36 protein-coding genes and 1 pseudogene (1 of these 37 only partly in view) are annotated in these 52961 nt (G+C 73.0%); 30 read left to right on the top strand and 7 right to left on the bottom strand.

Annotated elements, in window-relative coordinates; translation table 11 throughout:
- The 13 genes and pseudogenes from ACH4PY_RS31800 to ACH4PY_RS31740 form a co-directional block, all read left to right on the top strand.
- A partial coding sequence (locus ACH4PY_RS31800; RefSeq protein WP_398190914.1) for a type I polyketide synthase occupies positions 1–3023 on the top strand: 3023 nt, incomplete at its 5' end.
- A 76-nt stretch (positions 3024–3099) separates the two neighbouring features.
- Positions 3100–7680 (top strand): annotated as a pseudogene (locus tag ACH4PY_RS31795) (type I polyketide synthase); the annotation flags it as partial.
- Positions 7681–7843: 163 nt separating this feature from the next.
- On the top strand, positions 7844–8326 hold the full coding sequence (locus tag ACH4PY_RS31790; RefSeq protein WP_398190911.1) for a flavin reductase family protein: 483 nt from the start codon (positions 7844–7846) through the stop codon (positions 8324–8326).
- Between the two features lie 112 nt (positions 8327–8438).
- Entirely contained in the window at positions 8439–9152 is a 714-nt protein-coding gene (locus tag ACH4PY_RS31785) for a BTAD domain-containing putative transcriptional regulator (protein ID WP_398190908.1), read from the top strand.
- A gap of 222 nt (positions 9153–9374) precedes the next feature.
- Positions 9375–11054 carry an ABC transporter substrate-binding protein gene (locus ACH4PY_RS31780; RefSeq protein WP_398190905.1) on the top strand — a complete coding sequence of 560 codons (1680 nt, stop codon included), beginning with the start codon at positions 9375–9377 and terminating at the stop codon, positions 11052–11054.
- The gene (locus ACH4PY_RS31775; RefSeq protein WP_398190902.1) at positions 11051–11986 is read left to right on the top strand and encodes an ABC transporter permease; all 936 of its coding nucleotides are present in this window, start codon (positions 11051–11053) and stop codon (positions 11984–11986) included. Before ACH4PY_RS31780 ends, ACH4PY_RS31775 begins: the two co-directional genes overlap by 4 nt.
- Positions 11983–13209: an amidohydrolase family protein gene (locus ACH4PY_RS31770; RefSeq protein ID WP_398190899.1), complete on the top strand. Its 1227-nt coding sequence runs from the start codon at positions 11983–11985 to the stop codon at positions 13207–13209. The genes ACH4PY_RS31775 and ACH4PY_RS31770 overlap by 4 nt, the downstream gene beginning before the upstream one ends.
- The gene (locus tag ACH4PY_RS31765; protein ID WP_398190896.1) at positions 13206–14075 is read left to right on the top strand and encodes an ABC transporter permease; all 870 of its coding nucleotides are present in this window, start codon (positions 13206–13208) and stop codon (positions 14073–14075) included. Before ACH4PY_RS31770 ends, ACH4PY_RS31765 begins: the two co-directional genes overlap by 4 nt.
- Entirely contained in the window at positions 14068–15939 is a 1872-nt protein-coding gene (locus ACH4PY_RS31760; RefSeq protein WP_398190893.1) for a dipeptide ABC transporter ATP-binding protein, read from the top strand. The genes ACH4PY_RS31765 and ACH4PY_RS31760 overlap by 8 nt, the downstream gene beginning before the upstream one ends.
- 34 nt (positions 15940–15973) lie before the next feature.
- Positions 15974–17011, top strand: coding sequence for an LLM class flavin-dependent oxidoreductase (locus tag ACH4PY_RS31755; RefSeq protein WP_398190891.1), 1038 nt, complete (start codon positions 15974–15976; stop codon positions 17009–17011).
- Positions 17012–17195: 184 nt separating this feature from the next.
- Positions 17196–17963, top strand: coding sequence for a 2-oxo acid dehydrogenase subunit E2 (locus tag ACH4PY_RS31750; RefSeq protein WP_398190888.1), 768 nt, complete (start codon positions 17196–17198; stop codon positions 17961–17963).
- Positions 17960–19051, top strand: a complete 1092-nt coding sequence (locus ACH4PY_RS31745) for an alpha/beta hydrolase (protein ID WP_398190885.1) — start codon at positions 17960–17962, stop codon at positions 19049–19051. Before ACH4PY_RS31750 ends, ACH4PY_RS31745 begins: the two co-directional genes overlap by 4 nt.
- Before the next feature lie 99 nt (positions 19052–19150).
- Positions 19151–20626: an FAD-dependent monooxygenase gene (locus ACH4PY_RS31740; RefSeq protein ID WP_398190882.1), complete on the top strand. Its 1476-nt coding sequence runs from the start codon at positions 19151–19153 to the stop codon at positions 20624–20626.
- Positions 20627–20654: 28 nt separating this feature from the next.
- On the opposite strand, the gene ACH4PY_RS31735 is transcribed toward ACH4PY_RS31740, so the two are convergent.
- The gene (locus ACH4PY_RS31735) at positions 20655–21278 is read right to left on the bottom strand and encodes a TetR/AcrR family transcriptional regulator (protein ID WP_398190879.1); all 624 of its coding nucleotides are present in this window, start codon (positions 21276–21278) and stop codon (positions 20655–20657) included.
- Between the two features lie 126 nt (positions 21279–21404).
- On the opposite strand from ACH4PY_RS31735, the gene ACH4PY_RS31730 reads away from it, so the two are divergent.
- Together ACH4PY_RS31730 and ACH4PY_RS31725 are read left to right on the top strand one after the other, a co-directional pair.
- Positions 21405–22907 (top strand): MFS transporter, encoded by a 1503-nt coding sequence (locus ACH4PY_RS31730; protein WP_398190876.1) that lies wholly within the window; start codon positions 21405–21407, stop codon positions 22905–22907.
- 170 nt (positions 22908–23077) lie between these two features.
- Positions 23078–24547 carry an FAD-dependent monooxygenase gene (locus ACH4PY_RS31725; protein WP_398190873.1) on the top strand — a complete coding sequence of 490 codons (1470 nt, stop codon included), beginning with the start codon at positions 23078–23080 and terminating at the stop codon, positions 24545–24547.
- A 56-nt stretch (positions 24548–24603) separates the two neighbouring features.
- Here ACH4PY_RS31725 and ACH4PY_RS31720 read toward each other — a convergent pair whose 3' ends face one another.
- Entirely contained in the window at positions 24604–25680 is a 1077-nt protein-coding gene (locus tag ACH4PY_RS31720; RefSeq protein WP_398190870.1) for an HTTM domain-containing protein, read from the bottom strand.
- The gene (locus tag ACH4PY_RS31715; RefSeq protein WP_398190868.1) at positions 25677–26357 is read right to left on the bottom strand and encodes a DUF5819 family protein; all 681 of its coding nucleotides are present in this window, start codon (positions 26355–26357) and stop codon (positions 25677–25679) included. Before ACH4PY_RS31715 ends, ACH4PY_RS31720 begins: the two co-directional genes overlap by 4 nt.
- Positions 26358–26643: 286 nt before the next feature.
- Here ACH4PY_RS31715 and ACH4PY_RS31710 point away from each other — a divergent pair, with 286 nt between their 5' ends.
- On the top strand, positions 26644–27876 hold the full coding sequence (locus ACH4PY_RS31710; protein WP_398190865.1) for a cytochrome P450: 1233 nt from the start codon (positions 26644–26646) through the stop codon (positions 27874–27876).
- A gap of 37 nt (positions 27877–27913) precedes the next feature.
- Entirely contained in the window at positions 27914–28102 is a 189-nt protein-coding gene (locus ACH4PY_RS31705; protein WP_398190862.1) for a ferredoxin, read from the top strand.
- 89 nt (positions 28103–28191) lie between these two features.
- Here ACH4PY_RS31705 and ACH4PY_RS31700 read toward each other — a convergent pair whose 3' ends face one another.
- On the bottom strand, positions 28192–31065 hold the full coding sequence (locus ACH4PY_RS31700; protein WP_398190859.1) for an ATP-binding protein: 2874 nt from the start codon (positions 31063–31065) through the stop codon (positions 28192–28194).
- Between the two features lie 459 nt (positions 31066–31524).
- Here ACH4PY_RS31700 and ACH4PY_RS31695 point away from each other — a divergent pair, with 459 nt between their 5' ends.
- Positions 31525–31692, top strand: a complete 168-nt coding sequence (locus ACH4PY_RS31695) for a hypothetical protein (protein ID WP_398190856.1) — start codon at positions 31525–31527, stop codon at positions 31690–31692.
- Positions 31674–32864, top strand: a complete 1191-nt coding sequence (locus ACH4PY_RS31690; RefSeq protein WP_398190854.1) for an NAD(P)/FAD-dependent oxidoreductase — start codon at positions 31674–31676, stop codon at positions 32862–32864. Before ACH4PY_RS31695 ends, ACH4PY_RS31690 begins: the two co-directional genes overlap by 19 nt.
- Before the next feature lie 187 nt (positions 32865–33051).
- On the opposite strand, the gene ACH4PY_RS31685 is transcribed toward ACH4PY_RS31690, so the two are convergent.
- A complete protein-coding gene (locus ACH4PY_RS31685) occupies positions 33052–35988 on the bottom strand; it encodes an AAA family ATPase (protein WP_398190852.1) in 2937 nt (978 codons plus the stop codon).
- 405 nt (positions 35989–36393) lie between these two features.
- Between ACH4PY_RS31685 and ACH4PY_RS31680 the strand changes: the two genes are divergently transcribed.
- The 4 genes from ACH4PY_RS31680 to ACH4PY_RS31665 all read left to right on the top strand — a co-directional run bounded on the left by ACH4PY_RS31680 (position 36394) and on the right by ACH4PY_RS31665 (position 39836).
- Complete coding sequence (locus tag ACH4PY_RS31680) at positions 36394–37512, top strand: isoafricanol synthase (RefSeq protein ID WP_398190849.1); 1119 nt, start codon at positions 36394–36396, stop codon at positions 37510–37512.
- Between the two features lie 64 nt (positions 37513–37576).
- Entirely contained in the window at positions 37577–38089 is a 513-nt protein-coding gene (gene msrA, locus ACH4PY_RS31675; protein ID WP_398190846.1) for a peptide-methionine (S)-S-oxide reductase MsrA, read from the top strand.
- A 71-nt stretch (positions 38090–38160) separates the two neighbouring features.
- Positions 38161–39090, top strand: a complete 930-nt coding sequence (locus ACH4PY_RS31670) for a hypothetical protein (protein WP_398190844.1) — start codon at positions 38161–38163, stop codon at positions 39088–39090.
- The gene (locus tag ACH4PY_RS31665; protein WP_398190841.1) at positions 39087–39836 is read left to right on the top strand and encodes a hypothetical protein; all 750 of its coding nucleotides are present in this window, start codon (positions 39087–39089) and stop codon (positions 39834–39836) included. Before ACH4PY_RS31670 ends, ACH4PY_RS31665 begins: the two co-directional genes overlap by 4 nt.
- A 28-nt stretch (positions 39837–39864) precedes the next feature.
- Here the strand turns inward: ACH4PY_RS31665 and ACH4PY_RS31660 are convergent, their stop codons facing one another.
- Positions 39865–40431 carry a GNAT family N-acetyltransferase gene (locus ACH4PY_RS31660; RefSeq protein ID WP_398190838.1) on the bottom strand — a complete coding sequence of 189 codons (567 nt, stop codon included), beginning with the start codon at positions 40429–40431 and terminating at the stop codon, positions 39865–39867.
- Positions 40432–40727: 296 nt separating this feature from the next.
- Here ACH4PY_RS31660 and ACH4PY_RS31655 point away from each other — a divergent pair, with 296 nt between their 5' ends.
- The 6 genes from ACH4PY_RS31655 (at position 40728) to ACH4PY_RS31630 (ending at position 47371) form a co-directional block, all read left to right on the top strand.
- Entirely contained in the window at positions 40728–41543 is an 816-nt protein-coding gene (locus ACH4PY_RS31655) for an SCO2525 family SAM-dependent methyltransferase (RefSeq protein WP_398190835.1), read from the top strand.
- A gap of 78 nt (positions 41544–41621) precedes the next feature.
- Positions 41622–43466 carry an SCO2524 family protein gene (locus ACH4PY_RS31650; protein WP_398190832.1) on the top strand — a complete coding sequence of 615 codons (1845 nt, stop codon included), beginning with the start codon at positions 41622–41624 and terminating at the stop codon, positions 43464–43466.
- A 2-nt stretch (positions 43467–43468) separates the two neighbouring features.
- Positions 43469–44386 (top strand): SCO2523 family variant P-loop protein, encoded by a 918-nt coding sequence (locus tag ACH4PY_RS31645; protein ID WP_398190829.1) that lies wholly within the window; start codon positions 43469–43471, stop codon positions 44384–44386.
- Complete coding sequence (locus ACH4PY_RS31640) at positions 44383–45405, top strand: SCO2522 family protein (RefSeq protein WP_398190826.1); 1023 nt, start codon at positions 44383–44385, stop codon at positions 45403–45405. The genes ACH4PY_RS31645 and ACH4PY_RS31640 overlap by 4 nt, the downstream gene beginning before the upstream one ends.
- Before the next feature lie 4 nt (positions 45406–45409).
- A complete protein-coding gene (locus tag ACH4PY_RS31635; protein ID WP_398190920.1) occupies positions 45410–46378 on the top strand; it encodes an SCO2521 family protein in 969 nt (322 codons plus the stop codon).
- Positions 46379–46432: 54 nt separating this feature from the next.
- On the top strand, positions 46433–47371 hold the full coding sequence (locus ACH4PY_RS31630) for a DUF6879 family protein (RefSeq protein WP_398190823.1): 939 nt from the start codon (positions 46433–46435) through the stop codon (positions 47369–47371).
- A 61-nt stretch (positions 47372–47432) separates the two neighbouring features.
- Here the strand turns inward: ACH4PY_RS31630 and ACH4PY_RS31625 are convergent, their stop codons facing one another.
- The gene (locus ACH4PY_RS31625; RefSeq protein ID WP_398190820.1) at positions 47433–49457 is read right to left on the bottom strand and encodes an NPCBM/NEW2 domain-containing protein; all 2025 of its coding nucleotides are present in this window, start codon (positions 49455–49457) and stop codon (positions 47433–47435) included.
- Positions 49458–49787: 330 nt separating this feature from the next.
- Between ACH4PY_RS31625 and ACH4PY_RS31620 the strand changes: the two genes are divergently transcribed.
- Positions 49788–52961, top strand: partial view of a beta-galactosidase gene (locus tag ACH4PY_RS31620; protein ID WP_398190817.1) — the 5' portion only. 1005 nt of this gene lie beyond the right edge of the window; the window shows 3174 of its 4179 coding nt (coding positions 1–3174); the start codon lies at positions 49788–49790; its stop codon lies beyond the right edge, outside the window.

Raw genomic sequence — 52961 nt, 5'->3', positions numbered from 1 at the left:
CGCTGCGGCGCAACGACGGTGGCTGGGACCGGTTGTGTGATTCTCTGGCGCGTGCCTGGGTCGCGGGTGCTCCTGTCGACTGGGCCGGTGTCCCGTCACTCGCTCACGGCCGGACTGTTGATCTGCCGACGTATGCGTTCCAGCGGCAGCGGTACTGGCTCGAAGCCCCCGCGACCACCGGCGATGCCACCGGTCTCGGCCTGGCCGACGCCGGACACGGACTCCTGGGCGCGGCCGTGGACCTGGCCGACGAGGGCGGTGCGGTCCTCACGGGCAGGCTGTCTCTTGCGGCGCAGCCGTGGCTGGCGGATCACATGGTGCTGGGCAGTGTGCTGCTGCCGGGCACCGCGTTCGTGGACCTGGCCGTCGCCGCGGGTGACCGCCTGGGCGCCGGACACCTCGAAGACCTCACCCTCCACGCACCGCTGGTGATCGCGGACGGCGAGGGCGTGCAGCTCCAGGCCACCCTCACTCCGGACGACGGCGGCTACGCGCTGGCCGTGCACTCCCGGCCCGACGACGGGAACGGCCCCTGGTCCCGGCACGCCACCGGCCGCCTCACCGTCCAGACTGCGGAAGTGGCCGATGACGCGTCGGTATGGCCTCCGAGCGACGCCCGGCCTGTTGATGTGGACGGTCTCTACGAGCGTCTCGCCGCCCGGGGCTACGAGTACGGGCCGCTGTTCCAGGGCCTGCGTGCTGCGTGGCGCCACCACAACGGGGACGTCTCCGCCGAGATCACCCTGCCTGTCGAGGGTGTGGACACCGCCGGGTTCGGTATCCACCCGGCTCTCCTGGACGCCGCCCTGCACGCCCTCCTGCTCACCGAGGAGGAGAACGCCGCCGCGCAGGGTGGGGCCAGGCCGTCCGTACTGCTGCCGTTCGCGTGGAGCGGGGTCACCCTCCACGCCACCGGCGCGACCACCCTGCACGTCCACTGGACGACCACGGGGGAGAACACCCACGCCCTCACCGCCACCGACCCCACCGGCACCCCCGTCGTCACCGCCGACGCCCTCACCGTCCGCGAGACCACCACCGCCCAGCTCGCCGCGCTCAGCCCGGCCGCCCACCCGCTGTACGCGGTGGACTGGGTGCCCGCGCGGGCCGACGGGGGTGCCGGGGCGGGCTTGTCGGCCGTCCTCGGGGAGGACCCGCTCGGCCTGGCTGCCGGGCTCGGCGCGGCGCCGGCCTTCGCGGGCCTCGCCGAACTGCGTGCGGCCATGGCGGCGGGTGCGCCCGCACCGGACACCGTGTTCGTCACCCGAGTCCCGCGCGGGCAGGGGCCGGAAGGCTTCGAGGGCGCCCGCACGGCCGCGTACGACATGCTGGCCCTGGTCCAGGAGTGGCTGGGCGAACCGGCGTTGACCGCCGCGCGGCTGGTCGTGGTGACCCGGCGGGCGATCGGCGTCGGTGCGGCGGAGGATGTGCCGGACCTCGCTCACGCGCCGCTGTGGGGCATGCTGCGGTCGGTGCAGTCCGAGCACCCCGACCGCGTCGTGCTGCTGGACGTGGACGGCGGCGCTGCGAGCCTGGAGGCCGTTCCGGCGGCCCTGGCGGTGGGGGAGTCGCAACTCGCGCTGCGCGAGGGGCTCGCGTACGTGCCGAGGCTGGCGGCCGTGGTGCCGGAGCAGGGCGCGGCGACGGCGCCGGCCGGCGCCGGACTCGATCCGGAGGGCACCGTGCTGGTGACCGGGGCGACCGGTGCGCTGGGCGCCCTGGTCGCCCGGCATCTGGCGGCCGAGCACGGCGTTCGCCGGCTGCTGCTGATCAGCCGCAGCGGGCCGAACGCCGCGGGCGCCGGACAGCTGCTGGAGGATCTGAGCGCGCTCGGCGCCTCGGCTGAACTCGTCGCGGGGGACGTGGCCGACCGCGACGTACTGGCGGGGATCGTCGCGTCCGTGCCGGCCGCGCACCCGCTGACCGCGGTGGTGCATGCGGCGGGTGTGCTGGACGACGGGGTGTTCGAGTCACTCACCCCGGACCGTTTCGAGACCGTGTGGCGCCCGAAGGCCGACGCGGCCCAGCACCTGCACGAGTTGACGGAGGGGCTGGACCTCGCCGCCTTCGTGCTGTTCTCCTCCTTCGCCGCGGTGAGCGGCAGCGCGGGCCAGGCGAACTACGCCGCGGCGAACGCCTTCCTGGAAGCGCTGGCCCGGCACCGGCGGGCCGGCGGGCTGGCCGGGACCGCGGTGGCCTGGGGACTGTGGGAGCAGGAGAGCGGGATGACGGGTCACCTGGACGCCGCGGACCTGGCCCGGGTGGAGCGCAGCGGTCTGCTGCCGCTGTCGGCGGAGGCGGGCCTGGAGCTGTTCGACCGCTCGCTGGACCGTACGGCGGTCGGGAACCGTGCGGCGCTGGTGGCGGTGGAGCTGAGCCGTCCGGCGCTGCACGCCCGGGGCGTCGAAGGAACGCTCCCGGCGCTGTTGAGCGGGCTGGTGCAGGCGCGCCGCAGGGGGGCCGCGGAGTCCTCGGCCCTGACGCCGGCGAGGCTGGCCGGGCTGGACGCGGCCGGTCAGACGGCGCTGGTGCTGGACCTGGTGCGGGGCCTGGTGGCCGCGGTGCTGGGACACGCGGAGTCCGACGGCGTCGACGCGGACCGGGCGTTCAAGGAACTCGGCTTCGACTCGCTCACGGCGGTCGAGCTGCGCAACCGGCTGAACGCGGCGACCGGGCTGAAGCTGCCCGCGACACTGGTCTTCGACTACCCGACGCCGGCCGCGCTCGCCGCGTTCGTCCGGGACTCGGTCGCCCCGGAGCCGGTCGACCCGGCAGAGGCCGCGGTCGCGGCGGCGATGGCGGAGCTGGAGCGGCTGGAGGCGAGCCTGGCCGTGGTGGCGCCGTCGGAGCCGGACACCCGGCGGGCGATCACAGCGCGGCTTCAGAACGTCCTGCTGAAATGGAACGAGGCGCAGGGCCCGGCCGCGCCCGAGGAGGAGGACGCCGAGGCCCGCCTCCGGGACGCCTCGGCCGCCGAGATCTTCGACTTCATCGACATCCAGCTCGGCCGGGCCGGCAGCTGACCGGACCGCACGCAGACCGAACAGCAGGCAGACCCGTCGAACGTCGCCCGGAGGGCTGTGCAGCATGGCAGAGAGCAACGAGGACAAGCTGGTCGAGTACCTCAAGTGGGTGACGGCCGATCTGCAGAAGACCCGTCAGCGGCTGGTCGAGCTGGAGGCCGGACGGCAGGAGCCGATCGCGGTCATCGGCATGGCCTGCCGCTTCCCGGGCGGGGTCGGCAGCCCGGAGGAGCTGTGGCGCCTGGTCGACGGCGGGGTCGACGCGGTCGGGGGCTTCCCGGCGGACCGCGGCTGGGACCTGGAGGCGCTGTACGACGCGGATCCGGATCGCGCCGGTACGTCGTACACCCGCCAGGGCGGGTTCCTGCACGACGCGGGCGATTTCGACCCGGCGTTCTTCGGGATCAGCCCGCGCGAGGCGATGGCGACCGACCCGCAGCAGCGGCTGCTGCTGGAGACGGCCTGGGAGGCGTTCGAGCGGGCCGGGGTCGATCCGGCGTCCCTGCGCGGCAGCCGGACGGGCGTCTTCGCGGGCGTGATGTACGACGACTACGCGGGCCGCTTCGGGCAGGCCCCGGAGGAGTACGAGGCGTTCCTCGGCAACGGCAGCGCCGGCAGTGTCGCGTCCGGCCGGGTGTCGTACACCTTCGGGCTGGAGGGGCCCGCGGTGACGCTGGACACCGCGTGCTCGTCCTCGCTGGTGGCGATGCACCTGGCGAGCCGGTCACTGCGGCAGGGTGAGACGGACCTGGCACTGGCGGGCGGGGTGGCGGTGATGTCCACCCCGGGGCTGTTCGTGGAGTTCAGCCGGCAGCGCGGCCTCTCCCCGGACGGCCGCTGCCGGTCCTTCGCGGACTCCGCGGACGGCACCGGCTTCTCGGAGGGGGCCGGGCTGCTCCTGCTGGAGCGGCTGTCGGACGCGCAGCGCAACGGCCACCCGGTGCTCGCGGTGATCCGCGGGACGGCGGTGAACCAGGACGGCGCCTCCAACGGGCTGACCGCGCCCAACGGGCCGTCCCAGGTACGGGTGATCCGGCAGGCGCTGGCCGACGCGGGGCTGGAACCGGCCGACGTGGACGCCGTGGAGGCGCACGGCACCGGCACGACGCTCGGCGACCCGATCGAGGCGCAGGCTCTGCTGGCCACCTACGGGCAGGGCCGGCCGCAGGACAGGCCGCTGCGGCTGGGGTCGATCAAGTCGAACATCGGCCACACCCAGGCCGCGGCCGGTGTCGCGGGAGTCATCAAGATGGTGATGGCGATGCGCCACCGGACGCTGCCGAGGACCCTGCACGTCGACGCGCCCTCCGCGCAGGTCGACTGGACGGCAGGGGCGGTCGAGCTGCTCACCGAGCCGGCGCCGTGGGAGGACGCGGGGCGTCCGCGCCGGGCGGGGGTGTCCTCGTTCGGGATCAGCGGCACCAACGCCCATGTGATCGTCGAGGAGGCGCCGGCGGTCACCGACGACGGCGAGCAGGAAGGGACCGGCGCGGCTCCCGCCTGGCCGCTGTCGGCGCGTTCCGCGGCGGCCCTGCGCGAGCAGGCCGAGCGGCTGGCGGAGTACGTCGCAGGGCGGGAGGACGTCACCGAGGCCGAGGTGGCCCGAGTGCTCGCGGGCCGGGCGGAACTCGACCACCGCGCGGTCGTCGTGGCGGCCGACCGCGACCGGCGGCTGAGCGCGCTGCGGGCGCTGGCCCGGGACGGCGCCGGCCCCGGCGTCGTCGAAGGGCACGGCCACGGCCGCCCGGACGGCGCGACCGCCTTCCTGTTCACCGGGCAGGGCAGCCAGCGGCTCGGCATGGGGCGTCAACTGGCCGCGGAGGAGCCGGTCTTCGCCCGCGCGCTTGAGGCAGTGGCGGAGCGGCTGGACCGACACCTGGAACACCCGCTGTTCGACGTGCTGTTCGCAGCGCCGCGTTCGCCCGAGGCGGCACTGCTCGACCGGACCGACTACGCGCAGGCCGCGCTGTTCGCGGTCGAGACGGCGCTGTACCGGATGCTGGAGCACCGCGGCGTCACCGCGGACTATCTGCTCGGGCACTCGGTGGGCGAGGTGGCGGCGGCCCATGCCGCCGGGGTGCTTTCCCTCGACGACGCGGCCGAACTCGTCGCGGTGCGCGGCCGGTTGATGCAGTCCGCACGGGCCGACGGGGCGATGGTGGCGCTCCAGGCCACCGAGGAGGAGACGCTGGCGCTGCTGGCCGGCTCCGAGGGCGTGCTCGCGATCGCCGCGGTCAACGGCCCCCAGGCGACGGTGGTGTCCGGTGACGCCGTGGCGGTGGCCGAGGTGGCCGCCCGGTGGCGGTCGTCGGGGCGGCGCACCAAGCGGCTGAAGGTCAGCCACGCTTTCCACTCGGCGCACATGGACGGCGTGCTGGAGGAGTTCCGGCAGACCGTCGCGCGGCTGGACTTCCGCGAGCCGTCGATCCCGGTGGTCTCCAACGTCACGGGTGTGGCGACGACCGTGGAGCAACTGCGCTCGCCGGATTACTGGGCGCAGCAGATCCGTGGCACGGTGCGGTTCCTGGACGGCGTGCGCTTCCTGGCGGACCGCGGCGTGAACGCTTTCCTGGAGCTGGGGCCCGACGCGGTGCTCACCGCGATCGTCCGGGACGCCCTGGCAGCCGATCCGGCGCTGCTCGCACCGCTGCTGCGCGGCGACCGCCCCGAGCCGGTGTCGGTGCAGAACGCGCTCGCCCAGGTGTGGGTGCGCGGCGGAGCCGTGGACTGGAGGGCCGGCTTGCCGGGGCCCGCGCGGGACCTGCGCGCGGAACTGCCGACGTACGCGTTCCAGCGGCGGCGCTACTGGCTGGACGCGCCGCGCCGGCAGGCGGAGGCGGCGGAGTCGCAGGACGACGGCTTCTGGGGCCTGGTGGACGGCGGGGACACCGCGGGCCTCGCGGCGACCCTCGGGCTGGACGCGGCGGGCCGGGAGGCGCTGGAGCGGCTGCTCCCCGCCCTGTCCGGCCGGCGGCGCAGCGCCGGATGGCGCTACCGGCTCGGGTGGCAGCCGACGGTGGACAGCGGTACGGCAGGTCCCTCGGGCGACTGGCTGCTGGTCGTCCCGGAGGCGGCGGCCGGCCACCCGTGGGCGGCCGCCGCGGAGCGGGTGCTGGCCGCCGGCGGCGGCAAGGTGGTGCGGGTGGAGCTGGGGCGCGCCCACGACCAGCCCGCGGTGATGCTGGAACGGCTGGTGACCGCCGTCGAGGCGGAGCGGGCGCAGATCACCGGCGTGCTCTCGCTGCTGGCACTGGACACCGCTGCCCACCCGTGGGAGCCGTCCCTGCCGGGCGGCCTGGTGACCTCCCTGATGCTGGAGCACCAGATGGGCGAGATGTCCCTCGACGTGCCCCTGTGGTGCGTCACCTCGGGTGCGGTGTCGGTGGCCGGCGAGACCCCGGACGTGGAGCAGTCCCTGGCACGGGGAGTGATGACGGCGGCCTTCACCGAGCCGCGGCTGCACGCGGGCGGCCAGGTCGACGTGGCGGGTGCGCCGGACGAGGCGGCCGAGCGCCGGCTGGCCCGGGTGCTGGCCGGGGAGGCGCCGGGCATCGACCAGCTGGCGGTCCGCCCGGACGGCGTCTTCGCCCGGCGGCTGGTCCGGGCGCCCGGGACGGAGGGATCCGCGGCGGCGGCGTGGCGGCCGGGCGGAACCGTGCTGGTGGCGGGCGAGGGGCCGGACCCGGTGGTGCGCTGGCTGGTGGGCCTCGGCGCCCGCAGGCTGTTGCTGACGTCCGCCCCCGGCGAGGCGCTGGCGGCGGAACTGGCCTCGGCGGGTGTGGCGGTGGCGACCGGATCGGGGGACCCGGCGGAGCCGGGTGTGCTGGCCGCGCTGCTGGCCGTCGCTCCGCCGCAGGAGCCGGTGACCGCGGTGATCCACACCGGTGGCGGGCCGCGCGAAGCGGACCCGGGCAACCGCCAGGGCAGGCTGGTGCGTCTGAGCCGGCCCGTCGCCGGGCTGCGCGCACTGGAGGAGGCGACGGCCGGGCTGGACCTGGACGTCTTCCTGCTGTTCGCGCGTACCGTCGGCGTGCTGGGCGAGCCGGGCACCGCAGGTGAGGCGGCCGGAGCCGCGTACGCGGAGGCAGCGGTGGCGCGCCGCCGGGCCGCCGGGCTCCCCGGGACGGTGGTGGTCCGCGGCCCGTGGACGGGCGAGGAGGACTGGGTGCGTCCGGGGCTTCGGCAGACAGAAGCCGAACCGCTGCTGGGCCGGGTCGACCTGTCGGGCGTCGCCGTCCCGCAGGCGCTGCTGGACCTCGACTGGGCCGCGCTCGCCGAGGACGGGCCGGTCCCGCTCCTGTCGGCGCTGGCGGAGGCCGGGCCGGCGCCGGCGGCCGCGCCGGGGGAGCCCTCGGCCGGGGGAGCCGCGGCCCGGCTGCGGGAGCGGCTGGGCGCTCTGGACGAGGACGGCCGGCGGGAGGTGCTGGAGGATCTGGTGCGCGGCCTGGCCGCCGAGGTGCTGGGTCACGGCGACCCGGACGGTCTGGACTTCGGGCTGTCCTTCGTCGACAGCGGGTTCTCGTCGTTCACGGCCCTCGAACTGCGCAACCGGCTGTGCGAGGCAACCGCGCTGGACCTGCCCCCGGTGGTGGTGCTGGAACACCCGACGCCTGCCGGGCTGGTCGCCCATCTGGGCAAGGAACTCGCCGCCGGCTGACCACCGGGGCGCAGCGAAGGTTACTCAGATCACACCGGTACGTAAGTAGTTTCGCAGATGTGGGACCACCGGGGTCCGAGAGAAGCTGAAGTCACAGGCGACGATGCCCTGCTGGGAATAGCAGGGCATTGTCATGTGCGCTACGAATTGAGGGAAAGTGGTGATGTACGCACCAGTGAGCGGTGCTGTCTTCCGACGGGTGCTCCGGCACCACGCCACTGGAGTAGCAGTGGTGACGACCAGTGGTGAGGCACCGGCCGGATTCACGGCCACATCGGTGGTGTCCCTGTCCGCGGATCCACCGCTGCTGTCCTTCGGGCTCGGCTGTACCGCCTCCTCCTGGCCCGCGTTCGCGACAGCCGACCACGTCGCGGTTCACCTGCTCACCGAGGAGCAGGGCGAAGTCGCCGCGACCTTTGCCCGGAGCGGCATCGACCGCTTCGCCGCGCCCACCGCGTGGCAGCCGGGGCCCTACGGCGTACCGGTGCTGTCGGACGTGCTCGCACTCCTGGTCTGCCGGGTGGTCGACCGGGTGTCCGCCGGTGATCACACGCTCGTGATCGCCGAGCCACGGCACACCGAGTACCGCGAGAACGGCCGTCCGTTGCTTTACCACGACGGGCAGTACCAGAGCCTCTCGCGCTGAAGGGCGTCCGGGAGGGCGCGTCCCGAAAGCTGGACGAAGAGACGGGGAATCTTCGATGCGCTACGAAATCATGGGAAGTCTGCGGGTGCGCGACGGGGAAGCAGTCTCCGCCGTGTCCGCACGCAAGATCGAGACATTACTGGCCGTCCTGCTGATCCGCGTCGACCAGGTGGTGACCGTGTCCCACCTCACCGCGGAGCTGTGGGGCGAGCAGGCCCCCAGGAGGGCGACCGCCGCGCTCCATGTGTACGTCTCGCAGCTGCGCAAGTTCCTCGACCGGCCCGACCGGCCCGAGAACCCGATCGCCACCCACTCGCCCGGCTATCTGCTGAGCCTCGGCGATGACACGCTGGACGTCCACGAGTTCCAGCAGCTGGTGGCCCGTGGCCGTACCGCGATGAAGCGGAACCGCCACGAGGAGGCCTCCGCGGTGCTGGGCCAGGCGCTGACGCTGTGGCGCGGCCCGGTGCTCAGCGAGCTGCGGCACGGCCAGACCGTCAACTCCTTCGCGGCCTGGGCCGAAGAGGCCAGGCTCGAGTGCATCGAGATGCGGACGGACGCCGACCTCGAACTCGGCTGCCATCGGGAACTGGTCGGCCAGCTCTACAGCCTGACGGCCGAACACCCGCTGCGCGAGGCCTTCCACCGGCAGCTGATGCTGGCCCTGTACCGCTCGGAGCGGCAGAGCGACGCGCTGCGGGCCTACGCCAACGTCCGCAGCACCCTCAACTCCGAGCTGGGCATCGAGCCCGGCCGGGCGCTGCGCGACCTCCAGCGCTCGATCCTGCTGGACGACGGCCGACTGGACCTCCTGCGCGCGAGCTGACCCCTCCGTGCCCGCACCCGACGCCCGCGCACATCTGCCCCTCGTTCGCGCCCCCGTTCGCGCGTGGCCTGTTAAGGCCCGTTTTAGAGGCCGGGGACAGAGTGCCGCCACGAACCGCCGGCACCGTCGGGACGACCCTGCGGCGCTCTCATCCACCAGCCACGCGCACGAGGAGACGGAACCTTGCGCTATCCCCACACCCCGAGTCCCCACAGCCCGACCGTGCCCACCCGCGCGAGCACGCGCAGACATGGAGGCCGGCACGGCCGGCCGAGATACGCGGCCCTGCTCGCCTCGGCCGTCCTGCTCCTCGCCCCCGCGGCGGCGGCCTGCGGTGGGGGCAGCTCCGGATCGACCACTTCGTCCGGGGCCACCGCCGGCGGCACCCTCAAGTTCGCCCTCGAGACCGAGCCGTCCTGCCTGGATCCGCAGGTCACGCCGCTGGACGTGGCTGCACTGATCGACCGCAACGTCTTCGACTCGCTGGTCGACTTCACGTCCGACGGGACGGTCAAGCCCTGGCTGGCCCAGAGCTGGGAGATCTCCAAGGACCGCACCGCCTACACCTTCCACCTGCGCTCCGGGGTGGTCTTCCAGGACGGCACACCGCTGGACGCCGCCGCCGTCAAGGCGACCCTCGACCACGCCGTCGATCCCAGGACCAAGTCCCAGTACGCCGTCGGCCTGCTCGGCCCGTTCGCCGGCGCGGACGTCGTCGATCCGCACACCGTGCGGATACGCCTGTCCCGCCCGTACACCCCGATCCTCCAGGCCCTCAGCACCGCCTACCTGGGCATCCAGTCGCCCGCCTCGCTCAAGCGGGACGCCGGCGAGATATGCGCCCACCCGATCGGCTCGGGCCCGTTCAGCTTCGCGGACTGGACGAAGAAGCAGCGCGTGGACCTGACCAAGAACCCCGCGTACGCCTGGGGCCCGGCCTCCGCCCAGCACACCGGCGCGGCCCACCTCGACGGCATCAGCTTCCAGTTCATCCAGGAGGACTCCGTCCGCATCGGCGCGCTGACCAGCGGCCAGCTCGACGGCATCGCCGATCTGTCGCCCTCCCGCGCGGCGGGGGTGAAGGCCAACCCGAAGTACCAGGTCGTCAAGACGGACGCGCCCGGCGGCGTGTACACCCTGCACTTCAACAGCAACCGCGGCCCGCTCGCAGACGAGAAGGTCCGTACCGCGCTGCAGCGCTCGATCAACCTCGACCAGCTCGTCTCCAGCGTGTACTTCAAGCAGTACACCCGCGCCTGGAGCGTGCTCGGCCCCAGCACCGTCGGCTACGCCAAGGACCTGGAGAAGAGCTGGACCTACGACCCGGCCGTGGCCAACCAGCTGCTCGACGAGGCCGGCTGGAAGCAGAAGGACTCGGCCGGCTACCGGGTCAAGGACGGCAAGCGGCTCACCCTCGCATGGCCGTTCGCCACCCAACTGCTGCGCGAGCAGCGGGACATCCTCGGTCAGGGCATCGTCGCCGACGCCAAGAAGGTCGGCATCGAGATCGACCGCCAGGGCCTGGACACCGGCAGCTACACCACGCGCGTGATGTCCGCCGACGCCGACATCTGGGACTCCAGCACCATCCGGGCCGAGCCCGACATCCTGCGCACCCTGTTCGCATCGGACCAGGTCCCGACCAAGGGCGGCATGAACGTCCTCCAGGTCTCCGACCCGCAGCTGGACGGATGGCTGGGCAGCGCCGCCGGCGCACCGGCCGGTGAGGCCCGCAACGCCCTGTACATCAAGGTCCAGGACTACGTGGTCCAGCACGCCCTGGTCATGCCGGTGTACGTCCCCAACTACCTCATCGGGCTCGCCAAGGACGTGACCGGGCTGCGCTCCGACGCCACCGGCTTCCCGCTCTTCTACGACGTGTCGAAGGGGAGGGGCCAGTGACGGGCACGCTGCGGTGGCTGGCCCGCCGACTGGCGCTGTCCGTGCTGGTGCTGCTCGGCGCCGCCACCCTCGCGTTCGGCGCGCTGCAGCTGGCACCCGGCGACCCGGTCCAGATCGTCCTGGGAGGGACGGCCGCCACCCCGGCGTCCGTCGCCCAGGTCCGGTCCGACCTGGGCCTGGACGACCCGCTGATCGTCCGTTACGGCGACTTCCTCGGCCACCTCGTCCGCGGTGACCTCGGCCACTCCTTCCAGCTCAACGCCGATGTCAGCGACGTCATCCGCGACCAGCTCGGGCCCACCGTCCAGCTGGCCCTGGCCGGCTTCGTCCTCGCCCTCGGCCTCGCGCTGCTGCTGGCCCTGGCGACTGCCGGGCGCCGGCCGTGGCTGCGGGCGCTGTCCTCCACCGGCGAGCTGGTGCTCAGCTCCAGCCCGAGCTTCTGGGTCGGCATCCTGCTCCTGACGCTCCTCTCCTTCCGGTGGCACCTGTTCCCCGCCACCGGCGGGACGGGGCTGGACGGCCTGGTGCTGCCCGCCCTCACCCTGGCGGCCGGCATGGTCGGTCCGTTCGCCCAGGTGCTGCGCGAGGGCATGGAGAACGTGCTGCGCGAGCCGTTCGCCCTCAGCGCCATGGCGCGGGGCACCAGCCGCTCGGCGCTGCTGACCCGGCACGCGCTGCGGCACGCGCTCATCCCGCTGGTGACGCTCTCCGGCTGGGCGGTCGGCACCCTGCTCAGCGGCGCGGTCGTGATCGAGACCGTGTTCACCCGGCAGGGCCTGGGCCGGGTCATGGCCACCGCCATCTCCGGCCGGGACCTGCCCATGGTCACCGGCGTGGTCGTCATCTCGGCCCTGGCTTTCGTGCTGATCAACCTCGTCGTCGACCTGCTCTACCGCGTCGTCGATCCCCGACTGAGAGAGGCGCAGCTGTGACAGCCCACATCCTCCACGCGGAGCTGGTGGTGCCCGACCCGGTGGACGAGGCCATCGCCGACGGGGCGGTGCTGGTGGCCGACGGGCGGATCGAGTCCGTGGGGACGTACCAGGAGATCCGCCGCCAGGCCCCGCCGCAGACGCCCGTCCACGACTTCCCCGGGGCGACCGTCCTCCCCGGGCTGATCGACTGCCATGTGCACCTCGCGCTGAGCGGGGAGAGCGACGCGGTGGCCCGGCTGGACGCCTCCGACGACCGCACCCTGCTGCTGGCGATGGCCGGACGCGCCCAGGAGCTGCTGGACAGCGGCGTCACCACGGTGCGCGACCTCGGCGACCGCGACGGACTGGCGGTGGCGCTGCGCGACGCCGTCGCCCGCGGAGAGCTGCCCGGCCCGCGCGTGCTGGCCGCCTGCGCGCCGGTCACCGTGACCGGCGGGCACTGCTGGTACTTCGGCGGCCAGGCCGACGGGCCGGAGGAGATCCGGGCGGTGGTCCGGCGCAACGTGCAGGCCGGCGCCGACGTCATCAAGGTGATGGCAACAGGTGGCGGCCTCACCCCCGACGGACCCGCCCCGTGGACCGCCCAGTTCACCGAGTCCGAGGTGCGGGTGGCCGTGGCGGAGGCCCGCCGGTTCGGGCGCCAGGTCGCCGCCCACGTGCACGGCACGGCCGGGGTGAAGACCGCCCTCGCCGCCGGGGTCGACACACTGGAGCACTGCTCGTTCATGCCGCCGCCCGGCCCCGTCCGCGGGCCCGACGGGGCCGCCGCCGAGCTGATCAAGCAGATCGCCGCCGACGGCATCGCGGTCTGTCCGACGTTCAGCTCCGTACTCTCCGAGTCCGTCCGGCGCATCGGTGAGAGCGGCGTGCAGCCCTGGCTCGACCTGGTCACGCACCAGTACGAGCAGGGGGTGCGGCTGCTGGCCGGGACGGACGCCGGCATCCCCGGCGCCGGATTCGGCCGCTACGTCGACGGCCTGGAGTGGTTCGCGCGCGCCGGCCTCGACAACACCGCCGTCCTGGCCGCCGCCACCTCCTCCGCCGCCGACGCCCTGGGCATAGGCCACCGGACGGGACGGCTGCGGGCCGGTCTGGAAGCCGACCTGCTGGTCGTCGAGGGCGATCCCCGCACCGAACTCGCCGCGCTGCGCCGCGGCCTGCTGGTCCTGGCCCGCGGCCGCGCCCACCGTCCCCGCCCGCAGCTCGGAGGCCCGGCATGAGCGCCCTGACCGGGATCCGCACCCGCGGACAGGTCCGCAGCCGGGTCACCGGGCGCCGCCCGCCCGTCACCGTGATCGTCGCCTGGGCCGTACTGGCGCTGCTGGCGGTGGCCGTGCTCTGGCCCGGCCTGCTGGCCCACCAGGCCCCGGACGCCGTCCAGCCGCTGGACGCACTCAAGGGCCCGAGCAAGGCGCACCTGCTCGGCACCGACGAACTGGGCCAGGACCTCTACAGCCGGATCGTCCACGGCGCCCGTCCCTCACTGGCCGTCGGCCTGGGCGCCACCGGCATCGCGGTCGTCGCCGGCACGCTGCTCGGGGTGCTGTCCGCCGCCGGCGGCCGGGTGGTGGACGAGATCGTGATGCGGGTGACCGACATCCTGCTGGCCTTCCCCGGCCTGCTCCTGGCGCTGCTGGTGGTCGCCATGCTCGGCCCCGGCACCCGGAACGCCGTCCTGGCGATCGGCTGCTCCCTGACCCCCGGCTTCACCCGGCTCGCCCGCGGCCAGGCCCTGGTCATCCGGGACTCCGGATACGTCCAGGCAGCCACAGTGCTGGGCCGCCGGCGAGCCTGGATCTACCTGCGCCATCTGCTGCCCAACGCCGTCCCGCCGCTGCTGGTGTTCGCGACGGTCGGTGTCGGCACCGCCATCATCGCCGGATCGTCGCTGAGCTTCCTCGGACTCGGGCCGAAGCCGCCGAGCCCCGAGTGGGGCGCGATGCTCTCGCAGAACCGGGACCTCCTGGACATCGCCTGGGCCCCGGCGGTCCTGCCGGGCGTGGCCGTCACCGTCACGGTGCTCACCATCAACGTCGTCGGCCGGGATCTGCGCCGGCGCTTCGAAGGGCGGAGTCCCGGTGCCTGACACTGACACCCCCGTCCCGCTGGTCGCCGTCGAGGGGCTGCGGGTCGCCTTCCCGGGACCGCACGGCCCGACCGTGGCCGTGCACGACCTCGGCTTCACCCTGCACGCCGGCGAATGCCTCGCCATCGTCGGGGAGTCGGGCTCCGGGAAGAGCGTCACCGCACGGGCTCTGCTCGGCCTGGTCGGCCCGACCGCCACCGTCACCGCGGACCGGCTGGAGCTTGGCGACACCGACCTGCGGGCGCTGCCCGAGCGCGAGTGGCGGAGTGTGCGCGGCGGGCGGATCGGCTTGGTGCTGCAGGACGCGCTGGTCTCGCTCGACCCGCTGCGGCGGGTCGGCCACGAGGTCGCCGAGACGCTGCGCAACCACCGGCCGGCACCGCGGCGGCAACTGTGGGACAGCGCGGTGGCGCTGCTGGAGGAGGTCGGGCTGCCCGAAGCGCCCCGCCGGGCCCGGCAGTACTCCCACCAGCTCTCCGGCGGCCAGCGCCAGCGTGCGCTGATCGCCTCCGCGCTGGCCGCCGGCCCGGAGGTGCTCATCGCCGACGAGCCGACCACCGCGCTGGACGTCACCGTCCAGGCCCGCATCCTGGACCTGCTGGCAGCCCGGAAGCGGGCCGGCACCGCGGTCCTGCTGATCAGCCACGACCTCGCGGTGGTCGCGCGGCTGGCGGACCGGGTGATGGTGGTGCACGCCGGCCGGGTGGTCGAGGAGGGCCCCACCGGCGAGGTGCTGCGCTCCCCGGCGCACCCGTACACCCGTCGGCTGCTCGCGGCGGTCCCCGCGGGCGACACCCGCGGCCACCGGCTGGCGGGACCCGCACGCACGGAGCCTGCGGCCCCGGACACCGCCGGGCCGCAGGGCGCCGGGGGCTGCCACTACGCGCCGCTGTGCCCGCTGGCCACCGACCTCTGCCGTACCGAGCCGCCCGCACCGGTCTCGGCCGGCCCCGGCCACACCGCCCGCTGCCTGCGCCTGGACGCCCCCTGGACACCACCGCCGACCGTGCGCCGGGCCCCGGCGCAGGCAGCCGGCACACCGGTGCTGGAGGTGTCGGAGCTGGCGAAGTCCTTCCGGACGACCGGCCGCGGCCGCCACACCGCCGTACGCGACGTCTCGTTCGTCCTGCACGAGGGGGAGACCCTCGGCCTGGTCGGCGAGTCCGGCTCGGGGAAGACCAGCGTGGCGCGCATCGTCATGGGCCTGCTGGCCCCCGACCACGGCGAGGTACGGCTGCTCGGCGAGCCGTGGTCCGGCCGCCCGGAGGGAGCGCGCCGCGAGCGGCGGGGCCGGATCCAGCTCGTGCAGCAGGACCCGCTCGGTTCCTTCGACCCGCGCTGGACGGTGCGGCGGATCGTCGCCGAGGCCCTGCCGTCCCGGGACGGCGGCCAAGCCACCGGACTGCTCGAACTGGTCGGGCTCGACCCCCTCCTGATCGACCGCCGTCCGCTCGAACTCTCCGGCGGGCAGCGCCAGCGGGTCGCCATCGCCAGGGCCCTGGCCCCCGGGCCCAAGGTCCTGGTGTGCGACGAGCCGGTGTCGGCGCTCGACGTGTCCGTCCAGGCCCAGATCCTCGACCTCTTCGGGGACCTGCGAGAACGCCTCGGCCTGTCGCTGCTCTTCATCTCGCACGACCTCGGGGTGGTCAACCACCTCAGCGACCGCGTCCTGGTCATGCGCGACGGCGAGCTGGTGGAGAGCGGCCCGGTCGACGAGGTCTTCCACCGGCCCTCCCACGCGTACACCAAGGCGCTGCTCTCCGCCCTGCCCAGGGCGGAGGACGCCTGGAACCCCCTGCCGGCCCCCACTGCCGCCCCCGGTCCGGACGGCCGGCGGCCACCACTGTCCCTGCCCGCGCAATGACCCACATCCAAGACCCGAACGAACGGAACCCGGCGTGCCTGACACCTCCTTCCTGCTCTCCGTCCTCGACATCGCCCCGGTGCCGTCCGGCTCGACGCCCGTGGACGCGGTCCGCAACTCCCTCGACCTGGCCAAGCACACCGACCGCCTCGGCTACCACCGCTACTGGGTGGCCGAGCACCACAACAGCGCGGGGGAGGCGAGCTCGGCGCCTGCCGTCCTGGTCGGGCAGATAGCGTCCGCGACATCGTCGATCAGGGTCGGCGCCGGCGGCGTGATGCTGCCCAACCACTCCTCCCTGGTGGTCGCCGAGCAGTTCGGCCTGCTGGAAGCCCTGCACCCCGGGCGGATCGACCTCGGTATCGGCCGGGCCCCCGTCGACCCGCTGACCGCGCAGGCGCTGGAACGCCCCTCCGGCGCCCACAACGGAACGCTCTTCCCGCGCCAGCTGACCGACCTCATGTCCTACTTCGGCGGCCTCGACAGCGCCGGCCCGGTCAGCGCGGTGCCCGCCTCCGCCGACAACCACCCGCCGCTGTGGATCCTCGGCAGCAGCCCGTCCAGCGCCCAGCTCGCCGCCGCCCTCGGCCTGCCGTACGCGTTCGCCGCCCACCTCAACGGCGACGCGTGTATTCCCTCGCTGGAGCTGTACCGCGAACAGTTCCAGCCCTCCGCCGTGCTGGAGCGCCCGTACTCGCTCGTCACCTCGATGCTGGTGGCCGCGGACACCGATGCCGAGGCCGAGCGGCTGTGGTCCACCCTGGGGCTGGCCGCGATCACCATGCGCAAGGGCTACGTCGGCCCGTACGCCAGCCCGGAGGAGGCCGCCGGGTACCCGTACACCGACGCCGAGCGCGAGTTCCTGGCCTCCCGTCTGGCCCGCCACCTGGTGGGCGGCCCGGAGACCCTGCGCCGCAAGACCGAGGACTTCATGGCCCGGACCGGCGCCGACGAGCTGATGGCGTTCAGCCTCATCCACGACCACACCGCCCGCAAGCGCTCGTACGAGATCCTCGCCGGCGTCTTCGGCCTCACCGGCACCTCTCAGCCCCTGCTCTCGCAGGTGGGCTGACCGGCTGCCCCGGCCGGGCGCAGCAGCGACTGCTAAGCCCGGCTTTAGGGGCGGGGCCGACCGTGAGCGGGAGGGCGGACGACGGGGCGGATGCCCACGCGCCGCCGCCCGCCCCGCACGGACAGAGCCACGACGCTCAGGAAGGAACGACAGTGGACGTCATCGCTCGTACGGCGGTCCCGAGGTGACGGGCGCCCAGGTCCCGCGGCAGCGGCGGCACACGCTGTACTTCCTGGAGGAGATCCGTCCCTTCTCGCCGGTGTTCCTCGACACCGAGGTGGACATGGGACGGGTGCTCGGTCACCGGGCCGAGGAGACCGGGCGGCGCCACTCGGTGATCGCCTACGTGCTGCACACCGCAGGCCGGGTGATGGTGCGCCACCCGCAGGCCAATGTCGCCGTCGGCGGCGGGGTGCTCCCGAAGGTCGCGGCCAGCCCCGGGGCGCACGGCAAGATCACCCTGGACAGGACCTGGAGCGGGCAGCGGGTCGTGCTCTCCGCGGTGCTGCCGGACCTCGACCGGTCGGACCTCGACGAGATCCAGGACAAACTGGAGCACTACCGCGACTCCGACCCCGAGCGGCTGCCCCAGTACGCGGGCCTGCCGCTGCTGCACAAGCTGCCCCGCCCGATCGCGCAGGCCGCCTTCCGGCGGGCGGTGCGCCCGCTGGGCAAGCGGGCCCAGCGGATGGGCACCTTCTCGGTGACCTCCCTCGGCCACCGGGCCGTGGACGGCTTCCACTCGGTGGGCGGCACCCCGGTCACCCTGGGCGTGGGCCGGATCGCCGACCGCCCGGTGGTGCGCGGCGGTGAGCTGGCCGTCGCACCGGTCATGCGGCTGAGCCTCGCCTTCGACCACCGCGTCATCGACGGCGCCGAGGCGGCCGACATCCTCACCGAGACCAAGGAGGACCTGGAGTCCTTCAAGGCCGCCCCCGGAGGCACCGCATGAACGACGTCACCGAGCTCAAGCAGTTCGTCGTGGTGCACGCCAAGGCGCAGAACATCCCCGCCGAGCGCTACGAGCGGGTCCTGGCGCAGATCACCTCCGACGGGGACGGCCCCGGCTCGTGGGTCCACGAGTGGTCCCGCGACGGCGACGAGCTGGAACTCGAGGGCAAGCTGCCGGAGGCGATCCGCAGCTACGCGATGGCACGCTTCCCGTACGTCGACGGTCCGCCCCGGCAGCGCGCCCTCGACCGCTGCGCCGAGCTGTTCGAACGCTGGCGGCGCACCCAGCCGGGTATCGAGCGGGTCGACGTGCAACTGCCCGGCGGTGACGTCGGCGCCTGGGCCGCCGGTCTGTCCGACACCGACCCGAGGCCGCTGCTGCTGGTCTGCGGAGGGATCGTCAGCATCAAGGAGCAGTGGGCCCCGCTGCTGGCGCTGGCCGACCGGCTCGGCATGGCGATGGTGGTCACCGAGGTCCCCGGCACGGGCACGAACACCCTTCGTTACGACGCCGAGAGCTGGCGGATGCTGCCCGCGCTGCTGGACGCCCTCGCCGGGCGCGCCAAGGTCGAGGAGACCTACGCGGTGGCGCTGAGCTTCAGCGGTCACCTCGCGCTGCGCGCCGCGGGACACGACCCGCGGCTGCGCGGGCTGGTGCTGGCGGGCGCGCCGGTCCAGGACTTCTTCACCGACGCCGACTGGCAGCGCGCACTGCCCCGGATCACCGTCGACACCCTCGCGCACCTGACCGGGGTGCCCGCCGGGGAGCTCGGGACCGAGCTGGCCGGGTGGGTGCTCAAGGACGAGGAACTCGCCGCGCTCGACGTCCCGGTGGCGTGCACGGTGAGCCTGCGCGACGAGATCATCCCGGCCGGCGACGTCGAGCGGCTGCGCGCCAACCTGCCCTCCCTGCGGCTGCACACCTACGACGACGTCCACGCCTCGCCCCGGCACGTGGCGGAGACCCGGCTGTGGAACGTGCGGGCGGTGCTGCGCATGCGCGGCGGCTACGGAGTGCCGCACGCGCTCCTGGACGTCCTGCTCACCCTCATGGGGGCCCGTCGCCGCCTCCTCGGCCCGCCCCGCTGAGGCCGCCCCGACACCGGACCGCCCCGACACCGGACCGTTCCGGCGCCGGTGGCCCGGAGCCGTCCGCGACCCGTCAGCGAACATCAGAGGAGTCCCACCATGAGTCGTACGGTCGTCATCGCCGGCGCAGGCCCCACCGGCCTGATGCTGGCCTGTGAGCTGCGCCTGCACGGGGTCGAGGTCGTCGTCCTCGACCGGCTCGCCGAGGCGCCGGAGTGGTCGCGAGCCCAGACGCTCCAGGCCCGTTCGCTGGAGACCTTCCGCCAGCGCGGCCTGGACTGGTTCGACGAGTACGGCCAGGCCCGCACCTACAACTTCGGCCTGCTGGAGCTGAAGGACATCATCGACCCGGCGCTGGTCGCCAAGCGCGTCCCGCAGCGGGACATCGAGGTGCGCCTGGAGCAGCACGCGCTCAAGCTCGGCGCGGACGTGCGGCGGGTCCACGAGGTGGTCGGCATGACCCAGGACGAGGACGGGGTCACCGTCGAGGTGCGCACCGAGGAGGACGCGTACCGGCTGCGGGGCGCGTACCTGGTCGGCGCCGACGGCGGCTCCAGCACGGTGCGCAAGCTCGCCGGCATCGGCTTCCCGGGCACCGGCTCCAGCGTCAACGGCATCACCGGCGACGTCCGGCTGATCGACCCGGACCGCAACGTCCACATGCCCGAACTCACCCAGGGCGGGCTGTTCGCGCAGATCCCGATGGAGCCGGGCGTGCACCGGCTCACCACGATGGAGTTCGACGTCGTCCCGCCCGGCCGCGACCTGCCGGTCGCGCCCGCGGAGTTCGAGGAGGCGGTCAAGCGTGTCATCGGCATCGACGTGCGGATCGGCGAGCGGCACCTGCTGTCGCGCTTCGGCAGTGCGACCCGTCTTGCGGAGCGCTACCGCGCCGGCCGGGTGTTCCTCGCCGGGGACTCGGCGCACATCCATCTGCCGTTCGGCGGGCAGGGGCTGAACACCGGCGTGCAGGACGCGGTCAACCTGGGCTGGAAGCTCGCGGCGGCCGTCCAGGGCTGGGCCCCGCCCGGCCTGCTGGACACCTACCACGCCGAGCGCCACCCGGTCGGCGCCCGGCTCACGCTCAACACCCAGGCCCAGGAGGCCCTGCTGCACCCGCTGGACGACGTCCTGCCGCTGCGGGAGCTGTTCACCGGCCTGCTGCAGTTCGAGGAGGTCCGGGAGTACCTGGTGGAGGTGCTGACGGCGCTGGGCATCCGCTACCCGGTGCCGGACGGCACGCCGCCGCACCCGCTGCTCGGGCGCCGGGTGCCGCACGTGGACCTGGAGACCCCGGACGGCCCCTCCACCGTCCCGCACACCCTGCAGGCGGCGCGCGGCGTGGTCCTGGACACCTCGGGTCTGGGCCTGGCGGGCGGCACCGCCGCGCCGTGGGCGGACCGGGTGGACGCGGTCGAGGCCCGGCCCGCCGACGGCCTGCCCGCGGGGGTGCTCCTGGTGCGGCCGGACGGGTACGCGGCCTTCGTCGACCCGGAGGGCACGGACGGCCCCGGGCTGCGCGCCGCGCTCGGGTACTGGTTCGGCGAGGCTCGGCCGCGGCCGGCCGAGGCCTGAGCCGCCCCGGCCGGTCCGCGGCGCCCGGTCAGCTCCTGACCAGCGGCATCAGCACGTCGTCGACCAGCGAGACGACGTACTCGTCGGGGATCGGCGCGCCGTCGGTGACGACCCGCCCGACGAGCATGGAGGGCCCGATGCCCACCATCGTCGCGGTGATCGCCCCGGGCCGGACCTCTCCCTGGGCGGCACCCCGGTCGAGCGCCTGCATCAGCATCTCGCGGCAGGGCTGGATGACGCAGTCGCGCACGGTGCGGGCGCACCCGCCCTCGACATCGGCCGCGGCGGCCGGCAGCACGGCGCCGTGGGCGGAGTTGAGGGCGGTCTGCATGCAGCGCAGCAGCATCAGGATGTCGTCGCGCACGTTGCTCTCGGTCGGCAGCTCGCCGGGGATCGGCAGCACGTTGCGCAGCGCGTCCAGGACGAGTGTCTCCTTGCTGTCCCAGCGGCGGTACAGGCCCGCCTTGCCGGTGCGCGCACGGCTGGCGACGCCGTCCATCGTCAGCCTGCCGTACCCGACGTTCCGTAGCTCCTCGAAGACCGCCTCGAAGATCGCCTTCTCCAGCACGGCGCCCCGGCGTCTGGTTCCGGCGTGCCCGGAGTCCTTCGCGGCACGCGCGAGTTGCGAATCCCGGTCGACCACTGCGCTCATCACGTCCTCCTGGTTCGGGGCGGGCCGGAATCTGTTGCGAAGGTATTCCGGCACCCCTATAGTGAACATCACTGTTCCTTAAATGGTCCACTGATGCTCTTGCATCATCACTCCGCGGAGACACCCATGTCGACTTCGTCGGCCCCCCAAGCCAAGACCTCCGGAACGCCACCCGTCCACGGCGACGAAGCCAGGAACACGGGCACGATCACCCTGCTGGTCATCCTGGCCTGTCAGCTGATGGTCATCGTCGACGCGACGATCGTGAACGTGGCCCTGCCCTCGCTCCAGAAGAGCCTCGACTTCTCCAGCACCAACCTTGCCTGGGTCATCAACGCCTACACCCTCGCCTTCGGCGGCCTGCTGCTGCTCGGCGGCCGGGCCGGTGACATCCTCGGGCGGCGCCGGGTCTTCATCGCCGGTATCATCCTGTTCACCGCGGCCTCGCTGGCCGCCGGTCTCGCGGGCAACGAGACCGTCCTGATCACCGCGCGCGCCGTGCAGGGCGTCGGTGCCGCCGTCGCCGCCCCGAGCACCCTCGCCCTGATCGTCACCAATTTCCAGGACGCCGCGCGCACCAAGGCCATCAGCATCTACTCCACGGTCTCCGGCGCGGGCGCGGCCATCGGCCTCATCCTCGGCGGCGTGCTGACGGACCTGGCCTCCTGGCGCTGGGTGTTCTTCGTGAACGTCCCGGTCGGCATCGCGATCGTGGTGCTCGCCCCCCGCTTCATCAAGGAGCCTCCGCGCCACCCGGGCCGCTTCGACCTGCCCGGCGCTGCCACGTCGACCGCGGGCCTGGTCTCGCTGGTCTACGCCTTCATCCGGGTCTCCACCGACGGCTGGAGCGACGGCACCGCACTCCTGTGCTTCGCCGCCGCGGTGCTGCTCCTGGCCTCGTTCGTCTTCATCGAGACGCGCGCCGAGCAGTCGCTGCTGCCCCTGAAGCTGCTCAACGTCCGCAACCGGAGCGCGGGCTACAGCAACATGCTGCTGCTGTCGGCAGCCATGTTCGGGATGTTCTACTTCCTGACCCTGTTCCTCCAGGACGTGCTCGACCTCAACCCGATGGAGACCGGCTTCGCCTTCCTGCCGCTGGCGCTCGGCCTCTTCTTCACCGCCCGCTTCGTGCCGAAGCTGCTGCCGAAGTTCGGCCCCAAGATGCTGATGCTGACCGGCAACCTGCTGATCACCGGCGGTGTCATCTGGGGCTTCCAGATCGACGAGAACAGCTCCTACGCGGCCGGCGTGTTCGGACCGCTGCTGCTCTTCGGCATCGGCGCGGGCCTCAGCTTCGTGCCGCTGAACATCACCATCCTGGCCGGCGTACCGCCGCAGGACTCCGGTGCCGCGGCGGGTCTCCTCCAGTCGATGCAGCAGATCGGCGGTTCGCTCGGCATCGCGATCCTGATCACCAGGTTCGGGTCCGCCACCCGTGACGCCACCAGGGACGCAGGCGCCCAGGCCCTGGCGAAGGCCGACCACATCCTCTCCGAGGGCATCTCCAGCGCCCTCACGCTCGGCACGGTCTTCAGCGCGGCCGCCGCACTGGTCACCTTCCTGGTGATCCGGACGCCGAAGCCCGCGCCGCAGGCCGCACCGAAGGACACGGCTCCGAGCAAGGGCTGACCGCAGGTCGCCCACGCACCGCCGCATCCGAAGCCGGCCGGGCCTTCCCCTTCCCCGGGGGGAGGGCCCGGCCACCTCCGGTTGCGGCGGTCAGCGCTTAAGGGGTCGTTAAGCGCCCGAGACCAGGATCGACACGACGGTAGAAACCTGTGTCGAATCGAGGAAACCGTATGAGCCAGCCCGTCCTGATCGCCGGAGGCGGGCCGACCGGCCTGCTGCTCGCCGCCGAACTGGCGCTCGCCGGCGTCGAGTCGGTCGTCCTGGAGAAGCGCACCGAACGTATCGAGGCGTCCGCCGGCATGGCTCTCCACGGACGGTCGCTGGAGATCCTCGAACAGCGCGGCATCCGCGACCGCATCCCCGCCGACACCATCTTCACCTGGCCCCGCACCCCCTTCGCCTTCATCTGGCTGGACGTCGACGCCGTGGACCCCCGCGAGCACACCTTCGCCCACCCCCAGTGGCGCACCGAACTGCTGCTGGAGGAGCGGGCCCGCGAGCTGGGCGTCGACATCCGCCCCGGCCACGAGGTCGTCGGCTTCACCCAGGACGCCGACGGCGTACGGGTACGGGTGAGCACCCCGCAGGGCGAGCAGGAGATCACCGGCTCCTACCTGATCGGCTGCGACGGCCCGTCCAGCACCGTGCGCGAGCTGGCCGGGATCGGCTTCTCCGGCGCGGGCAAGACCTACCGGGGCGTCCTCGGCGACGTGGAGCTGGCCTCCGACTCGCACGAGGCGTTCAGCGGCGGCCTGACCGACGAGGGAGTCTTCGGCGCCCTGCCGCTGCGGCCGGGCGTGCTGCGGCTGATGACCATCGAGTTCGACGTCGAGCCGCCCGCCGACGACGTCCCGGTCACCGAGGACGAGCTGCGCGAGTCCGTCGAGCGCGTCACCGGCAAGGCCCCCGACATCCGGCGCACCGACTTCCTCGCCCGCTACGGCGGCCGCACCCGGCTGGCCGACACCTACCGCGACGGCCGTGTACTGCTCGCCGGTGACGCCGCCCACGTGCTCTTCATCTCCGGCACCCAGGGCCTCAACGCCTCCCTGCACGACGCGGTCAATCTCGGCTGGAAGCTCGCCGCCGAGATCAACGGCTGGGCGCCCGCCGGGCTGCTCGACAGCTACGAGGCGGAGCGCCGCCCGGTCGGCGGGCAGGTCGCCCAGCACGCCCGCGCCGCGATGGCGCTGATGCACCCGCTGCGCCTCGCCGCGCCGCTGCGCACCATGTTCGAGGAGATCACCGGCTTCACCGCGGTCAACGACTACCTGCTGAAGCTGCCCACCGCCACCGGCTACCCGATCCCCCGCCCGGACGGCGCCCCCGCCGCCCACCCGCTGCTCGGCCAGCCCGTCCCCAGCGCCGCCCTGACCGGGTCCGGCCACGCCACTCTCGCCGAGCCGCTGCGCCGCGGCCGCGGCGTGCTGCTGGACCTCTCGGGCGGCGCCGCGGACCTCTCGGCGGCCGCCGGCTGGTCGGCCCGGGTCGACGTGGTCACCGCCGAGGCGGCCGAGGGCATCGAGGCCCCGGCCCTGCTGATCCGCCCGGACGGCTACGTCGCGTGGGCCGACAGCGCCGAGGGCGACCCGGCCGGGCTGCGCCACGCCCTGGAGCTCTGGTTCGGCGCCGCGGCCTGAGCCGCCGCCCCCACCCCCCCCCGCGCCCGGCAGCCGCCTGCCGGGCGCGGGGGTTCTCACACCACCGGGTCGGCGTCTCGCGCCGGTACGACGGCGGGGACCCGGGTACGGCGGCGTGCGCCGGGCCTCGCGCGGGACGCGGCACGGCCGACGGCCTGCCAGAAGGACTCGGGCAGGAAGACCGCGTCGCCGGTGACGACCACCGCCGAGAACCACGGCAGGCCGAGCACCACCGCGATGCCCAGGTGCATGGCCACGAGGCCCGCCAGGAAGACGTACTTCAGCTTCCGGTGGAACACCGTGAACACGAAGCCGATCTGGACGAAGACGGTGAAGTAGGCGATCACGGCCATGGCGAGGCTGTGGCCCGCCATCCAGTCCGACAGCCCCGGCCAGGGCCGGAAGCCCTGGATGTGCAGCACGTAGTACATCGCCGTACCGTCCTGCCACGTCTTCCCCTGGACCTTGTACATGCCCGAAGCGCCGTAGAGCAGGCACATCTGGAAGCCGATGACGAGAACGGCGCAGTTGTGCACGAGGACGACGAGGCGTCGGCGGACCTCGGCCAGCTCGCCGGTCCGCGCCGGCGGGCACCGGTGCCCGCCGGGCCAGGACAGCGCGCGGGCCGGCCGGCTGACGGCGTGCCGGGTGGCGAGGAAGGCGTCGACGGACCAGAGCCGCCCGCACGCGGTGAAGACCAGGTAGACGGACAGCAGCATGAGCAGGACGTCGCTGGGGTCGACCACGAAGATGTTCCGCCCGTGGACGGCGGTCACCGTGACCATGAACAGCGCCGACGTCAGCCGGGTGCGGTAGCCCGCGGTGAAGGCGACCGTGACGAGGACGGCCAGCGCGTAGGAGATCTCGAACCAGGCGCTGTTCCCCGTCGCGGCCAGCGTGTACCAGTGCTTCGTCCAGCCCCACCAGGGCGTGGCGTCGGCGTAGCCGCGGTCGATCGAGGGCGACCATGCCGCGTGCGGGCCCCACAGGTGATGGCGGGCCGGCAGCTCGCGCAGCAGGAACGCCAGGTAGAGCAGTCCCAGGCCGATCCGCAGGGCGGCGGTGCCGTGCAGCGCGAACGGGCGGGTGGTCACAGCGGCGAACCAGCGCGCGGGAGCGTTCAGCGGCGTCATCGGGACACCTCCGTCCCGGCGGGAACGGCCCACCAGGGGAACGTCCTCGACGTGGCGGCGGGCTTCCTGCCGCCGGGAGGTGTGTCGGGCTGTGTGGTGACCTGGATCTCGACCGCCGAGTACGGCCCGGGCACCCTCCAGGACAGCCGGCCGACCACCAGGTTGACCAGGTACTTCTGCAGCAGCTCGGTTTCGGCCGCGCCGCCGTTCGCGTTCCGCACGGTCGTCAGGTTCTGGGCGTACGCGAACCACGCGTAGCCGAGTTCGTACTGCCCCTCACGGGACGGCCACGGGTGGTGCAGCATCCCGGAGCCGTAGTCCTCCTTGCTCAGGTCGATCCACGGGCTGACCGTGCCGGAGGTGGTGCGGGCGCGGGCCTGGACGCGGACGTTGACCATGAGCGGGTCGGGTGCGAACAGTCGCCAGTTCTGCTGGAACCACGGCTGGCTCCAGCGCTGGAGCCCGGAGTCGAACCTCTTCGAGACGGTGTTGGGGGGCGCCGCCCCCAGGAACAGCACGGCCAGCTGGACGGCCGTGACGAGGCCCACGACCGACGCGCCGACCGCCAGGAGCACGGCCGCCTTGCGCGACAGGACCGGCGGACCGGCCGGCGGCGGATCGGAATCCGTACCGCTGGAGCAGGTGTGCGCTGCGAGATCGTTGCTGAGACCGGACATGCGATGTCCCCCGTTCCTGCCGACTGATGCGTCAACGGACCACGCAACGGCGGGTGGACATCGCTGAAAGAAACGATGTCGCCGCGTCGGCCCGTCCGCCGGGGGGCCATGGTTCACGAGAGCGCTTAAGACGCGCTTGCCCGCGATTGAACTCCGCCGGGCCCGGCTTTAGGGCTCGGCAAGGCGACCGTTAGTCCCGAGGCCGAGCCTGATCAGGACATCTCGCCGACCACGGGTCGTCGGCCCACGGCAACGGCGAAGCACCGACCTTTGAGGGGTTTCGACAATGACGGTCGTCGAGGGCGCGGGCGGAGGCGCCGGGCAGGCACCCGCCACGGCGGAGGAACGTGCTCGCCACTGGAGCCTGTACCAGCCGTGGCTGCAGGACCCGGTCGAGTACTGGGACGAACTGCGCGAGCTCGGTCCGGTCATCCGCTCCGAGGAGAGCGGCGGTTTCTGGATACTCACCCGCTACGAGGACATCGAGTGGGCGGCCCGCAACCCGGAGATCTTCTCCAGCTCCGAGCTGGTCATCCCGCACCGCCAGCTGTTCCCGGTGAAGCAGATCCCGATCCAGCTCGACGGCGAGGAGCACCGCCAGTGGCGGCGCACCCTCTCCAACCTGTTCGACCCCCGGGTGGTGAACCACTTCACCCCGCAGCTGCGCCAGGCCGCCGCCGACGCCATCGAGCCGCTCGTCGCCGAGGGGCGCACCGAGTTCATCGAGGGCTTCGCCACCGTGCTGCCCGCCGAGGCGTTCCTGATCAACTTCGGCATCGGCCGCGAGCACCTCAAACCGCTGCTGGACCACAAGCACTGGCTGCGTCACGTGGGGATCCCCAACGCCCGCACCGACGAGGACCTGCGGCAGGCCAACCAGCCGCTGTGGCAGTTCTTCAGCGACGCCGTCGACCGCCGGCGGGCGGAGGGCAGCGAGGGCCGCGAGGACGTCATCAGCAAACTGCTGGAGGCCGAGTACGACGGCCGCCGGCCCACCCAGGACGAGATGGTCAACGCGCTGTTCGTCTCCATGCTCGCGAGCCTGGACACGACCACCTCGGCGCTCGGACTGATCTTCCTCTACCTGGCCGAGCACCCGGACGTCCAGGAGGTCGTCCGCACCAGCCCCGAGCGCATCCCGACCATCGTCGAGGAACTGCTGCGCCGCTCCCCGGTCTCCTCGACCGGCCGGGTCGTCACGCAGGACGTCGAGCGGCACGGAGTGACGATGCGCAAGGGCGACCGGGTGCTCCTGTCCTGGGGCATGTCCGGGCTCGACCCGCAGGTCTTCAAATGCCCGCACCAGACCGACTTCGAACGCGACTCCACGCGCCAGCTGGCTTTCGGCATCGGCCCGCACCGCTGCCTGGGCATGCACGTCGCACGCCGCATCCTGCAGATCGCCATCGAGGAGTGGCACAGCCGCATCCCGAGCTACCGGCTCACCCCGGGCAGCACGCCGGTGCACCACTACTCGCCGGCCCGCGGCGTCCACAACCTCGACCTCACGTTCGGGTGAACCGCCCGGCCGTCCCGGCACCTTGGGGAGTCAGCAGATGAGAGCCAGCGTCGACAGCAAACGCTGCCAGGGCCACTCGATGTGTATCGTCCTGGCACCCGACGTGTACGTCGTCACCGAGGAGGGTTTCAACGAGCAGGGCGACTTCGACGTCGTCCCGGAGCAGGAGGACCAGGCCCGGCGCGGCGCCGGCGCGTGCCCCGAGCGTGCCATCACCCTCGCGTAGTCCGGGCCGGAGGATCCGACGGCGGCGGGGTGCACCCGGGCCGGCCCCGGACGCACCCCGCCGCCGTCGTGCGCCGCGGACCCCGGACGTCAGATCCTGCTCGCCACCAGGCGTACGAGCGCGCTGCGCGAGGTGATGTTGAGCTTGCGGTAGATGCGGTTCAGGTGCACGTCGACCGTACGGGGGCTCAGGTGCAGCCGCTCCGCGACCTCGCGGCTGCGCAGGCCGGTCCCCGCGAGTGTCGCGACCTCGCGTTCCCGGTCGGTCAGGACCGACATGAGCCCCTGGTCCTGGGCCGCCGGGTACTCCGGCGCCGGAGCGTGCGTCCGGACCGGCGGGGTCACCGGTAAGCGGGGTACGCCGGCGGTGGCCGGGTCGACCGCGCGGCCGGTGATCGCCTCGGCGGTCGCCCGAAGCCTCTCGGCCCGCCAGGGCGCGTCCGAACTCTCCAGACAGGCCGCCGCGTTGGTCAGCGCCCAGGCGCGGGCCCAGATCGCCTCACCGGACTCCAGCAGCCGGGCCGCCTCCTCGTAGAGGACCGCCGCCCGCTCGCTGCTGCCGTTCTGCCGGGCCCGGTGGGCCTCGGCGGTCAGCGCGAACGCTTTGGTCTGCGCCAGCCCCGAGACGGTCGTGTCGGCCGCCTGCATGGCCCACACGGAGGCCGGCCGGCCGCTGAAGGCCGAGGCGCCCGCGAGCAGTTCGAGGGCGCGCGGACGTACCGACGGCGGCAGTTGCGGCAGTGTCGGGTCCGCCGCGAGCAGGCCGAGCAGGTCCAGCCCGAGGTTGTGGTCCCCCGCGAGCTGCGCCGCCTCGGCGAGCCACAGCCGGGCCAGCGGGCTCCAGTGGCCGCCCTGCTCGAAGCGCGGGGCGCGGGTGGCGAGGTGCTCGCCGGCCAGGCCGGCGAGCACCTCGCTGACCGAGACCACGATCCTGGCCAGCCCGCCCTCCAGGCCCGCCGCGGCGGCGGCGGACTCGGCGGCGGCCGCGCTCGCGCGGGCTTCGTCGAGCCGGGCCAGCGCGATCTGGCTGAACGCCAGCCCGAGCAGGAAGACCGGCCGCAGGTAGCCCTGGCCGGTGGCGCGCAACGCGGCCTCACCGCGCGTCAGATGCCGTTCGGCCGAGGCCGGGCGGCCGACGATCAGTTGGCTCCAGCCGAGCGCGGCCAGCTGTTCGGGGTGCCCCATCCGGCTGGTGACCAGTGGTCCGACAGCCGTCGAGGCAAGTTCCGTCGCCGCGGCGGCCCGCTCCTGGCCGGCGGTCAGCGCCGCGTGCAGGGCGTCCATGGCGTACGCCGCCGCCACGTCGGCGGGGTCGGCCGTCCGGGAGGCCAGGCGCAGCGCCTCGTCGACCGCCTCGCGGGCCGGCGGACGCCCGGCCAGCAGGTCGATGAACCCCTGGAGCAGCAGGACGGAGACGCCGCCGTCGGCCGGTGCGTGCCGCCGGCCGGCCGACCCGCCGCTGTCGAGTATCGACCGTGCCTCCACGTAGTGGCCGAGCGCCGCCCCGATGCGGGCGCCCAGATCGACGGCGGCGCCGAGCATGCCGGTCGGGCTGACCCGCTCCACGTCGAACAGTTCGCGCAGGACGTCGTGGCTCTCGTTGAGAGCGCCCGTCGACGCCAGCGCGGCGGCCAGAGCCAGCAGGGCCTCGCCGCGCTCGTGGCCGGGCGGCAGACCTTGGAGCGCGAGCCGCAGCCAGCGCACGGCGGCCGCCGGCTCGGCGGCGAGCACCTGCTGCGCGCCGCGCAGCAGGACCGCGGCCTCCTCCGGCAGCGGCTGGGTGCCGAAGTGCTCGATGTCCCTGGCCACCTCGTGGTCCGGGGCGCCGATACGCATCCGGGCCTCGGCGGACCGGCGGTGCGCCTTGGTCCGCGAGCAGGGCGCCAGCTCTTCGTACACCGCCCGCTGGAGCAGCGGATGACGGAACGTCAGACCCGCCGCGTCCACCGCTGCACGCAGCAGGTCCCGTGCGTCGAGCGTGTCGAGGATCTGGCAGACCCGCAGGTCGTCCAGGCCGGCCACCTGCGCCACCACCCGGCTGTCGACGGGACTGCCGACGACCGCGGCGCTCTGGAGGACGAGCAGTTCCTCCGGGGTGAGCGGACCGGTCTCGGCGAGCAGCCGGGTGGCGAGTTCGTCGGGTACGGCCCGCATGGGGATCGGTTCGGTGCCTCCGGACCCCGCGGTCAGGCCGGACCGGGCCGCGGCGCGGGCGAGCGGGTTGAGGTAGAGGGGGACACCGTGGCTCTCACGGTGCAGCCGGCGCAGCAGCGGGGCGTCGGGCGCCATGCCGACCATCGCGGCCGACTCCCGCAGGGTCAGCGGCGCGAGCTCGATCCGCCGGACCGTGCGGTGTTCCACGCCCTGGGCGAGCGCGCCGCGCAGCCGCTGGGCGGCCTGCCGGGGGCGCTGGGCGATCACCAGGTAGAGCGGGATGGTGATGCGCTGGCGCAGGAGGTAGTCGACGACCTCCAGCGTCTCCGGGTCGGCCCAGTGCACGTCGTCCATGATCAGCAGCAGGCCGTCGTCCTGGGACCAGTCGCGCAGCAGGGCGTTCATGGCCCGCAGGAACGCGCAGCGCTGGTCGGTGCCGGTGCCGGTGGCCTCCGTGCCGCTGAAGGGGCCGGAGGCCAGGATGCGCACGAGGGCCGCCGGATCGACGGCCGAGGGCGTCCCGGAACCGCCCAGCGGGTTGGTGAGGGCGTCGGCGATGCCCTGGTACGGCGTCGCCGACTGGTACTCGGCTCCACAGGTCCTGAGCACTCTGATGCCCCGTCGCTGCGCCTCCTCGGCGAGGGCGGTCAGGAGCCAGGTCTTCCCGGAGCCGGGGTCGCCCCGGAGCTCTGCGATGGTTCCCGCACCGGTGGCGATGACGTCGAGGCCGGCGAGGAGTGCCTGGAGGGTGGGGGGGCGGACTTCGGATGGCTGCCGCGCGAAGTCCGCAGAACGCACATGTGCCGACACGACTTCCGATTCTCCTCTGAAACGGCGGATATGTCCGGAATTGCAATAGTCGGGGCGGGCGGGATCGACGGATGGTTCTTATCTTATTAGTCCGCTTACGCGGGTCACCTCGGTTTGCTACGGGTGGTTACGCGGAATTAATTATTCCGCTTGTGTTCGACATGCGGGGGAGGGTGGTGCTGTATAATGTTCGGCCGAAGCAGGTAACCCTTCTTTCCGGCCTTTTTCACGGCCTATTCGTGAGGTCGCCACGTCTTCGCAGCCTGAACCCGAATTCTCCGCGCCCGGCCCGGTGCGGCCGGGCCCGCGCGGGGCGTTACCGGGCAGGTCCGGTCCAGGGCCGGGGCCCCGGGCATGTCCGGAACGGGTACGGCCGGTGGGCGCCTAATGTGGGCTTAAGGTCCACGCGCCATCGTTCCGGGACCACCCACGGAGCGAGGTTCCGGACTCGGAGGAAGAGTGATTCGCGGAACGTTCTGGCCGGGCAGCGGAAGAAAAATCTTCCCGCCGCTCAAGCCCTATTCGCAGAAGATCCCCGAGGGCCCGTCGCCGGCCCGTCCGGAACGGCTCGACCCGCACGTCCGCCCGGAGGCCGAGGAGCGCGGGCCGTGGTCGCGGCCGGCCTGACGCCCGCTCCGGGAGCCGGTGAGCACCGGGGCGGCTGGGGCGGCGCCATGCGCCGGATCGTGGTCGTCGGCGCCTCGATCGCCGGGCTCACCGCCGCGGAGAGCCTGCGGGCCGAGGGCTTCGACGGTTCGCTCGTGCTGCTCGGCGAGGAGGCCCACCGGCCCTACTCCCGGGTGCCGCTGTCCAAGGAACTGCACCTGGGCGGGGCGCTGCGGGACGCGGTACTGCTGCCGGAGCCCGGTGACGGCATCGAACTGCGTACCGGGAGCCGGGCGGTGGGGCTCGACACCGCGCGCCGGGTGGTGGCCCTCGCGGGCGGTGAGGAGGTCCCGTACGACGGGCTGGTCGTGGCAACCGGCGCCCGCGCCCGCCGGCTCGGCGACGAGGACCTGGTCCTGCGCACCCTCGACGACGCGCAGAAGCTGACAGGGCGTCTGGCGGGGGCACGCGGGGTCGTCGTCGTCGGCGCCGGCTTCCTCGGCATGGAGCTGGCCTCGGCCTGCCGGGCGATCGGCCTCGACGTCACGGTCGTCGACCGCGAACCGCCGCTCGCCCGGTTCCTCGGCGACTGGCTCGCCGGCTTCACGGTCGCCGCCGCCCGGGACCGCGGGGTGGTCTTCCGGCTCGCCCCGGAGGGCGCCGTCCCGCTCGGCCCGCACGCCTTGCGCCTCGGCGGGGAGGTGCTGGAGGCGGACGTGGTCGTCACCGCTGTCGGCGACCTGCCCAACACCGACTGGCTCGCCGGTTCCGGCCTGCCGCTGGACGGCGGCCTGGTGGTCGACGGGCGCTGCCGGGTGGCGCCGGGGATCGTCGCCGCGGGGGACGTCGCGGCTCTGCGCACCCCTGACGGCCGCACCCGGCGGACCCCGCACTGGACCAACGCCGTCGACCAGGGCCGGGCCGCCGCGGCCACCCTGCTGCACGGCGACGCCGCGCCGGTCCGCAGGCCGGCCCCGTACTTCTGGACGGAGCAGTTCGGCCTCGACGTCAAGATCAGCGGCGAACTCCCCCCGGCCGGACCGCCCGAGGTGCTCGCCGGCTCGCCCGGCGACCGCAGCGCGCTGCTGCGATGGCGTCACCCCCGCGGCGCCACGGCCGTCGCCGTCAACCACCGGATGCCCGTTCCCCGGCTCCATCTCCTCGGCGCCCACGCCGAGAGCGGCAGCGGCTGACGAGCCGTCGTGAGCCGTACGGAAACCCGTCCGGGCGCCGTGGCGAGCGCCTCGGCGCCCGGACGACGAGCAGGGGTGAAAGGGCCCGCCGCCCGTTCGGACCGTTCCGTAGGACGACGACAGGTGACAGGCGTCACCACCGGCCACTTCCCGCTGCCGGCCGGCGGCAGCGGGAAGTGACCGGACATCAGCCGCCGGACCTGCGCTCCCACCGCTCGGTCCGCGCGACCAGCCGCGCGAGACCGGTGTGGTCGCAGCCCGCCTTGACGTATATCTCCGACAGCATCCGCGTCACCGCGGACTCCGTGGAGCCCAAAGCCTCCGCGATCCGGGTGTTGCTCCAGCCCGTGGAGGCCCACTCGGCGACCCTGCGCTCCTGGAGGGTCAGCGACGCGGCCTCCGCGCTGCGCGGCTGCAGCGGCCACAGCCCGGTCGCGTCCAGCTCCTCCCGGGCCCGTGCCGCGAGCGCCTCCGCCCCGCATTGCACCGCGCCCTCCAGGGCCCGGTGCAGCTGCTCGGCGGCCTCCTGCGGCTGACCGGTCCGCCGCAGCGCCACGCCGTGGTCGAACAGCGCCCGCGCCAGGTCGAAACCGGACGGCGAACGCTCCAGATGGGCGACCGCCTCGGCCAGCACCGCGGCCCGCCGCTGCGGCGGGGTGACGACGGCCTGCGCGTGCAGCGCCTGCCCGATCGCCGACTGCGTGCCGAACCGCCGGGCCCGGCTCAGCCCTTCCTCGGCCACGGCCGCCGCCCGCACCGGATCCGACGGTTCGAGCGCCCGGGCCAGGTCCAGCTGCCACGGGCACCACGCCGGGTTGCGCATCCCGCGGGCGTCCAGCCGCTCCCCGGCCCGGGTGAGCTGCCACTCGGCGTCCCGGTTGCGGCCCAGCGCGAGCAGCAGCTCGCCGTACACGGTCTGCGAGTCGGGGTAGACCACCGCGCTCGGCGTGATCTCGCCGTAGCGGTAGGAGGCGGCCAGCTCCTGCGCCTCGGCGGTCCGGCCGCGGGCCAGCAGGATCTCGATGAGGATGCCCACCGCGAAGTACTGCGCGGGCACCTGGTGGCCGACCCGGTCGGCGATCCGCAGCCCGTCGCGGACCATGGACTCCGCGGTGCTCAGCCGGCCGCGCCGGTAGCGGATGTAGCCCAGCAGCGTGCAGCCGAACGACAGGTGCGCACCGCGCCAGCCGCGGTCCTGGCACTCCACGATGCCCTGGCTGAACAGCTCCTCGGCGCGCCCCGGCTGGTCGCAGTACATGAAGGTGAGCGCCACCAGCACCGGGACCTCGAAGCCCCAGCGCTCGTCCGTCCACGACAGTCCCTCGCCGAGCGCCTGCTCGGCCCAGTACAGCGCGGTCGGCGCGGGCTCGCCGCGCACCATCGCGTCCCACGCGCGCAGCCCCAGGATGTAGCGCTCGGCCAGGCCGCGGCCGGTGAGGTGGTCGGCGAGCCGGGTGAGCTTGCGGGAGCGGGCGGCGGAGTCCCGCTCGTCTGCCCGGAAGGCGTTCCACATGAACTGCTCGGCCTGCATGTGCAGCCGGGTCTTCGCGTCGGTCGCCCAGCGCGCGGCCTCCGCGACCGTCTCGGCCGCCTCCGCCATCCGGTCGCAGTGCCCGAGCGCCTGCGCCAGCCGGTAGACGATCGCCTCCTTCAGACCGGGCGACAGCACCGGCTCGTCGAGCGCGGCCCGCAGGTGGTTGACGGTGATCGCGGGTTCGGTCAGCAGCGCGGAACAGCCCAGGTCGTACAGCACCTGCGCGCGGTCCTCCATCGCGGGCGGCTCGCGCAGCGCCCGCGCCAGACAGCGCCGCGCGGCGTCCGGGGCACCGGCCCTGCGGTACTCGCGGGCCGCCTCCGACAGCTGCTGCACCACCCACGGGTCGCTCTCCGGATGGGTCTCCAGCAGATGCCGGGCGGTCGCGGTGACGCCCAGGCCCGCCTGCGACACGACCGCCGCGGCCTGGCCGTGCATCGCGACCCGGAAGGCCGCCGGGATCGCCCGGTAGACGGCCGTCGCGACCAACGGGTGGAAGAACTCCAGCCGGCCGCCCTCCGCGTCGTGCCCCTCACGGGCCGGGTCGGCGAGGATACGGGCCTCGCGCAGCCTGGCGACCGCGTCCGCGGACTCCGCCTCACCGAGCCCGCCGACGCTCGCGGCCCGGCCGCGGGACGCGTCGGCGCCCAGCACCGCCGCGCTCCACGCGAAGCGGACGACCGAGGTGCCCATCCGCTCCAGCCGCTCGACGAGCCCGCCGCCCTTGACGGCGGAGGCCATCTCGCGCAGCTCGGGCATGTGCACCGACTGCGGCTTGAGCCCGCGGTCGGCGACCCGGGCGGCCAGCTCCACCGCCTCGAAGGGGTTGCCGCCGGTCACCGCCCAGGTCTCCCGGCAGAAGGCCTCGTCGGCGTCCTCGCCCAGGGTGTCCCTGACGATGCGTCCGACGGCGCCCGGCGTCAGCGGCGCCAGGTCCAGGGTGCGCGATCCGTGCCGCTCGGCCAGCCGGCCGAACGCGGCCGCGTCGTGCGGGAGTTCGTCGGGCCGGTAGGCCACCACCAGGAGCATCGGCAGCTCGGTGACCCGCGGCGCGAAACCCGTCAGCCAGGCCAGCGACTCGGCGTCGGCCCAGTGCGCGTCGTCCAGCATCAGCACCAACGGGGCGTGCTGGACGGCGAAGCGGGTGACGATCCAGTCGAGCCCGTCGCGCACGCCCTGCGGGTCGGGCGCGCTGTGGCTCGCCCCGGCCACCAGGCCCACGGCCGGGGCGACGATGTCGTACCAACTGCCCAGCGTCCGGCGGTGCTCGGCCTCCGTCGAGGTCGCCAGCAGCGGTTGCAGCAGATGCCGTACGACCTGGAAGGCCACGCCCTGCTCGTGCTCGCCGCCGCGCGCGGACAGCACCGTGCAGCCGCGTGCCGCGGCCCGCCTGCGCACCTCGCCCAGCAGTGTCGTCTTGCCGAGCCCGGCCGGCCCGGCGAAGGCCAGTAAGCCCCCGGTGCCGGCCGCCTCGGCGCCCTGTGCGGCGCCGGTCAGGTCGGACAGCAGGCCCTCCAGCGCGGTGGTCTCCGCCTCGCGTTCGAGCAGCAGCCGCCGCGACCGTCCCGGCCGGTCCCCTCGGAATGCCATGTCGTTTCCCCTGAACGTGCGTTGGCTCCGTCACGCGTCCTCGGAAGGTCCAGCGTACGCACCCGGTCACGCGGTGACGTCCCCCTCCGCAGTTATTGCACCGGCTTGGCGCCACCTGCCGCGCGGCCGGGCAGAAAACGGTACCCTCCCACCCCCCCGTTCGGGGGGAGCGCCGGCCGCACGCGCCGCGCGGGGCGCGTGTCGCGCGCTTCGGCGGAGGCGTCGCCCTTGACGCCGGCCCGCGCCGTGCGGGGCGCGTGTCGCGCGCCCCGAGGCGGTCTGGTCTCCCGGCGGCCGCTGCCCCTACGCTCGAACCCCCGCACGCGCCCCGCACGCAGATCCGTAGGCCGATCGCACCCGCGCCCGCCCGCGCAGCCGGGCGCGCCGGGCACTCAGGAGGGCGATATGTCACCCGAGCCCGTCGCCGCACCCCCCGGTCCCGCCCGCCCCGGCCCGGCCGACCCCACCCGGCGCACCGCCGCCGTCCGCATCCCCTTCCCGGCCCGGCTGAACCCGCACGCGGAGCGGGCCAGACAGCACACCCTGCAATGGGCGCAGGGCATGGGCCTGCTGACCGGCGACACCGCGACGGCGGAGTACGACGCGCTGCGCCTGGAAAGGCTGATGGCCTACTTCTACCCCGACGCCGGAGCCACCGACCTGGAGCTGTCGGCGGACTTCAACGCCTGGTTCTTCATCTTCGACGACCAGTTCGACGGGCTGCTCGGCGCCCAGCCCGAGCGGATCCGCGGGCTGGTCGCCGACCTGGCCGCGACCATGGCACCGGAGCCGCGGGCACCCGCGGCCGGGACGGAACCGGACGGCCCGCTGGTGCGCTCCTTCCGCGACATCTGGGAGCGCTCGACCGACGGCACCGCGCGGCACTGGCAGATCCGCTTCCGCGACCACTGGGCCGCCTACCTCGCCGCGCACGAGGGCGAGGCCCACCACCGCAACGCCGAGCGGCTGCCGGGCCTGGCGGACTTCCTCACCGTCCGGCGCGACACCATAGGCGTGCGGCCCTGCCTGGACTTCACCGAGCGCTGCGGCGGCTACAGCCTGCCCGACGACGTCTACCGCACCCCGGCGCTGCGCGAGATGCGCGAGATCACCTGCGACGTGGTGATCTTCGTCAACGACATCGTGTCGCTGGTCAAGGAGCTGGCCGCGGGCGACGTCAACAACAGCGTCGTGGTCCACCGCACCGAGCAGGGGTGCGGCGTCGAGGAGGCGGTCGCGCACGTCGCGCGGCTCGCCAACACCCGCACCGCCCGCTTCGTACGCCTGGCCGCGGACCTGCCGCGCGCGCTGGCCGGGCTGCGCCTGGACCGCACCGCCCGCGCGCACGTCGACCACTACGTGGAGGGCATGCGGCACCTCATGGCCGGCAACCTGACGTGGTCGCTCGCCACCGCCCGTTACGACGAGGCGGGCGTCGCCGCCGTCAGCGACGGGCGCCGCCGACCGTGGAGCCTGCTCGTCCCGCCCGGCCGGGCGGAATCGTGCGGCCCCCCGGCACGTTGACATCCTTGCGGGAGGAACCCGGGAAACCGGGAAACGGCAGTCCAGACGCGAGGAGAGGACGGAGATGGCGACGCAGACACAGCGGGCGGTTCTGGCGGGCGGGTGCTTCTGGGGGATGCAGGACCTGATCCGCAAGCTCCCCGGGGTCACCGCGACCCGGGTCGGCTACACCGGCGGTGACGTGCCGAACGCGACGTACCGCGACCACGGCACGCACGCCGAGGGCATCGAGATCCTCTTCGACCCGGAGCGGACCGACTACCGTGCGCTTCTGGAGTTCTTCTTCCAGATCCACGACCCGACCACGAAGAACCGCCAGGGCAACGACATCGGCCTGGCCTACCGCTCGGCGATCTACTACACCGACGACGAGCAGAAGCGCGTCGCCGAGGACACCATCGCCGACGTGGAGGCCTCCGGCCTGTGGCCCGGCAAGGTCGTCACCGAGGTCGAGCCCGTCGGCCCGTTCTGGGAGGCCGAGCCCGAGCACCAGGACTACCTGGAGCGCTACCCGGACGGCTACACCTGTCACTATCCGCGGCCGAACTGGCGGCTGCCCGCCCGCAGCGGGAACTGACCGCCCCGGCCGGACGGCGGGCGCCGCTCCCCGCACTGCGGGACGGCGCCCGCCGTGCTGTACTGGCCGGTATGGAGCGCAAGCATCCGGCGATGCCGTCGCTGCGCCCCGGGCACGGCGGCCACGGCGGCCGGCCCGGCGCGGCGGGCCGCGCCGCACGGGAGGCCGACCGGCAGCGCGAGCGGGTCCGGCTGATGATCCAGATCACCGCCCGCGCCGGGGAGTACCGCCGAGGGCTGCTGCACGCGGTCTCCCGGCTCAGCCCCGAGGAGGCGCAGATCCTCTCCGACCTGGAGGAGCACGGCCTCCAGGTGCCCCAGCTGCACGACGTGCTGTGCGGCGGCCACGTCCTGGTGGACGACCCCGCGCTGTACGACCGCTGGCGGGAGGGCAAGGGCAGCCACCCGCGGATCTCCAGCCACCACCGCGACATCGACAAGAAGCGCTACCCGGACATCGGCATGCGCGGCCACGTGGTGCGCGAGAAGCTGCACGGCCGCACCGCGACCGGCACCTGGGTGCAGCTGGAGAAGACGCCCGCGGCCTTCGGCGGCAGCAAGATGCCCAGCCTGGACGACCTGCGGCACCTCATGGACTACGTCGTCTACCGCTGCACCGGCAGCAACGTCGGGCCCTGGGGCCTGTCCCGGATGACCGAGCGGCGCCCGATGTACCTCTCGCCGCTGGTCGCGGTGCCCACCGCGCTGACCGCACCGGTGGCCGGGGCGCTGACCACGACGCTGCGCCGGATCGAGGAGTCGGACGACACCACCGCCGTCTCCCGCGAGCTGGCCGGCCGCTTCCCGCCCCCCGAACGGGAAGATCCGGCCGCCGAGCTGGGACGGGCGCTGCCGGGGCGCGGCGGGCGCGGACTGTTCGGCAGCTCCGAGGTCTGGGTCACCCAGACGCCCTCGCGGATCGCCGCCCGGGTGCTGCGCGAGCGGCGCGAGGAGGCCGTGGCCTTCCCGGGCCCGGCCCGCCCCGAGGGAGGCCCGCGGTGACCGCGCAGCCGTCCGGCGCGGCGGACCAGCCGGGTGCGGCGGCGGTACCCGAGGGACTGGTCACCGCCGTGGTGAACATGGTGCACACCGGCCCGGTGCTGCTCGGCGCCTACACCATCGCCGAGCTGACGGCCGTGGACGCGATCGTGGACTTCCTGGAGGCCCGTCCCTCCGACGACGAGCTGACCGAGGCCGTACGGTCGCTGGCTGCCCGGCAGCTGCTGCTGGCCGGCAGCGGCGGTGAGCAGGTGCAGGTGCGCGGCGACCTGGGCATCGCGGTGGCCTTCCAGCAGCGCGCCCGGATGGTGCTGGACGCCCGTGTCACCGGCACGGGGTCCGGCGAGCCCTGGCGCGTACTGCTGCTGCCGCAGCCCGAGCACATCTGCCTCATGGTGCGCATCGACGCGCTCGGCGTCCACCAGATCAGCCTGCACACCTTCGACGAGTCGCTGCGGATGCTCACCGAGTGGCTGCCGCGCGGCGGCGCCGCCGAACGCGACCGCACCCCGGACACCGACACGCTGCTCGCCGGGGCGGAGCGCTCCGCGCTGGTCACCGTCACCCACTACACCGCCGAGGGCTCGGCGGAGACCGCCGGCGAGAGCACCGACCTGGTGCTGGCCCGGTGCGACGGGCGGCTGCACGTGCTGGCCCGCGACCCCGAACGGCCGGACGAGCTGGTCCCCGAACGGGTGGAGGGCAAGGAGGGCGTGCGCGACCGCATCGCCGGCCTGCTGACCGGCTGAACCGCCCCCCTCACCTCCGGTCGCGCCGCTACGCCTCCGCCGGCAGTGCGACCGCGCCCGCCAGCGGAAGGACCATCAGGACCCGGTCCGAGCCCGCCCCGAAGTAGTCGCTGCGCCGGTCCACCCGGGAGAAGCCGAGCGACCGGTACAGGTCGAGGGCGGCCGCGTTGGCCGGCTCGACGGTGAGCCACACCTCCCGCACCCCCCGCAGGCACAGGCCGCGCAGCGACTCGGTCATGAGCAGCCGGCCGAGACCGCGGTGGCGGCACTCCCGGTCGATCGCCAGGCCGAGTATCCAGCAGCGGGCCGGGTCGGAGGTGACGCCCGCCAGCACGTAGCCGAGCAGGGTGCCGCCGTCGTCGACCACCAGGAGGTCGTCGCGGTAGAGGTCGTAGAACTGCCGCAGGACGAAGTAGGGGTAGGCGTGCTGCTGGAAGACCTCCTGGTCCAGACGGTGCAGTTCGGGCAGGTCGGCGTCGTTCACCGCGCGCACGCGCGGCGGCAGCGCGCCGTCGGCCGGGACGAGTGCGGGCGCGCAGGCCGGCAGCAGCGGCGTCAGCCGCGGGCTGCCGGCGTCGGGCAGATGGGTCGTCATGCCACTCCTCGGGGGCTGGGGACGGGGACGGGGACGGGCCGGAACCCGGTCCGCCGGACTTCGGAGGTCGACGCCGCGTTCCCCCATTCGGCTGACATGGGCTCGCGCGCGTGCGTAAGGTGGGGCCGGCGCCGTGTTCACCGGTTCTGACCAGGATCAGCCGCGTTTACCCGCTGTTCAAGGTGGGATACGGATGAAATGCGCGTATGCTGCCACGCGCCCTCCGTGCGCCCTGCGCTAATCCAGCCGTCCGTACGGTGGGCGTCGGTGGCCAAGTTCGCCGCTATTATGGGGAGATGGATCTCGGAACGCCCCCAACGGCGAACGACTCTGCGCGCACGGCTGCGCCTCGGCTGAATTCGGACGCCCCGTGGGACGCGTTCGACTCGCGGGCCTACGTTGATCACAATTATGGTCACCTGCGCTCCGATGATGCGAAGATCCTCGAAGTCGTACGCAAGCATTTCGCCGATCACTTCCGGGACACCCCCGACTCCGCGGGCGCCCGGCTGCGCGGAATCGACGTCGGCCCTGGGGCAAATTTGTACCCGTCGATGTCCATGCTCCCGTGGTGCGGGACCATCACGCTCTACGAGCGCTCCGCCGCCAATGTCGGCTATCTGCGCGGCCAGCAGAAGTCCTACGACGCCCACTGGGACCAGTTCTGGGACGCGCTGTGCGAGCAGGAGGTCTACGCCCGGCGGGTGGCCGACCCGCGGGCCGCGTTCGCCCGCGCCGCACGGGTCGAGCAGGGCAACCTGTTCGACCTCGGCGAGCGCGGCGAGCGCTGGCAGATCGGCACGATGTTCTTCGTCGCCGAGTCGCTGTCCACCTCCGAGACCGAGTTCCTGCTCGCGGTCGAGCGCTTCATGCGGGTCCTGGAACCCGGCGCTCCCTTTGCGGCTGCTTTCATGGAGGGCTCACTGGGGTACAGGGTCGGTGACACCCTTTTTCCCGCGTGCAGTGTCACGGCGGCCGATGTGCGCAGGAGCCTCAGCCCGTTCGCCGAGGGCGAGGAAGTCGCGATCACCCCGGTCGGAATGCCGGGTGGCGCACTGCGTGAGGGATACGAGGGAATGATCGTGGCCTGCGGGCGGCGCGGGCACGCGTGACGAGTACGGAGTAATCCGACCGGGGTGCGTCCGGACACCGTACGAAGTGCGACGGTGCACCTGGTGGAGGGGTGGGGAATGCAGATCAAGCCGCGGCAGCACCTGCTGGACATCTGGCAGGCCATTTCACGCCATTCGTTTGCCGACGGCAGCTGGGAGTGGGGTGAGACGGGTGGATTGAGCAGTGTCGCCGACGCCGAGCGGCTGCTCTGCCTGATGTATCCCGCCACCGAAATCCCGGCTTTCCGGCTGGACGACCCGGACACCACCGAGCGCGATGTGCAGAACGCGCTCAAGAACGCCGGCGGGCGCGTGGAGATCCCGGCGAAACTCGTCAGCGTCCTCGCCGACTTCATGCGCAACCACACCACCGACGACAAGCGCCCCAGCTTCTCCGGTGGCCACTACTTCGTCTCCGCGGACCCGGACCTGGAACTGTCCGAGGAACAGCGGTCCATCGGCGTGGTCGACTCCTTCTCGATGTCGATCACCCTGTGCCTGGCCACCCTCGGCTTCCTCAAGGTCTACGAGTCCAAGACCCGCCGCTCCGACGTACGCGCGCAGATCGACGAACTGCGCGGCGCCACCGAGACCCGGCTGACCGCCGCCATGGTGAGCCTGCTGCGCTCCTTCACCGTGAACGTCTTCGACCCCGACGAGCCGCAGGGCCGCACACTGTGCGGGGTGCTCGGGCAGGGCCGGCTGTCCGAACGCGTCGTCGTCGAGCGCTTCCAGCGCCGCTTCGAGGCCCTGCGCGCCACGATCGGCGAGAGCCTCACCCTCGGTGTCGACATCGCCGACCGTCTCAAGGACGAGAACCAGCTCTTCGAGTGCGGCTGGGCCTGGACGCTGGTCAAGGAGGCCCCGCCGGTCGACACCAGCGAGCCCATCGGCCCGCAGCCGGGCGGCGCCGCCCGGCCGATCCCCTACCTGTACTTCACCGTCGTCGCCCTCGACGGCATCCAGGACCTCTTCAGCGACCGCACCCTCACCCTGGGCCTGCTCACCGCCGAACAGCAGCGCCTGGCCGAGGCGTTGCGACTGCGCTGGGAGATCACCCAGCAGTACTGGTCCGGCATCGCCCGCTTCAACGAGACGACCTGGCCGCTGGAGGACATCCCCTGGCGGACCACCGGGCAGCGGCTGGAGTCGGAGTACTTCTCGCTCTGCGTCGCCTCCATCCTCGTCCACGACCTGGTCCGCCGCCGCGCCACCGACGACGACCTGACCCGTACCGTCGCCGTCATGGAACGGCTCGCCGAACGCGGCCGGATCAGCAGCCGGCTGATGGTCGGTGACAAGGCCATCGGCCTGCACAGCCCCGGGATCCGGCTGCCGCTCCAGGGCAGCAGCGAGACCGGCAACCCCATGCAGTGGACCATGGGCGATTTCTCCGCGATGCTCCTCAAGCGGAGCATCCAGCTGTGCACCCTGTCCCGCAACATCACCTCGCACGACCGGCTGCTGCGGCTCGCCGAGAAGATCTTCGACCACATGTGGAAGCGCCGCATCACCGCCGGTGTGGGCGCCGGGCTGTGGGACAGCGTCGGTACGGTCTTCCCCGACGCCACCTCCAGCCCCCCGGCGGAACTGACCTGGGGCGTGACCGAGCGCGTCATCGAGTGCATGGTCGCCGGGCGGCAGCTGTACGTGCAGGCCCCGATCCGCAGCATCGACCTCGTCAACTACGCCTCCTGGCTGCTCAGCGAGGCCACCCACCTGCTGGGCAACGAGCAACTGGAGCCCACCTCGGCCCTCGACGCCTCCCGCGGCCTGGCCCTCAAGGGCGTCGAGGTCAAGCTCAACCGCGCCCGGGACCTCGCCGAACGGCAGCCGGGCACCGCGGTGGCGCTCACGATGGAGATCCTCGGCGAACTCGACGGACTGGCCCTGGCCAGACAGACCGCTTCGCGGGGAGTGTGACGGTGCTCGTCTTCGCAGCCTCCGACAAGGGCGGCACCGGCCGTTCCGTCACCAGCGCCAACCTCGCCTTCCGCCGCGCCCTGGGCGGGGACGACGTGTGCTACCTGGACTTCGACTTCGGCTCGCCGACCGCCGCCGCCGTCTTCGACGTGCCCAAGGCGATGGGCGGGATCGAGCAGGGCGGTCTGCACTCCTACCTCCAGGGCAAGGCGATCGAACCGGCCCGGCTGGACGTCTGGGCCGAGACCGAGCACCAGCTGCTGCGCGACCGCCCGGCCAACTCCGGCAACCTGGTGCTCCTGCCCGGCGACCGCAGCGGCGGCGAGTTCGCCGTCGCCAAGGACACCGTGCAGCGCTGCATCGACCTCTTCCTGCGGCTCGACAGCGAGTTCGAGGTCGTGATCGTCGACCTCAGCGCCGGGCGCAGCTACGCGATGGACATGGCCCTCGACGTGACCGCCCGCCCCGAGATGCGCGGGGTGCGGTCCCGCTGGCTGGTCTACCACCGCTGGACGCGGCAGCACGTCATCGCCGCCTCCGGACTGGTCTTCGGCCAGCGCGGCATCCTGGCCGGCGGTGTCGCCCGCGGCCACGACAAGGAGGAGCTGCGCTCGGCCATCCGGTTCGTGCGGGCCGCTGTGCCCGACCCGGAGGCACCGCCGTGGTCGCTGGTGCCGGCCGCCCAGTCGTCCTGGATGCGCAAGTGCGACCAGGACCTCGACCGGCTCGCCGCCGACCGGGACGTCGGCTTCAGCGCCGCCATCGGCACGGTGCCGCTGGAGCCCGTCCTCCAGTGGCGCGAGCAGCTGATCACCGACGAGGACGTGCTCTCCAGCCGGATCGCCAACCTGGAGACGCTCACGGCACTCCAGGACCTCGCCGACAAGCTCACCGACGACGAGGCGTGGGGGCCGGTATGACGGACACCGGGACCGCCGCCACGGCGGCCGCGACCACCGTGCCCGTCAGCGGCCACGGGAACGGCCCCGGCCGCGTCTTCCGGGAGACGGCGGCCGAGGCGCGCGTGCAGTCGGTGCCGCTCGCCCAGCTGTCGCTGGAGCTCGGCCACCTCTACATGGAGGACTTCGAAGCCGGACCGGAACGCCTGCGCACCCACTTCACACAGGTCAAGCCATGGGCCGACGCCGCCAGGGTGCTCGCCGCGGCGGGCGGCGGGCGGGCCCGCGTCAGCACCTGCTTCCTGGTGGACGACTACTTCACCCGCTTCTCCACCCCGGCCGAACTGCTCCCCATGGTGATCGCCGAGGCCGAGCGCGCGGGCCTGACGATCGACTACCTGGCCCGCGAGTCCGGCTGCGCCGTCGCCGGCGGCACCCCGGTGGCCGAGGAGGTGCAGGCCCGCCTCGTCGAGTCGCCGGTCCCCGGCACCGACGGCACCCGCCCGCCCGCGGTGCAGACCGGCTGGCTCGCCAACGGCCGGCGCAGCCCCGCCGGGGACCTGCCCGAGGCGATGGCCCCCGGCGAGCCCTGGCACCCGCCCGCCGAGACGGCCGCGCGCCGGCATTCCGTCTTCGTCGACGTCGAACTGTGGGACGAGGTGGACGGCCGCCGCTGGTGGTCCTGCCCGTTCCTGGCCGCCGTCTGGCAGCTCGCCCGGCTCGGCCTGCTGCGGCACGCCGGGGACCCGGTGCTGCAACCCGTGCCCTGGACCGGCACGGAGTTCCCGCGCGACTGGGACGAGCTGCCGCCGGTGGTCCGGCTCAACCCCGCCGCGGCGCCCTTCTCGGCGTACCGCACCTGCTCGGTCCTGCCCGCCCGCTTCATGGGCGTCGAGCACGCCGTGCGGGTCGTCCTCGACCAGGTCGACATCGACGCCGAGGCGCTCGCGCAGGTCGCCCGGCGCTCGCTGGGCGAGGGGATGCCGGTGCCCGAGGAGATCACCGACCGCATCTCCTACGTCATGTACGCGGGCGGGTGACGTGATCCCGGGCGGGGGGACGGCGGCGATCGCCCAGCCGGTGCTCGCCTGCGGCGAGGTGCGCACCTGCCTGTTGCAGAACTCCCAGGCGCTCGCGTCGCCGGCCGCGGCCGGACTGCTGCGGCTGCGCGCCGGGCGGCAGGTGCTGCAGTCCGAGCGGCCGGGGGCGTACGCGCTCTCGCCCGAACTGCTGACCGGCGTCGACTGCCAGTTGCCCACGGCCTCCGGCGCCCGGGTCCGCGCGGTGGGCACGGTCGCCTCGCGCGCCGCCCTCACCGGCGGCCGGCTGCTGCAGACCGACGCGTTCTGCACGGCGACGGCCGACGGCCCGGACCGCCGCCGCCCCTGGGGCCACTACCTGGCCCGGCCCGGCGTCGTCGAGCCGTTCGGCAAACTGCCCGACCGGGACGTGGCCGCGGGCTGCCTGAGCGGCCCGGCCCGGCCCGGCGAGCTGGACCTGGGCGCGATAGCCGAGCACCTGCTGCGCAACGTTCTGCGCAATCCGGTGCTGGACCGGGCGGCGCCCTTCCGGGCCCAGGTGACGCGGCTGCGCTGGGTCGCGCTGCGGGCCCCGGACGGCGCGGAGCCGTCCCTGGAGAACTTCACCCTCGCGCAGGACGGTCTGCGCACGGTGGAGCTGCGGCTGGCGGGGAGCACGGGAACGGCCGCGGCGGCGAGGCTCTGCGAGGACCTCGCCCTGCACGACTGGCTGCTGACGACCCTGGTGCGGATGGTCGAGCGCAGCCGGCTCGGTTCGGTCGACGGGCGTGTCGCCGTGGCCTCGCTGCGCCCGGCCGTCGATCATCTGCTGCACCTGTGGATGCCCACCGCACGGGTGGACCGCCTGCTGCACCCGCTGTGGGAGGTGCTGGAGCGGGAACCGGGGTTCAGCCGGCAGTGGCAGATCCTGGTGCAGCGGATCAGGGACCAGCTCGCGCTGCTGGCCGTCTCCGCGCATGTGCAGCAGCCATGACCTGCCCGCCCGCGGGCTCGTAGGAGCACGAACCCATCAGGGGGAGATGACGACATGGCCGGAACGCTGGGGACCGGGTCGGGGGCGCAGACCGCGCCGTCCCGCATGGTGCCGCCCGTACTGTTCAAGACACTGCTGACCGCGCTCGTCGGCGGTGCCACCTATCTGCTGACGGACGCCACCAACCAGCCCGAGGTGTGGAAGCTGACCTCTTCCATCTTCCTGGGCGGGGCGGCCCTGATCATCCAGTACATGACCGACTTCGAACGCCGGCTCACCTCCGTCGAGCACACCATCGCCACCCACAACGCGGAGATGAGGGAGCTCGTCGCCAACGGCTTCGCCCGGATAAACGAGGCCACCGAGCTGTTCGGCCTGGTGGACCGGTCGGCGCTGCCGCCCGACGGCGTCTCCCGGCTGATCCGCAGCGCCAGCAAGGTCGGCACCGGGTCGCCGGCCATCATGCAGGCCTTCGCCCGCGCGGAGGTCAGCCAGCTCACCAGTCTGATGGAGAACCTCAACGCCAAACTCGTCGACTACGAGGGCGAGGACCACGACTGGATCGTCACCCTCACCGGCTGCGCGGTGGACACCATCGACGCCACCAGCACCGCCGTGGACCGCGACTTCTGGCCGAGCGAGCTGGGCCAGCGCTATCTGCGGGCGCAGCGTGACGCCATCGACGCGCACGGGGTGCGCATCCGGCGGCTGTTCATCATCGAGAAGCCCGAGGACAACACGATCGACCTGGGCCAGCTGTGCGACGACCAGCAGAGCCTGGGCATCGAGGTCAAGGTGCTCGCGCTGTCCGACCTGTCGCCGATCGCCAGGATGGACGAGACCAACGACTTCATCGTCTTCGACGAGTCGCTGTCCTACGAGATCGGCTCTGACCTGCGGGGCGTCAACACCAAGACGCTCATGGACCTGCGGGCGGACCGGGTGGCCAAGCGGGTGCAGCGCTTCCAGACGCTGTGGGAGGCGGGCCGCTGACGTGCCGGTGCCCCCGCGGGTCGCGCGGGGGCACCGGCCGTTCACGGCGGGGGAGCGGTGATCAGGAGCAGGTGATCCGCGCGTCCGCCCAGTCGGCGTGGTCGCTGTCGTTGCCGTCGCCGCCGTCGGTGACGACCAGGTGCACGACCTGGGCGCCGGTGACGTCGGCCGACAGCGGGTGGCCGCCGGTGGTGCTGGTGACGACGCCGCTGTCGGCGACCTGCTTGCCGTCGGCGAGCACCAGGAACTCCACCGAGCCCTTGCTGTTCTTCTTCTCGTCGTCGATGCCGACGGTCGCGGTCAGCGAGGTGCACGTCCCGGCGGTGTAGAAGGCGACGTCACTGGGCGCGTGGACGCCCAGGCCCTTGGCGAAGACGGTGCCGCCGAGGGTGATCGGGTGGCCGTCGCCGGCCCCCGTCTCGCCGTTGCTGCTGTCACGTTCGACCGGGCCCCAGCCGTTGCTCGCCGACTCCCACTGGAGGTCGCTGAGGAAAGAGGTGCCGGCCGGCGGCGGCACGGCGACGGAGATCTGGCCGGTCAGCGGGACGCTGACGGCCGACTTCCCGCCGACACCGCGGTAGGTGACGGTGCCGGAGAGGGCGTAGGTGCCGGTCGCCGTCCCCGCGGGAACCTCGATGTGCCAGGTCGTGTTCAGCGTGCGGCCGCCGGGAAGCGCCGGGGTGCCGGTGCTGCCCTTGGGACGGATCGACCAGCCGTCGGGGGCGTTGAGCTTCACCTTGACCGCGAGCGCCGGCAGGGTGCCGAGGTCGGCGGCGTACGCCGTGACGTCGGCGCCCTGGCCGGGCTGGATGTGCACGGACGTGCCGCCGACGCCGGCGTCGACCAGGGCCGGGTCCAGCAGGGCGCCGACGTCCCGGGAGACGCGCAGGAGCACGGTGCCGTGCGCCGGGACGGTGGCGGCCAGGGTGCCGGACGACTGGTAGTCGCGGTGCTGCCACAGGTCGCGCACCTTGTAGCCGGTGGCGGAGGCGGGCAGGCCGGCCGCCTTGGCGGTCGTGGTGATGTGCTGCGGCTGGTCGGACTCGTTGTACAGCGCGACCGCGCGGTCGCCGTTCGCGAGCTGCTTCACGACGACCTTGGTGCCGCTGTCGGTGGAGGCGAGCACGCTCGCCTGCTTGCCCAGCGGGTCCTGGTCGAGGGCGATGACCTCCTTGTTGAGCAGGATGTCCATCGTGGCGGGGGTGGCCTTGCGCAGGTCGGTGCCGATGAGCAGGGGGGCGTTCATCATCGACCACAGCGAGAAGTGCGTGCGGTACTCGGTGTCGGTCATCCCGCCGTTGCCGACCTCCAGCATGTCGGGGTCGTTCCAGGCACCGGCCCGCGCGTAGGAGGACAGCGGCAGGTTGGCGTCCGTGATGGACTTCAGGCTGCCCCAGTTGTCGCTGATGTCACCGGTGGTGCGCCACAGGTTGCCGATGTCGCCGGCCCACTTCCAGGGTTCCAGCTGGCCCCACTCGCAGATCGAGTAGACGATCGGCCGGCCGGTGGCCTTGAGGGCGTCTCCCATGGCGGTGTAGCGGTTCAGGAAGTCCGCCATGGTGCCGTCGCTCTTGTTGTTGCAGTTGTCGTACTTGAGGTAGTCCACGCCCCAGTCGGCGAACGACTGGGCGTCGGCGGCCTCGTGGCCGAGACTGCCGGGGTAGCCGGCGCAGGTGGCGGTGCCCGCGTCCTCGTAGATGCCGAGCTTGAGGCCCTTGCTGTGGACGTAGTCGGCGGTGCCCTTGATGCCGTCGGGGAACTTGGCCGGGTCGGGGACCAGCCGGCCGTCGGCGTCGCGGGTGTGGGTCATCCAGCAGTCGTCGATGTTGACGTAGGTGTAGCCCGCGTCCTTCAGACCGGAGCTGACGAAGTAGTCGGCGGTGTCCTTGATCAGCTGCTCGCTGACGTTGCAGCCGAAGGAGTTCCAGTCGTTGAAGCCCATCGGCGGGGTGAGGGCGAGGCCGTTGTCGACGGCCGCCGCGGACGGCGCCGTGGCGACTCCGGCGGCGACGGCGGCCACGCCGAGTCCGCCTGCCCACAACGCCCCTGCGGTGACGCAGGACAGGATCCTGCGGGTGATCGGCATACGAGTCCCATCGTAGGTTCCGGAGAGAGCACCGGCGCGGTAGCCGACAGGGTCGGCACAGAATCCGACGCAACTCAACAGTTGGCGACATGACAGACCAGCTGTGCGGTGGCTGTCAAGGGATCTGACGAGAACTCATCGGTGTGTATACCCGCCACCCCTTGCTCATTTCGGCAAATGAGCGGGTGTTATGCAGGAGTATGTACCTTTACACAAGCAGAAGACGACGACCTTCGTCCGATCTCTTGTGCCACCCCGCCCACCCTCCTATTGTGCGACTTCGATGGAATCTGTTTGGAGTTGACATCCTTGGCACGCCAGGAGGGCGCAGTGCGACGTAACCCCGACGGTTCGGCGGTCGGCAGAGCCGGCCGGCACAGAAAGTGGTGGGCGGCGGCCGCGGCGGCCGTGGCGCTCACCCTGACGGCGGTGCCCGCGCTGCCCGCCGTCGCCGCATCGCAGGCGCAGCCGGCCACCGCGCAGGCCAAGCCCACGGGCACGGCGCACAAGGTGACCTTCGACGGCTACTCGTTCATGGTCGACGGCGACCGCACCTACCTGTGGTCCGGCGAGTTCCACTACTTCCGGCTGCCGAGCCCCGACCTGTGGCTGGACATCTTCCAGAAGATGAAGGCGGCCGGCTTCAACTCCACCTCCCTCTACTTCGACTGGGACTACCACTCGCCCGCGCCCGGCGTGTACGACTTCACCGGCGTGCGCGACGTGGACAAGCTGCTGGACATGGCGCAGCAGGCGGGCCTGTACGTCATCGCCCGCCCCGCCCCGTACATCAACGCCGAGGTCGACAGCGGCGGACTGCCCGGGTGGCTCACCACCAAGAAGGAGCAGAACCGCACCGACGACCCGGCGTTCCTGAAGTACTCCGACGAGTGGCTCACCCAGATCGACCGCATCATCGCCCGCCACCAGCTCACCAACGGCACCGGCACGGTCATCGCCTACCAGGTGGAGAACGAGTTCTACAACGGCTCGGCGAGCGCTCGCGCGTACATGCAGCACCTGGAGGACAAGGCCCGCGCCGACGGCATCACCGTGCCGCTCACCGGCAACAACAACGGCACCTTCAACTCCGGTGACGGCGCCCTGGACGTCGACGGACCCGACTCCTACCCGCAAGGGTTCAACTGCTCCAACCCGTCGAAGTGGAACGGCGTCCCGAACCTCAGCTACGACCACCCGGCCGGAAAGCCGCTCTACACCCCGGAGTTCCAGGGCGGCGCCTTCGACCCGTGGGGCGGTCCGGGCTACGACAAGTGCGCCGAGCTGATCAACGACCAGTTCGCGAACGTCTTCTACAAACAGAACATCGCGGTGGGCGCGACCGCCCAGAGCTTCTACATGACCTACGGCGGCACCAACTGGGGCTGGCTGGGCGAACCGCAGAACTACACCTCGTACGACTACGGCGCCGCGATCCGGGAGACCCGCGAGCTGGACCCGAAGTTCGACGAGGACAAGCTCATCGGCTACTTCACCCAGTCGGTGGCCCCGCTCACCAAGACCGACGAGATCAGGTCGACCCCGCCGGACAACGCCAAGGTCGTCGACACCGCGCGGATGAACCCGGACTCCGGGACGCAGTTCCACGTCCTGCGGCACGGCGACTCCACCGCGACCACGACCGACACCACCCACATCGCGCTGGACTTCAACGCCCAGCCGTCCGCCGACACCACGTACACCCACGACGACACCGACGCCGCGCTCGACTACACCGGCACCTGGTCGCACGTGGCGAACCAGAGCTACACCGGCGGCGACTACCAGAAGACCGAGTCCTTCTCCAACACCGCGGGCGACTTTGTCACCGTCCCCTTCGACGGCACCGCGGTGCGCTGGATCGGCCCGAAGACGAACAACCACGGCTACGCCGACGTCTACGTCGACGGCACCAAGGAAGCCACCGTCGACGACTCCGGCAGCGAGGACCAGGCGGTCGTCTTCCAGAAGAGCGGCCTGTCCGACGGCCCGCACACCCTGAAGATCGTCGTCACCGGCAGCCACGCGTCGGGCTCCACCGACAACTTCGTCTCCATCGACGCGATCGACGTGCCGAAGGGCGGCGCCACCGAGGCGACCTACCCCGTCGTCCCGCAGCAGCCCGGCACCGCGATCACCCTCGACGGCCGCGACTCGCACATCGTCGTCGCGAACTACAAGCTCGGCGGCACCCAGCTGCAATATTCCACCTCCGAGATCATGACCACCGCCGCGATCGGTGACCGGGACGTCTCGGTGCTCTACGGCGACAAGGGCAGCGACGGCGAGACCGTGCTGCGCTACACCTCGAAGCCGACCGTGACCAGCAGCGGCGGCGACGTCACCACCACCTGGGACCCGGCCACCGGCGACCTGCGGCTCAACTACACGCACAACGGCCTGATCCGCATCGCGATCAGCGGCGGCGGCTCCCGCCCGGCGCTGCTGATGGTCGGCGACAAGCCCACCGCCGAGACGTTCTGGCGGCAGGACACCGCGTCCGGCCCGGTGCTGGTGCGCGGCAGCCACCTGCTGCGCACCGCGACCAGCCGGGACGGCGGCGCGACCCTCGCCCTCACCGGCGACAACGCCGACGTCAAGGACATCGAGGTCTTCAGCTCGGCCCGCCAGGTCACCTGGAACGGCAAGGCCGTGCACACCGGCTCCAGCACGACCGGCAGCCGCACCGGACAGATCCCCACCGCCCAGGCGGTGCGGCTGCCCGCGCTGACGCACTGGAAGCACACCGAGGAATCCCCCGAGGCCGCGCCCGGCTTCGACGACTCCGGCTGGCAGGTGGCCGACAAGACCACCACCAACAGCTCCTCCGGCGTCAACTCGCTGCCCGTGCTGTACGCCGACGACTACGGCTTCCACACCGGCAACACCTGGTACCGCGGCCGCTTCCGCACCTCCGGTTCCGAGACCGGCATCCACCTGGTGTCCGACTCCGGCGGCAAGGCGCAGGCCTTCTCCGCCTGGCTCAACGGCACCTTCCTCGGCAGCTCCACCACCGGCAGCGCCGACTTCACCTTCCCGGCGGGCGCGCTCAAGTCCTCCGCGGACGGCGCCGACAACGTCCTGTCGGTCCTGACCGTCAACATGGGCCACGAGGAGGACTACAACTCCTCCAACGGCAACAAGACCGCCCGCGGCCTGACGAGTGCCGCGCTGCTGGGCGCCCCGCTCACCCCGGTCACCTGGCGCGTCCAGGGCGTCCGCGGCGGCGAGGACCTGCTCGACACCGCCCGCGGACCGCTCAACAACGGCGGCCTGTACGGCGAGCGGGCGGGCTGGTCGCTGCCCGGCTACCCGGACGGGTCCTGGAGCAACGTCTCGCTGCCCGCCACCGACACCCGCGCGGGCGTCTCCTGGTACCGCACGGACGTCGCCCTCGACCTGCCGCACGGCCAGGACACCTCGGTCGGTCTGACGTTCACCGACGACCCGAAGCGGCAGTACCGGGTAACGATCTTCGTGAACGGCTGGCAGGTCGGCAACTAC

Origin of the sequence: Streptomyces sp. NPDC021224, from assembly GCF_044332905.1 — a bacterium.
In the GTDB taxonomy this organism is placed as follows: Bacteria; Actinomycetota; Actinomycetes; order Streptomycetales; family Streptomycetaceae; genus Actinacidiphila.
This window is presented reverse-complemented; position numbering and strand designations above follow the sequence as displayed.

Excerpts from the sequence above, each read along its gene's own strand:
- ACH4PY_RS31680 (WP_398190849.1), top strand. The coding sequence starts at position 36,394 with ATGTCACCCGAGCCCGTCGCCGCACCCCCCGGTCCCGCCCGCCCCGGC.
- ACH4PY_RS31655 (WP_398190835.1), top strand. The coding sequence starts at position 40,728 with ATGGATCTCGGAACGCCCCCAACGGCGAACGACTCTGCGCGCACGGCT.
- ACH4PY_RS31705 (WP_398190862.1), top strand. The coding sequence starts at position 27,914 with ATGAGAGCCAGCGTCGACAGCAAACGCTGCCAGGGCCACTCGATGTGT.
- ACH4PY_RS31745 (WP_398190885.1), top strand. The coding sequence starts at position 17,960 with ATGAACGACGTCACCGAGCTCAAGCAGTTCGTCGTGGTGCACGCCAAG.
- ACH4PY_RS31740 (WP_398190882.1), top strand. The coding sequence starts at position 19,151 with ATGAGTCGTACGGTCGTCATCGCCGGCGCAGGCCCCACCGGCCTGATG.
- ACH4PY_RS31660 (WP_398190838.1), bottom strand. The coding sequence starts at position 40,431 with ATGACGACCCATCTGCCCGACGCCGGCAGCCCGCGGCTGACGCCGCTG.
- ACH4PY_RS31715 (WP_398190868.1), bottom strand. The coding sequence starts at position 26,357 with ATGTCCGGTCTCAGCAACGATCTCGCAGCGCACACCTGCTCCAGCGGT.
- ACH4PY_RS31685 (WP_398190852.1), bottom strand. The coding sequence starts at position 35,988 with ATGGCATTCCGAGGGGACCGGCCGGGACGGTCGCGGCGGCTGCTGCTC.
- ACH4PY_RS31640 (WP_398190826.1), top strand. The coding sequence starts at position 44,383 with ATGACGGACACCGGGACCGCCGCCACGGCGGCCGCGACCACCGTGCCC.
- ACH4PY_RS31625 (WP_398190820.1), bottom strand. The coding sequence starts at position 49,457 with ATGCCGATCACCCGCAGGATCCTGTCCTGCGTCACCGCAGGGGCGTTG.
- ACH4PY_RS31790 (WP_398190911.1), top strand. The coding sequence starts at position 7,844 with ATGTACGCACCAGTGAGCGGTGCTGTCTTCCGACGGGTGCTCCGGCAC.
- ACH4PY_RS31720 (WP_398190870.1), bottom strand. The coding sequence starts at position 25,680 with ATGACGCCGCTGAACGCTCCCGCGCGCTGGTTCGCCGCTGTGACCACC.
- ACH4PY_RS31650 (WP_398190832.1), top strand. The coding sequence starts at position 41,622 with ATGCAGATCAAGCCGCGGCAGCACCTGCTGGACATCTGGCAGGCCATT.
- ACH4PY_RS31710 (WP_398190865.1), top strand. The coding sequence starts at position 26,644 with ATGACGGTCGTCGAGGGCGCGGGCGGAGGCGCCGGGCAGGCACCCGCC.
- ACH4PY_RS31670 (WP_398190844.1), top strand. The coding sequence starts at position 38,161 with ATGGAGCGCAAGCATCCGGCGATGCCGTCGCTGCGCCCCGGGCACGGC.
- ACH4PY_RS31725 (WP_398190873.1), top strand. The coding sequence starts at position 23,078 with ATGAGCCAGCCCGTCCTGATCGCCGGAGGCGGGCCGACCGGCCTGCTG.
- msrA (WP_398190846.1), top strand. The coding sequence starts at position 37,577 with ATGGCGACGCAGACACAGCGGGCGGTTCTGGCGGGCGGGTGCTTCTGG.
- ACH4PY_RS31765 (WP_398190896.1), top strand. The coding sequence starts at position 13,206 with ATGAGCGCCCTGACCGGGATCCGCACCCGCGGACAGGTCCGCAGCCGG.
- ACH4PY_RS31630 (WP_398190823.1), top strand. The coding sequence starts at position 46,433 with ATGGCCGGAACGCTGGGGACCGGGTCGGGGGCGCAGACCGCGCCGTCC.
- ACH4PY_RS31730 (WP_398190876.1), top strand. The coding sequence starts at position 21,405 with ATGTCGACTTCGTCGGCCCCCCAAGCCAAGACCTCCGGAACGCCACCC.
- ACH4PY_RS31735 (WP_398190879.1), bottom strand. The coding sequence starts at position 21,278 with ATGAGCGCAGTGGTCGACCGGGATTCGCAACTCGCGCGTGCCGCGAAG.